A 57,671-nucleotide genomic window follows, 5' to 3' on the forward strand; every position below is an offset into this window, starting at 1 on the left:
CCAGTTCGCCCATACGGGTCATCAGGTAATGGGCACGGTCTTCGCCTTCTTTGTCGATAACCGATTCCAGGGCGTCCAGCCACTCCTGGGTTTCGACGGGATCAAGGTCTTGCATGGCTTGCTCCAGAGCGGAAAGGCTTCCAGAATCGGACGCCTGAGTTTGCGACTGGCCTTGTGGGCAGCCGACATAAATTCTTGGATGGCCGGCGGTTGTGCCGGCGGCGTGTAGTTTTACTACAAGTCGCCAACCATTTCAGCTTATTGAGTGATTCATCCAGTAGTAAAACTACAGATAACCGACCAAAACGCTCGTGTCATGTTGTGGGATCAAACGTTACCGTTGATCGCGAGCGCATATGATGGTCAGAAAATTGATGATTTATATCGCAAAAACGATTTTCTCAGCAATTTATTACCTTTGTTCGACAGCGGTGGCTGTCAGAGCGATCTTACATCTATGGCACATCGCCCGTAACACGCCGATCAAGGATAGACCATGAGCTTGCCTTCGCTGACTGAAATTTCGGCCCCGCTGCTGTCATCCGCTACACAAGCCCGCCAGACTTTCCTGGCAGCGCTGGATTGTTTGCCAGAGGCGACACAGGCCGCTTTTGCGGGCTGGCCACAGCAGCGCCAGGCCGCCTTCGAGCGGGTCTGCGCCGCCAGTGATTTTGTCACCGAACAAGTGGGCCGTGATCCGCAGATGCTTGTGGACCTGGCTGCCAGTGGCGACCTGGAACGAGCCTTTGCTCCTGGGCAGTTGCGCGAGCAACTGGCAGAGGCGGTGAAGGCCGCCGCCAGCGAAGACGACTTGGGCCGGATTCTGCGCCGCCAGCGCAACCGCCATCAGGTGCGCATCATCTGGCGCGATCTGACCCGTCAGGCTGATCTGGTGCAAACCTGCCGCGACCTGTCCGAGATGGCCGATGCCTGCATCGATCTGGCCTATCAATGGTTGTACCAGCGCCATTGCCAGCAGTTCGGTGTGCCCACCGGGCGGCGCAGCGGCCAGGCGCAGCAGATGGTGATCCTCGGCATGGGCAAGCTCGGCGCGCTTGAGCTGAACCTCTCATCGGATATCGACCTGATTTTTGCCTACCCTGAAGGTGGCGAAACCGTTGGCGTCAAACGCCCGCTGGATAACCAGGAGTTCTTCATTCGTCTGGGCCAGCGGTTGATCAAGGCGCTGGACCCGGTGACCGTCGATGGCTTTGTATTTCGCGTCGACATGCGCCTGCGGCCTTACGGTTCGTCCGGGGCGCTGGTGCTCAGCTTCAATGCCATGGAGCAGTACTATCAGGACCAGGGCCGTGATTGGGAGCGTTACGCGATGATCAAGGCTCGCGTGGTGGGCGGCGATCAGGCGGCCGGTGCGCAGTTGCAGGACATGCTGCGACCGTTCGTCTATCGGCGCTACCTGGACTTTTCGGCCATTGAAGCGCTGCGCACCATGAAGCAACTGATCCAGCAGGAGGTGCGCCGCAAAGGCATGGCTGAGAACATCAAGCTGGGCGCCGGCGGCATCCGCGAAGTGGAGTTCATTGCCCAGGCCTTTCAGTTGATTCACGGTGGCCGTGACCTGAGCCTGCAACAAAGGTCGTTGCTCAAAGTCCTCAAGACCCTTGAAGGCCAGGGCTATCTGCCGACGCCGGTAGTCGAGGAACTTCGCGAAGGCTATGAATTTCTGCGCTACACCGAACACGCGATCCAGGCCATTGCCGACCGCCAGACCCAGATGCTGCCAGACAACGAACTGGATCAGGCGCGGATTGCCTTCATGCTCGGCTTTGCCGACTGGGCCGGTTTTCATGAGCGCCTGATGCACTGGCGCGGCCGGGTGTCCTGGCACTTCCGCCAGGTGATCGCCGACCCTGATGGCGATGACGATCAAGAGCAGGGTGAGCTGGTGGTGGGCGGCGAGTGGTTGCCGTTGTGGGAGCAGATCCAGGACGAAGAGGCCTCGTGCCGGCAGTTGCAGGAAGGTGGCTTTGCCGATGCAGGCAAGGCGCTCAAATCCCTGAGCAACCTGCGCTCCGGTCCGCAGTTGCGCGCTATCCAGCGTATCGGTCGGGAGCGGCTGGATGCCTTTATCCCGCGCCTGCTGGCTCAGGCGGTGGAGCACGACAATCCAGACCTGGTGCTGGAGCGGGTGTTGCCGCTGGTCGAAGCCGTGGCCCGGCGTTCGGCCTATCTGGTGCTGCTCACCGAAAACCCCGATGCCCTGCGCCGGTTGCTGACGTTGTGTGCGGCCAGCCCGTGGATTGCCGAACAGATCACCCGCTTCCCGCTGCTGCTCGATGAGCTTCTTAATGAAGGTCGGCTGTTCAGCCCGCCGCAGGCACCGGAACTCAATGCCGAACTGCATGAGCGCCTGATCCGCATCCCGGAGGATGATCTGGAGCAACAAATGGAGGCGCTGCGCCACTTCAAGCTGGCCCACGGGCTGCGCGTGGCAGCGTCGGAGATCAGCGGCAGCCTGCCGTTGATGAAGGTCAGCGATTACCTGACCTGGCTGGCCGAGGCGATCCTGCAGCAGGTTTTGGCCCTGGCCTGGCGCCATACCGTGGCGCGCCACGGCACGCCGAAGCGCCCGGACGGCAGTCTGTGCGATCCGGCTTTCGTTATCGTTGGCTATGGCAAGGTCGGCGGGATCGAGCTGGGGCACGGTTCTGACCTGGACCTGGTGTTTATCCACGATGGCGACCCGCAGAGTGAGACTGACGGCGCCAAGCCGATTGATGGTGCGCAGTTCTTCACCCGGCTGGGCCAGCGGATCATTCATCTGCTGACCACCCAGACCAACTCCGGCCAGTTATATGAAGTGGACATGCGCCTGCGGCCATCCGGCGCGTCCGGGCTGCTGGTCAGTTCGGTCGGTGCATTTGCCCGTTATCAGGAAAACGAAGCCTGGACCTGGGAGCATCAGGCACTGGTACGCGCCCGGGTGCTGATTGGCAGCCCGGACGTCCAGGCGTCTTTCGAGCAGGTGCGCGCCGGGGTTCTGGGGCGTGAGCGTGACCTGGCCCAGTTGCGCGTCGAAGTCAGCGAAATGCGCGCCAAGATGCGCGATAACCTGGGCAGCAAGGCCAGCGCAGCGGGCACCGCCGCCAATGCCTTTGACGCCGTTGTGCCGTTCGACCTCAAGCAGGACGCCGGTGGTATCGTCGATATCGAATTTATGGTGCAATACGCGGCCCTGGCGTGGTCGCGGGACTACCCGCAACTGCTGCGTTACACCGATAACATCCGCATCCTTGAAGGTCTGGAAGAGGCCGGTTTGCTGCCGGGTGCCGATGCCAGCCTGCTGCGCGAAGCCTACAAGGCCTATCGTTCGGCGGCGCACCGCCAGGCCCTGCAAAAGCAGGCCGGCGTTGTCGCAGGTGACCAGTTCCCGGAGCAACGGCGCGAAGTGCGGCGTATCTGGGCGGCGCTGGGATTGAATTGACGGCTGGCATGGCCAGCCAATAAGGCTAAGGACGGGGAGGCGTCAGGTTGTGTGAAAGGGTCACGCAACCTGACCTGCCTCCCTGGTCGTTTTTGGATTGAGCATGAACATTCTGATCGTTGGACCTAGCTGGGTCGGTGACATGGTGATGGCGCAAACGCTGTTCCAGTGTCTGAAGCAGCGGCATCCTGAGTGCGCAATCGACGTGCTGGCACCCGAATGGAGCCGGCCGATCCTGGAACGCATGCCCGAAGTCCGTGCGGCGCTGAGCTTTCCTCTGGGCCACGGCGCCCTGGAGCTGGCGACCCGGCGGCGCATCGGCAAATCCCTGGCCGGCCAGTACGATCAGGCGATCTTGCTGCCCAACTCGCTGAAGTCGGCACTGGTGCCGTTCTTTGCCGGCATCCCCACGCGCACCGGCTGGCGCGGCGAGTTCCGTTACGGCTTGCTCAATGACGTGCGCAAACTCGACAAACAGCGCTACCCGCTGATGATCGAGCGCTTCATGGCCCTGGCTTATGACAACGGCGCGGCGTTGCCGCAGCCTTATCCGCGCCCGCAACTGAGCATTGACCCGGCCACCCGCCAGGCCGCGCTGGCACGCTTCGGCCTTAGCCTTGAGCAACCGGTGCTGGCCCTGTGCCCGGGTGCCGAGTTCGGTGAGGCCAAGCGCTGGCCGTCCGAGCACTACGCCAAAGTGGCTGATGCGCTGATTCGACAGGGCTGGCAGGTCTGGCTGTTCGGCTCGAAAAAAGACCACCCGGTGGGCGAAAGCATTCGCCAGGAACTGATTCCCGGACTGCGCGAAGAAGTCACCAACCTGTGTGGCGAAACCTCTCTGGCCGAAGCCATCGACCTGCTGTCGTGCGCCCGTTCGGTGGTGTCCAACGACTCGGGGCTGATGCATGTGGCCGCCGCCCTGAACCGCCCGCTGGTGGCGGTCTACGGCTCGACCTCGCCGGGTTTCACGCCGCCACTGGCTGATGAAGTAGAGGTCGTGCGGCTGGGCCTGGAGTGCTCGCCTTGCTTCGACCGTACCTGCCGCTTCGGCCACTACAATTGCCTGCGCCTGCTCGACCCGGGTCAGGTGATCCAGGCGCTGGGCCGCCTGGGTAGCGGGCTGGACGCTACCCCGGTAGAGGTGCTCTGACCTTGCGGGTGTTGCTGATCAAGACCTCGTCGCTGGGCGACGTGATACATGCGCTGCCGGCCTTGACCGATGCGGCCAGGGCGCTGCCGGGCGTGCGTTTCGACTGGGTGGTCGAAGAAGGCTTTGCCGAGATCCCGAGCTGGCACCCGGCGGTCGACACGGTGATTCCGGTGGCGATCCGGCGCTGGCGCAAAAACCTCTGGCAGACCTGGAAGAGCGGTGAGTGGGCTGCGTTCAAACGGCGCTTGCGCGACACCCGCTACGACGTGGTGATCGACGCCCAGGGGCTGTTCAAGAGTGCCTGGTTGACTCGCTACGTCAATGCGCCAGTGGCTGGCCTGGACCGTGAGTCGGCCCGCGAGCCGCTGGCCAGCCGTTTCTACGACCGCGACCGGCGTTACCCGGTGGCGCGCGGGCAGCATGCGGTGGAGCGCCTGCGTCAGTTGTTTGCCCAGGCGCTGGGTTACCCGTTGCCGTCAGGGCTGGGCGATTATGGTCTCAAGCGCCTGGAGTCACTGAGCGACAGCCTGGATGCGCCCTATGTGCTGTTCCTGCATGGCACCACCTGGGCGACCAAGCACTGGCCTGAGCTGTATTGGCGGCAACTGGCCGAACAGATGGCCGCCCGTGGCCTGCAGGTGCGGCTGCCGTGGGGCAACCCGGCCGAAAAGGCCCGCGCCGAGCGGATTGCCGAGGGGCTGGACAATGCCGCCGTATTGCCCAAATTGAACCTGGCCGGTGTGGCCCGGGTGCTGGCCGGCGCCGAGGCGTGCGTGGCGGTCGATACCGGCATCGGCCACCTGGCTGCCGCGTTGGATGTGCCGACCGTATCGCTGTTCGGGCCGACCAATCCGGGCCTGACCGGCGCCTACGGCAAGTCGCAGGTGCATCTGGCCAGCGACTGGCCGGCCTGTGCGCCGTGCCTGCAAAAGAAATGTACCTATACACCGAGCCCCGACGAGCAGTTGCGGTTCGACCTCAAACGCGAGTGGCCGCTGTGCTTCACTCGCCTGAATCCCGAGCGGGTAGCGAGCCAGTTGGGCGCGCTGTTGCTGGCAAAGGAACCTGGCTGATGCAACTGGCTTTCGTACTCTACAAATATTTTCCGTTTGGTGGCCTGCAGCGCGACTTCATGCGTATTGCCCTGGAGTGTCAGCAGCGCGGTCACCGGATTCGGGTCTACACCCTGATCTGGGAAGGTGAGATTCCGCCCGGTTTTGAAGTGCTGGTGGCGCCGGTCAAAGCGCTGTTCAATCATCGGCGTAACGAAAAGCTCAGTGCCTGGATGGAAGCTGACCTGGCCAAACGTCCGGTGGACCGGCTGATCGGCTTCAACAAGATGCCGGGGCTGGACGTGTATTACGCCGCCGATGGCTGCTTCGAAGACAAGGCTCAGACGTTGCGTCACTCGCTGTACCGCAAGTGGGGCCGCTACCGGCACTTTGCCGAGTACGAGCGGGCGGTGTTCGCCCCCCAGGCCAAGACTCAGGTGCTGATGATTTCCGAGGTCCAGCAACCGCTGTTCATCAAGCATTACAACACTCCGCTGGCGCGCTTTCATCTGCTGCCACCGGGTATTTCCCAGGACCGCCGGGCGCCGGCGGATGCGCCGCAGGTGCGTGCGGATTTCCGTAAGGAGTTCGGTCTGGGCGACCACGACCGGCTGCTGGTGCAGATCGGGTCGGGGTTCAAGACCAAGGGCGTGGACCGCAGTCTCAAGGCGCTGGCCGCGTTGCCCGCCGAGTTGCGCAAGCGCACCCGGCTGTTCGTCATCGGTCAGGACGACCCCAAGGTCTTCCAGTTGCAGAGCAAGGCGCTGGGGCTGAGCGAGCAGGTGAGCTTCCTGAAAGGCCGCAGCGACATCCCGCGCTTTCTGCTCGGTGCCGACCTGCTGATCCACCCGGCATATAACGAAAACACCGGGACGGTGCTGCTCGAAGCGCTGGTCGCCGGCTTGCCGGTGTTGGTCAGCGCGGTATGCGGTTACGCCCACTACATCGCTGAGGCCGACTGTGGTCTGGTTCTCGATGAGCCATTCGAACAGGCGCAGTTCAACCGCTATCTGGTAAACATGCTCGAAGACGACGCTGCACGGGCGCAGTGGGGACGCAATGGCCTGGCCTTTGCCGACACGGCAGACCTGTACAGCATGCCGCAGCACGCGGCGGATGTGATTCTGGCGGAGCATGATCAATGAAGTTGTTCCTCGCAGAGCCGTTCAAGAGCCTGTGGGCCGGGCGTGATGCCTTTGCCGAGGTCGAGCGGTTGCAAGGTCAGGTGTATCGCGAGCTTGAAGGGCGCAGTACGCTGCGCACCGAGGTCGCAGGACGGGGTTATTTCGTCAAGATCCACCGCGGTATCGGCTGGGGCGAAGTGGCCAAGAACCTGTTCAGTGCCAAACTGCCGGTGCTCGGCGCCGGCCAGGAGTTCAAGGCGGTCGCACGTCTGCATGAGGCCGGCGTACCGACCATGACCGCTGTGGCCTATGGCGAGCGCGGCAGCAACCCGGCGGCCCAGCATTCGTTCATCATCACCGAAGAGCTGGCGCCGACCGTCAGCCTGGAAGATTTCAGCCTCGATTGGCGTACTACGCCGCCCGAGCCGCGTCTCAAACGGGCCCTGATTGCCGAAGTGGCGCGACTGGTCGGCACCATGCACCGGGCTGGGGTCAACCACCGCGATTGCTATATTTGCCACTTCCTGCTGCATACCGACAAGCCGGTGAGCGCCGATGACTTCAAACTGTCGGTAATCGACCTGCACCGGGCCCAGACCCGCCGGGCAATTACCCCGCGCTGGCGCAACAAGGACCTGGCCGCGCTGTATTTCTCGGCGCTGGACATCGGCCTGAGCAAGCGCGACAAACTGCGCTTTCTCAAAGGCTATTTCCGCCAGCCACTGCGCCAGATCCTCAGCCATGAGGCGGTGCTGTTGGGCAAGCTTGAGAAAAAAGCCGACAAGCTCTATGAACGCAAGCAGCGTTACGGAGATGCACTCTGATGGCGGGCTGGACACTGGCGCCCGAGTACGCGGCGCTGCAGGAGGATTTCGGCTCGCTGGAGGCGGTGTTTGCCTTGCAAGGCGAGCAACTGACCCGTGACCCACTCTCAGAGGTGATCCGCGTCGAGCGTGCTGGCGTGCAGTATTACGTCAAGCGCTACTCCGGCGCCGGCAAAGGCCTGCGCCGCTATCTGGGCCGGCCAAGGGTCAAGTCCGAGTGGCAAAACCTCAAGCGTTTCGCCAAGTGGGGCATTCCCACCGCCGATGTGGTGGCCTGGGGGCTGGAGCGTAATGGCATGGCCTATGATCGCGGCGCACTGATTACCCGCGAATTGCCCAACACCGAAGACCTGTGGGTGATGGCCCAACGCAAGGACCCACGGCTGAGCGATCCGGCCTGGGTCGAGCGGATCAGTCAGCAGTTGGCGCGTTACACGCGCATCCTGCATGACCAGCACTTCACCCATAACGATCTGAAATGGCGCAATCTGCTGGTCGATGATCAGGATCGGCTGTTCCTGATCGACTGTCCCAATGGTGCGTTCTGGTGGGGGTTTCTGCTGCGCTACCGGATCATCAAGGATCTGGCGTGCCTGGACAAGGTCGGCAAGTACCAGCTCTCGGCCACCCAGCGGTTGCGCTTTTACCTGCAATACCGGCAGCGCTCGCACCTGAATGCCTCCGACAAGAAGCGCATCCGGCATATCGTCAGTTTTTTCGAGGGCCGCGAATGAGTCTGTTCATTGCCAGTGCCGAACAGGCACTGCTGGCCCGCCACGGCCTGGTCGATTTCCAGTCGTTGTGGAATCTGGACCTGGAGGCGGTCGACGAACCCAATACCGGCCGGGGCGGCTGGAGCAGCGTCTATCGCCTGGACCTCGAAGGCCAGGGCTTCTACCTCAAGCGCCAGAGCAATTACCTGACCCACACCCTGCATCACCCGTTTGGCGAGCCGTCGTTTTCGCGGGAGTTTCGCAACATCAGCCGCTATCAGAAGCTGGGGATCCCGGCTTTGCAGGCGGTGTTCTATGGTGAGCAGAAGGTCAACGGCGAGCGCCGGGCGATTCTGATGACCCGGGCGCTGGATGGCTGGAGCGACCTGGATGCCTTGTTGCAGCGCTGGGGCGAAATCCCGGACAACGCACGGCGCGCGATTCTGCACGCCTGTGGACAACTGGCCCGCACCCTGCACGGCGCCCGCCAGATCCACGGCTGCTTTTACCCCAAGCACATTTTTGTGCAGGCCCAGGGTGAAGGGTACGCTGCACAGTTGATCGACCTGGAAAAGACCCGGCCATCGATCTTTGGCCAGCGTGACCTGACCAAAGACCTCGAACCGCTATTTCGTCGTGCACCGATGTGGTCAGAAGCCGACCGGCGTCAATTGCTCGCCGCCTATTTGCAGGCCGCCACCGACAGCCCGCCGGTTGATGCCTGGCTGCAACGGCTGGGCCGACGCGGCCAGCACAAGCAACGTCGCGACCATTGAGAGAGAACTGTTGATGCGCCTTGCCGAACTCACTCACGCGGGACGTGCCCCGCAGTTGCCCCTGAACCTGACCCTGGCGGACGCTGCCGGGCCCGCTGAGTTGCAACTGCTGAGCCTGTTGCGAGTCTTGCCGGGCCAGCGTTATGTCGGTGCCGGGGTATGGCGGGGGCGGCCGGTGCTGGCCAAACTGCTGGTCGGCAGCAAGGCCGCCCGGCATTTTCAGCGTGAACTGGACGGCGTGCGCGCCTTGGCCGCGCAAGGCGTGACCACCCCGCTGTTGCTGGCGGACGGGCTGCAGGAAGGCGAGGGTGGCTGGCTGCTGTTCGAGTTTCTGGAGCAAGCGCCGAGCCTGGGCGATGCCTGGCAGCAGGTCGAGCACCTGCCGGCATTGGCCGACGAGCAGCAAGTGGTACTGGCCGAGGCACTGGGCGCGATTGCCGGGCTGCACCTCAAGGGCCTTTGGCAGGACGATCTGCATCTGGACAACCTGCTGCGTCACAACGGCCAGCTGTACTGGATCGACGGTGCCGGCATCAAGGCCGAACAGGCCGGCCAGCCTTTGTCGCGGCAAAAGGTGCTGGAAAATCTCGGGGTGTTCTTTGCCCAGTTGCCCAAGCGTTTCGAACCCTTTACGGAAGAGTTACTGGTGTACTACCTGCTTGCCAATGGTGAGCATGCCCTGCCACTGGAAGCCTTGCAGAAGCAGATCGACCAGGTTCGCCAATGGCGCCTCAAGGACTTTCTGGCCAAGACCTGTCGTGACTGCAGCCTGTTCAGCGTTGAAGACTCGGCCTCGGGCTTCCAGGCGATTCGCCGCGAAGAGGTTCAAGCCATACAGCCGCTGCTCGATCGCGCCGATGAACTGCTGCAAGCCGGGCATATGTACAAGACCGGTGGCGCCGCCAGCGTGGCGCGGGTTGACGTGGCGGGCCGTGCGCTGGTGATCAAACGCTACAACATCAAGAACTTCAGCCACTGGCTCAAGCGCTTCTGGCGCCCGAGCCGCGCCTGGCACTCCTGGCGCGAAGGCCACCGCCTGGCATTTCTCGGCATTGCCACGCCCAGACCGCTGGCGGTGCGCGAGCAGCGCGTGCTGGGCCTGCGCAGCAAGGCTTATCTGATTACCGAGTTTCTTGAGGGGCCGGACCTCATCGAAAAATGGGCGCCCTATGTAGCCACCGCCGCCGTGCCTGAAAATGAGTTACAGGCCCTGGACAGCCTGATCGCGCAACTGCTGCGCGAGCGCATCAGCCACGGCGATCTCAAGGGCCATAACCTGTTCTGGCACCAGGGGCAGTGGGCCTTGATCGACCTGGATGCGGTCTGCCAACACCGCTCACTCAGCAGCTTTGCCGCAGCCTACGCCCGCGACCGGGCGCGGTTGTTGCGCAACTGGCCAGCAGGCAGTGCGCTGCACCAGATGCTGGCGCAGCGCCTGCCGACAACCCCGCAGTGATGCCTCAGCTCACCTGACGCATATTCATCCTGCGCAGGGCCAGCAGCAGTGCCGCGAAGTCATCGAACGGCCGCAGGTGGGTACCGCCCCAGCTTTCACGGTCTACGTACAGCTTGCCCTGGGCGTTGCGCTGCACCGCGGTGCGCTCGATGCGGTTGGCCCGTGAGCGGTGGACAATGACCGGCTGCGGGCCGCTGATGTCTTCGATCAGAAATAGCCCGGGGCTGAACAGTCGGACCTCGATCGGTGCGGGCTGGCTAATCTCGGCGAGGGTTCTGGGCATCGCGTTACGGCTGGGCAGGCCCAGGGCGTAGTCGTTGCGCACAAAGGTTTTGCGCCCGCCATGCTCGGTTGTGACCAGATGACCGGGGTCGCTGGCTGGTCCGAAAGTCTCGCCTGGCGGCATGTCAAACACCCGCAGGCTGATGCTCGGCTCCAGTTCCGCCAGCCCCGGCACGTTGTCGAAGCTGCTGGCATGGCTGTCGCCGACCAGCGCCAGCCACTTGTGCCGGCCCATGACGTCCTGATGGCGGCGAATCGTGCGCATGGCGAAGTAATTGAACATCTGCTCGCGAGTCGTTGCGCCGAGTCCCTGCATATTGTGCAGGTAATAGCTGGTCACGCAGTCCAGCGCACGCACTTCAATACCGTGCTCTCTGGCCTTGAGCACCAGTTGCTCGAAGTTGTAAAGGCCGGCAGGGTCTGTGAGGTACTGCTTGTCGAGGTGCTTGAGGTAGTGCAGCAGCCGTTTGCTCATCAGGCCTTTTTCGACAAACAGGTCCAGATCCAGCTGATGCATGTCGAGCTGCAGGTGCTCAAGGTACAGGGTCTTGACCTGGCGCTCGACCAGATTGGGCAGGTTGTCAATGATGAACTGCTTGCTGCCAATCGAGGACGCCGAGCCGGTTACCACCACGCCCTGGTTCTGGGCATAGAGACGGTCAAGCAGCTCGGCAGGCGAGTCTAGTGCCGTGACCTGGGGTAGCTTCGGGCGTGCCGGTAACGGGTGGTCAAGCTGCGCCTGGCGGGCATCGCGTTGCAACTGAGCGCGTTTTTTGAAGAACAGCGATCTGGCCGTTGTCAGGTTCTCGTCGGGCAGGCTGTAGTAAATGTTCAGGCCTCGGTGTTCGAAGAACGCCAGTTGATGGACTGTCTCCAGATGCTGCTCGGGTATTTGATACAAAGGATCGGCCAGCGAGCGTTGTAGCGCAGTTGGCTCGATGGCTGTTGGCCAGTCCGGGGCTTGCACCTGCTGCCACTGCCTGGCCGCGTCCAGTTGGAAGCCTTGCTCACCCGGATTGACCACACGGCGTGAGGCACGGGTCGAGGTTTGCGAACTGCTGGCGAGCGGCGGTTGCAGTAATTCGGACAGCGACCAGTCCAGGCTGCTGGGTTCAGGCAGCAGGGTATCGCTGCTTGAAGTCGAAGGTGGCGGCGAGAGCGGCGGCCGACGTCTGGCGTTGGGCATCTCAAGCAGAAAATCGCTGTTGCTCAGGCTTTCGCCGGTTTGCGGGGCGCTGTCGCGAGTGATGCGCGTTGGCTGGCCGCGCGGTACATCCCGGACCCTGATGCTGATCGCACCGTGCAGCTCGCTGATACCCGGCACCTGCCGGTAGGTATTGGCCCGCTTCTCGTCAAGCAAGACCACCCAGCGGCGAGTTGGCGCAAGGGTCTTGTCGGCATCAATCAGGCGTGAGGCGAAGAACAGCGACATCTTTTGCAGCGCTGCCGGGTCTTGTGAATGTACCGGGGCGGTACTGGCGGCGAAGTTATAGCTGACGGTCGAGCTCAAGGGCCTGACCTCAATGCCATGCTGGTGGGCAATCTTGATCAGGTGGTAGTAGTCGTATTTATCGGCGGTGGCATTGAGCAGTTTTCCCTGATTGACGGTATTGAAGTGGTACTTGAGCTCAAAGGAGCCGGCTTTGGTCTTGTTACCCAGCGTCAGGTACTTCTGCAGCTTGCTGCGATGCATGTCGGTGAACAGGTGTTCGATATAAATGATTTCGACATTCTGTTCGGCCAGGCGCGGCATGTTTTCAATCAGCAGGCGTTTACTGGCGACCGTTTGCAGGGTTTCGTTGATGACCAGGCCCTGACTGTGCTCGAACACCGCCTTGAGCAGCCCGTCAGCGGTGATATCGTCAGCCAGCGCAGGCAGTGTGGGCCGCGCGGCGGGGGTGATGTTTTCAAAAAACTGTGCCGCATCCTTGCGCAGCGTCTCGCGCAGCACGGCGTAGGCTTCGCGTCCTTCCTTGAACAGCGGTGCAAAGAAGTCGGCCGGCAATGGCAGGCCAACATCGTCAGGCGCCACCCAGGCCCGATCGGCGATGGCGATACCATGTCTCTTCCACTTGGCAGGCAGCTCGTAGGCGCTGCTGACATCGGTGGGTGTCGCTGCGCTGGCCGGCTGGCTGTCGAGGACCTGAAAGCGAGGTTTGCCGCCGCCACGCAGTTGCAGGCGGTCAAGCACTTGCCACTGGCCGTGGTCGTTGAGCCGGACCGGCTGTTTACCAAAAAAGGCCCAGGGGTTGCCGGGATCGATGATTTGCCACAGGCGCAGGCGGGCGTCGTACTGGACCTCATACACCCGGCCATCGAGCGCGATGTAGTGCTTGCCGTCAATTCGTGTGACCCCTTTGGCGTGGCCGGATGCAACCGGGGTTGTGCCTTGCAGTGACTGACTGACGGCGTAGGCGGGGTTGCTGGCGGGGGTGACCTTTGCCAGCGGGGTTTCGCTCGACAGGGGGCGCAGCAGGCTGGCGACCTCTTGTTCGCTGAAGTGGCCGCTGGCCAGGAGTTTTTGCGGGTCATGGCCTGGGGCACGGCGCAGTGGCGCATGCAACAGCGGGGTCGGTGCGCTTTTCAGGGCGGCGATCGCCGGATTACCCGGGCCCCGGTTGGCGAACTGGTGCAGCAGTGCGCCAAAGCCCTTGAGGCCGACACTGGCGTCACCCAGTGCACCGAACGTATTGAACCAGGCGCCCAGTACATGCCAGCTGGCCGCGGCCTGATCACCCTCGCTGAGGGCTTGCAGGGCCAGCACGCTGTCACGCAGTGCCAATACCGCGCCTACCGCAAAGCTGGCCGGCGGGAACGGCAGGGTCAGGGCCACGGCGACCAGTTCGATGCCGTTGAGCACGATCTTGGCAATCATGTCGCCGCGTCCACTAGTGGTCTCTTCGACATCGCGCAGCTTGCGCAGTAGCACACGGTCGAAGCAGATTTCATGCAGGTCGTCGTAGGGCTTGTCTGGCAGCGCCGGCGGCAGGCTGTCGCTGCGTTGCTTGAGGTCGATGAAGTAGAACGCCAGGGTGCGATTGATTGCTAGCCGGCAGCGGTCCTTGTAGTAATCGCTCATGCCGGTGTGGTGCAGGGTCGGGATGAACCGTGCCAGGGTCCGGAACTCCAGGCCGTCCGGGGCTCCTGGTGTGTACAGTAGCGCTTGGGTCGGGCTGCTCAGACCTTCCTGGCAGAGGATGTAGCAACCCTGCACCGTTTCCAGACGGGAGATGGGAATGCCTGTGGGTAGCAGTTGGTTGGCGGTATTCAGCACTTCGCCCAGGGCCGGGACACCTGAGGCGATGAACGGATTGTCCAGCCTCAGTTGCAGTGGATAGACCGGGTAGCGCTGGCGGCTTGGCGCGTCGCTGTGCGCCATCATGGCGATTGACTGCTGGAGCCAGGCGTACTGCGCGGCGCTGATCTGCTGTTTGAGCAGGGCGAGCAAAGCGGCGTGTTGCATGTGCAAGCGGGTCATGAGCAGGCTGAGCCGGCGCCGGTAGGCATAGCCTTCGTTTTGCGGGTTGAGGAGGGTGCTCTTGACCAGCGCAATCCAGGCATCGCTGGGCCAGGCACCGCGTACCGAGCCTGCAACCTTTTCCGGGCTCAGCGGCGTCAGGTCGATGCCGTCCGGACCAGTGAACGTCGCCTGGGTGTCGGCGCCGGCATTGAAAAAGCCCAGGCTGTCGTCATAGCCGTCGCGCAGCATCTGCCGGTAACTGAGGGTTTCCCGTGGCGAGGTGATGATCACCTGGTCCGGGTCCACGCTGCCATCGGCCAGCCCCAGCAGAGCGTTGAGCTTGCGGCTGGCCAGTTGCCGGACGAACTGCTCGTAGTCGGGGGCCTGGGTGTGGGGGTGCTGCCGATAGGCGCGGCCCAGCGCTTCGATGGCATCTTCCAGGCCTTGCAGCTCGCGGCGGTGCTCGACGCTGGCGCTCAGGTACCAGCCTGGGGTGTGCTGTTGTTGGTTGTCGATCCTGACCCGCACATGGGCGGTGGCCATGGCATACAGCGCATCGTCGATGCTGACAGGCTCGACGAAACCCAGCAGGTCGGGCACAGGCTGGGCCTTCTGGCTGAGCTCGAGCAGTTGCTTTTCCAGCTGCGGGCGCTGGGCGCCACGAGTCTGTTCGAGCAGGTACTGACGTAACTGCGGCGAGGCGCTCCAACTGACCAGTTCGTGCAGCAACTGGCGTTCGTTGTCGAAGCCCTGCAAGGCCTGGTGCCCTGCGATGCCGCGCGCGAACAGCAGCAAGCGCTCGCCGTCGCCATCTGCCTGAGGCAAGCGAAACACAAGCATCTCGCTCATCAACTGGCCGCCGAACTGCAATTGCTGAGCCCGTACGTTGACGGGGCCGGGTTTGCCTTGCAGTCGATCGGCCAGCTCTGCGTCGCTGGCCTGGATATGGCCCTGATACTGGGCGCTCAGGGCCTGGGCAATGATCTGGCAGCGGATGACCTCGCCCATCATGTACACGACCTGAGCATTGCCATAGGTATGCCGCTGCGCTTCGCCAAAGCGTGCGCGCAAGTCCAGTTGCTCGACCGCTTCGGCCAGCCATTGGCTGGTCAGCAGCGGATAGGCTGCCGCCAGTGATTGGCCTTCGAGGGTCAGGCTCGTGCCGCTGTGCAAGTCCGAGTCGGCCAGCAGGTCGTTGCTGTGCAGGCCGCGCAAGGCAAACTCGCTCAACGGGCGGCTGACTTCATAGGGTTCGCCGCCCAGCGGGCTGAGGCGGCGGTTGGTGACCAGTACCTGGTCCGGATCCAGATCGTAGCCCAGCTCGTTTTGCAGCCGGGTTGCCATGCGGCTGCGGGCAAACTCCCGGGCACTGGAACAACCCTGCATCAGGCTGAGCAGCAGCAGACGTGCCTGCTCGTAGTCGATCAAACTGTCGAGGTAAGCCTGGCGCTCCCGGGGGCTGGCATGGCGTAGCCATTCGGGTTCTGCGCTGGCCTGTTCGCGCAACTGTTGCCCGGCTTCGCGCAGGTGCAGCATGGCGGTCGGGCCGATGAGGCCATGCAGGCTGAGCGCGCTCTGGACCCCCAGGTGCCAGGCCGCCGGGTCACTTTGGCGCCACTCATCCTGGGCGCAGACGTAAGCGACATCGCGGCGCTGTTTGGTTATCTGCTGCTTGATCGCGTGAAGAAAGGGGTCGCTGGCCAGCGGGGCGAAAATCAGCTGTGCCGCCGTGTAGGGTTCGTCCTCCAGGTCCGTATCAGCCTGCATGAACTGGAGCAGGTCCTGATGCTGCTGGGTCGTGTTGCGCAGCAACAGGCTGCGCAGTGCCCTGTCGTTGAGCCACTGCAGCAGTTGGGTGCGCAATGCGTCCAGCGTGTCGAAGCCTTCTGCACCGTAGCCGGGCAAATGCAGCACGCAAGGTCCTTGTTCGCGGCTGAACAGCAGGGCGCCATACACCGGCTGGCCGGGTTGGTCTTCCTGGCCGAGGTACAGGGCATGCACGACCAGGCTGTCATCAACGTGGTCGGGATTGGCCGAGGGCAGGCAGAGCTGGTAGTCACGGTCCAGCTCGCCATCGAGGACCTTGAGCAGCAGTTCGTCGCGCAGGCTTTGCTGCAATAGCTGGGCAAACGACTGGTAGCGCAGGCTGCCGGTGATGTCGTTGGCGTTCCAGTAGTGCTTGAGCGCTTGCTCCAGGTGACTGGCGATGGCCTGATTGCTGCGTTGTTCGTCGACCTGCAAGGCTGGCAGGTCCTGCAGATGTGTATCGAGCCGTGCGGCCTGCTCGATCAGCCGAGCCTCCAGGCTCTGCGGGGTGATAGGGGGGATGCTTGGTAGCGTCATGACGCGCGGGTTCCTTTATCGAGCGCGTGCGGACCTGTGACCCGCACGCAGCCGGGCACCATGCCCGGCAAGTCGTCAGGTCAATCAATCTCAATTCGACGGCATGCGGGGGCTATATAGTTATTGCACTGCACAGTGATTGGTCCGGGTGCTCAAGCTTCACGCCAAACCGATGGTCTATAGGCTATAATCCCGCGCTTTGGCTGCCCCTCGCCATCCGTGCCGGGGCCCATCATTATCTCGGGCGCACGACGCCTGCATGCAGACTAAAGAGGCTTGACCCTAGTGGCATTGACGATCCTGGGCCTGTCCGGCGCCCTTAGCCATGACCCTTCCGCAGCCCTGTATATCGACGGCAAGCTGATCGCCGCAGCGGAAGAAGAGCGCTTCGTCCGCGACAAGCACGCAAAGAACCGCATGCCTTACGAGTCGGCGAAGTTCTGCCTGGAACAGGCCGGCATCAAGCCTTCCGACGTTGATGTGGTGGCGATTCCGTTCGCGCCGATCAGCCTGTTCGGCAAGGCACGCTGGCACTACGCCAAGCGCTACTGGTACGCCCCGGACCGCGCCCTCGACGCGCTGCTGATGGGCAACCGCCGCTACAAGCGCTACCGCAACAAGATCGTCTGGTGCCTGGAGCAACTGGGGTTTGACCCGAAGAAGGTCAAGATCGAGCCGGTTGAGCATCACCTGGCCCACGCCGCCAGTGCCTACCATTGCTCGGGTTTCAAGGAAAAGACCGCGATCCTTGGCATCGACGGCAAGGGCGAGTACGCCACCACCTTCTTCGGCTACGGCGAGAACGGCAAGATCCACAAGATCAAGGAGTTCTATGACCCGGACTCGCTGGGCGGCCTGTATGGCGCAATCACCGAGTTCCTCGGCTTCGAGATGCTCGATGGCGAATTCAAGGTCATGGGCATGGCGCCCTACGGCGATGCCAGCAAATATGACTTCTCGCGTCTGGCAACCTTTGAAAACGGCGAGTTGGTGATCAACACCGAACTGGCCAACGTCATCGGCCTGCGTCGCTATAAAGAGAACGGCAAGGGGTTTTATTTCTCGCCCAAGCTGATCGAGTGGCTGGGTCCCAAGCGCGAAGGCGATGTCGCCGACGAGCCTTACATCCACTATGCCGCCAGCATGCAGGCCCTGTTCGAAAAGCTCGCCTTGCAGATGATGGACCACTATCTGGGTGACATCCTCAAGCAAACCGGCAAGATCGCCTTCGCTGGCGGCTGCGCGCTGAACGTCAAGCTCAACCAGAAGATCATCGCCCGTCCCGAGGTCAAGGAACTGTTCGTCCAGCCGGCTTCCGGCGATGCCGGCACCGCTGTCGGTGCGGCGGCCTATGTCTCCCACGCCCGTGGCGTGCCGGTCGAGAAGATGGAGCACGTCTACCTCGGCCCTGCTTACAGCAACGAGGACGTGATTGCCGCCTGTGCCCGTCACCCGAGCCAGCCCAAGTGGCGCAAGATCGACGACATGCCCGAGCGCATTGCGCAGATCATGGTCGATGGCAACCCGGTGGCCTGGTTCCAGGGGCGCATGGAGTTCGGGCCGCGCGCGCTGGGCGGTCGTTCGATCATCGGCTGCCCGAGCGTGCCGGGCGTGGCCAACCGGATCAACGAACAGATCAAGTTCCGCGAGCGCTGGAGACCCTTCTGCCCGTCGATGCTCGACACCGTCGGCCCGCAGATGATCAAGATCGACCATCCTGCGCCGTTCATGACCTTCACCTTCGAAGTGGCTGAAGAGTGGAAGACCCGCGTGCCGGAAGTCGTCCACGAAGACGGCACCTCGCGGGCCCAGGTGCTCAAGCGCGAGTACAACCCGCGCTACTACGACATGATGAAGGCGCTGGAAAACCTCACCGGCAACGGCGTGTCGCTGAATACCTCGCTCAACCGCCGTGGCGAGCCAATGATCTGCTCGCCGACCGACGCCCTGAACATGTTCTTCGGCTCGGACCTGCAATACCTGATCATGGAAGACATCCTGGTCGTCAAAGACGGTGCGAAGCCTTATGACAGCATCGGCTGAGCGCCATGTGCTGCAGTTCTGCCACGGCTATGACGGGCCGTTTCTGGACTGCGCACGGCAGTACGCCAGCCTGTTTGCCGGCCAGGGCTACCGGGTTACCACGGTATTTCTGACCGGCGAGCATGATCCGGACGTGATCGCCGACTGTGGCTCTGACGAGGTGCTGTTCATGGAGTACAGCTCCAGCGCCATCCGTGGCCTGAAGCTGGGGGCCATTGCCGCATTGCGCAAAATCGCTGCAGCCAGGCCGTTCGAGTTCTGTATCGCTCACCGTTTCAAGCCGGTCTACATCACGTTGCTGGCCACAAGGCTGCCGGTCATTGGTGTGCACCATGCCTTTGGCGACTACCAGCGCGCCAGCCGCCGCTTGTTCGCCAACCTGTTTCGCCAGCGCCTGAGCCTGCTCGGCGTCTCCGATGCGGTGCGCGATGACATGCGCAAGTGCCTGCCCAAGTGGCCGGCCGAGCGCATCGAAACCCTTTACAACCGCATTGACGTCGAACAACTGCAAGGCAGTCAGTTCAGTGCCGAAGACGCCCGCCGCGAGCTTAAACTGGCGCCTGACGCCTGGGTGGTCGGCAATGTTGGCCGGCTGCACCCGGACAAGGATCAGGCGACCTTGCTGCGAGGTTTCGCCCAGGCCTTGCCACAGCTGCCAGCCAACAGTCAGTTGGTGATTCTCGGCAAGGGCCGTCTGGAGCAGCCGCTCAAGGATCTGGCGATGGAACTGAACATCGCAGGCCACGTGCTGTTTCTTGGCCAGGTGGCCGAGGCGCGCCGTTACTTCAAAGCCTTCGATGCGTTTGCCCTGAGTTCCGACCACGAGCCGTTCGGCATGGTGCTGCTGGAGGCCATGGTCGCTGGCGTGCCGGTGCTGGCCAGCAATTGTGGCGGGGCCAAGGAAGTGGTCGAAGGTGTCGGTGTGCTGTTCCCGCTCGGCGATGCCGGGCATCTGGGCCAGGCTCTGGTGCATCTGTCGCAGCTTGATGCGGCCCAGCGCGAGGCGTGTGCCGAACAGATGCTGGTACGTCTGCGCGAGCGTTTTTCCGATCATGCGGTACGCAAGGTGTTCTGGCGTCTGCCGCAGGTCAACCGGCTGGTTGCGGGGTCTTGATGCTCAATCTGTTTCAGGGCTTTCGCGAGCGCGGTTGGTCCGCAAGTGATGCCGCCACTTACCAGCAAGTCTGGCAGCAATGCGGTGGCAGCGTGGCGACCCATCCACAGGTGGTCGAACGGCTGTCGGCGCTGGCCGGGATTGCCGTGCGCTACCTGACCTGGGAGCAGGGCGGTGAGATCAAGGGCGCGATTGCGACCTGGGGCCGCGGCCTGGCGCTGGACAAAGCCGAGCTCAAGCGCCGGGGCAAGAAGGGCCTGTTCGATCTGGGCAACGCTGAGTTGATCCTGCCGCTGGCCGACGATGCCCGCGTGGCGTTACGACACAGCGCGCGTTATCTGTCGGCCCTCAACGACGGCAAGATCACCACCCTCAAGCCGCAGGCTGAATCGCTGGCCATGGCCCGTGAGCCTGAAGACCTGTCGAAGAAGTTTCGCTACAACCAGCGCCGCGAGTTGCGTCTGCTGGAAGAAGCCGGTGGCACCGTGCACCCGGTCAGTGAGTTCGACAGCGTGACCCTGGCGCAGATCTACTGCGATCTGTTCCAGCGTCGCTGGGGCTTTGCCGCCACCGGGGCCGAGCGCATGGCTGAGGTCGTCGAGTTGCTGCGTGAATGGCTGATGGGGTCGGTATTGTTTCTGGAGGGCAAACCCATCGCCATCCAGTTGATCTACCGGGTCGAAGCACCGCAGTGGGTCAGCGTCGAGTATGTCAATGGTGGCGTCGACCCCGAGACCAGGGCGTTCAGCCCTGGCAGCGTGCTCAGCTTCATCAACACCCAGAGCGCATGGGAAAGTGCTCGGGCCTTGAACAAACCGTTGCGCTTCTCGTTCGGCCGTGCCGACCGCGAATACAAGGACCGTTGGTGCAACCCTGTGCCGGTATTTCAGGTGTGAGCCGCAAACAGCAGTTACTCAAGCGCCACCGGCGCAACAAGCGTATCGCCCTGTCGGTCGGGCTGGTGGTCTTGCTCGCCCTCGGGGCGTGGCTGGGCTGGTGGCTGGTGCCGCTGCTCGCCGTGCTGGCCTGGGTTGCCCACGAGGCCTGGTTCGCCGACCATCTGTTCTATGCCCCCGGCGACGACTATCAGTACCGCTTTGCCGACGCCGACCAGGTTGCGGGTGTGCGGCTGGACGACGGCCGTTTGCAGCTCGAACGGCCCCATCCGTTGCAGGGTGACGAGACACTGATTCTGGCGTTGAGCGTGCGCAGCCACTGGCTGGGACGCTTTTTCGATCCTGCGGTGCTGCTCAGCGGCCTGGGCGAGACCGACGTGCAAACCTTCGAGCGCGGCGTGAACGGTGTTCGTTACCTGAACCTGACCGGGCTGGGGCATGTGCTCAATGAGGGCGCGCTGCAACTGCGCGGGCGTTTCTGTCGGCTGGAAGGGGCACCGCAGCTGTGGGCATTCCGCGCCGCCGACCCGCGCCGCCAGCGGGTCATGGTCATCGCTCCGCATGCCGATGACGCCGAACTGGCCGCCTACGGGCTTTATAGCCAGGCCGATGAAGCCTGGATCGTGACCCTGACTGCCGGTGAAATCGAAGCCGAACACTATCAGGCCATGGGCATGAACAAGGCCGAAGCGGCGCGTCTGAAAGGTCGCCTGCGCGCCTGGGACAGCATTGCGGTGCCGCGCTGGGCCGGTGTGCCTGAGCAGCGCTGTGTGCAACTGGGTTATTTCTGCCTGCAATTGCCCGCCATGCAGGCTGCCCCCGAGCAAGCCGTGGCGTCCCGCGAAGCGCAGCTGGACGATACCCGGCTGTTTCGCCAGTTCAATACCCTTGAATTGCCGGGCGATGATGGCGTACCCAGCTGGAACAACCTGCTGGCCGACTTGCGCGCGCTGATTCTCAACGCCCGCCCCCAGGTGCTGGTCATGCCGGATCCGGCCATCGACCCGCACCCTGATCACATCTGCGCCCAAGCTGCCGTGCGCGAAGCCTTGCAGGGTCTGGAGTGGCAGCCGGAGGTGGTGCTGGGCTACGCCAATCACCTGCATGACAACGACCGCTGGCCGATGGGCGATGCGCACAGCGGGGTGACCCTGCCGCCGGTATTCGATGCGCAATCGCGTGTGCCCTATAGCCTGGTGCTGCCGACCGACGTACGCCGCGACAAGGCCATGGCACTGGGCATGATGCATGATTTGCAGCCCGCGCTGCCGTTCAAGCGCCGTCTGCGGCGCAGCCTGCAGCGGCTGCTGGCCGGGCGGCGCTGGCCGGCCGAAGGCGAGAACGAGTTTTTCCGTAAGGCTGTGCGGCGACACGAGTTGTTCTGGCGCAGCGAAATCTGATTCAGCTTCAGCAGGCAGCAGTACTGCAAGGAAATCCATGAAAGTCCTATTTCTGGTCCAGAAAGAACAACGCGCCATCCTGGACCGCCTGTACGAAGGCGTTGCCGCCTACAGCGACTGCGACCTGCGCTGGCTGACCTCCGAGGAGCAGCGCGACTTGCGCGGTTATTTCCGCCGTGAAGTGGACGTGAGCAAGTACGACCGGATCGTGTTTTTCCTGCGTTTCAAGCAGGAGGTACGGCAAGTGGCCTTCATTCGCAGCATCCCCAACCTGGTGATCCTCGAACACGACGCCTACCAGAACTACATCAACTGCAAGTACACCGGAAAATTCAGCTCGCATTACCAGAAGTTGCCCTGGGCCCGGGTCATTACCTCGGGGTACGTGGTGACCGAGCGGCTGCGTGGCGAAGGCTTTGATGCGGTGTTTGTGCCCAAGGGGTATGACCAGAGCCTGTTGCAAGGCCGCGGGCGTGAGCGGGACATCGAGCTGGCGTTTGTCGGCAGCACCAAGAGCGTGGCCTACAGCGGTCGCAAGGCGTTTCTTGATGAGTTGGCCAAGGTCGAGCCGCTGCTGGTCACCCGCACCAAGTCCGGTGAAGAATATTGCGAGACCCTCAACCGGATCCGCTTTTTCGTCAGTGCCGATGTCGGCATGGGCGAGTACATGATCAAGAACTTTGAGGCCATGGCCTGCGGTTGTGTGCTGTTGGCCTTCGATCAGGGCAGCGAGGAAAACCGCGCGCTGGGCTTCAAGGATATGCACAACATCGTGCTGTACAGCGATATCGATGAGCTGCGCCGCAAGCTGCAGCAGTTACGTGAAGATCCGCAACTGGTCGCGGAAATCTCCCGCAACGGGCAGACTTTGGCCGAGCAACGCTATACATTCCATGCCCTTGGCAAAGCCATCGTCGAGGCCATGCAGGCACCGTTGCGTGCCCGCCCGACACTTGGCCTGCTGGAGCGGATACGTGCCTGGCTGGGCGTGTGATGGCCGTGAACATTCAATGATCGAGAATTCATGATGGTATTCAGCGAAAACAGCGATATCACGCTGGTGGTCACCAGTTGCGGTCGTTTCGACCTGTTGAAGCGCACCCTGGAGACCTTCGACCGGTTCAACACGGCACCCATCCGTCATGTGCTGATTACCGAGGACTCAGGCGACGAGCAGGTCCGCGACTGCATCCCGGAACACTGGCGGGCGCACACCCGGTTCATCGTCAACAACCCCAAGCTGGGCCAGATGCGCTCGGTGGACGCCGCGTATGCATTGATCGAAACCGGTTGGGTGTTTCATTGCGAGGACGACTGGGATTTCTACCGTCCCGGCTTTATCGAAGAATCGATGGCCCTGCTGGTCAACGACCCGCAAGCGCTGCAGGTCTGGCTGCGCAGTTTCAATCATGACCTGATGGTGCACAGCCCGTATGTGTTCCTCAACGAGCGCGAAGTGTTCGACGGTATCGCGTTCTACAAGCTCGGCTCACACAAGCCTGAGTGGCAGGGGTTTTCTTTCAATCCCGGTCTGCGGCGCCTGGTTGATTACCAACGGCATGCCCCGTATGCCGGGCACGGCGGTGAAAAAAAGCTGTCACAGCTTTACGCTGGCGAAAACCGCTATGCGCTGATCCTCGAAAACGATGCGGTCCTGCATACCGGTTTCGGCAGCCACGTGGTGGTGTCGCAGGAACGCCTGGACAAGAAGCGCCGCAAGCAGCGTGACCGCGTCAAGCTGCTCGTCACACTGGCTGCAGGTCTGATAATAGGTTGGTTGCTCAATAATGTTGCCTGAGGGGACCCGCACGCCGTTCAGCAAAAGCCAGCTTTACTTTGGCGCTGCGCTGGCGGCTTTTCTGCTGAGTTTTCTGCTGCATGACTCGGCCAAGTTCACCAACAACCTGTTCTATGGGGCAATGGCCCTGCCGGGGCTGTTTTTCCTGATCAAACACAAGGGCGCGGGCCTGTTTGGCCAGCCACTGGCCAGAATATGGGCGGCGTTCCTGTTGTGGTTTCTGGTGCCGGCGGTGTTTTCTGCCGATTTCCAGTTCTACAAGCATATTGCCTATGTCAGCCTGTTCGTGTTCGTCATCGCCGGCCTGGTGCCGGTCACGCTGTTCAGTGGCGGGCTGTTCGTGCGTGGGCTGTTCTGGACCATTTGCCTGTATATTTTCGCGGGCAGCCTGCATAGCTGGTGGACCGGGCAGTTTGTGTTCGGTCAGCGGGTGGCGATCTTGCCGGGCCGGCTGGACAACGTGATTTACAGCAGCGCGTGGCTGGTCTGTGCCTTGGGCCTGGCCCTGCCGTTGTGGGTGCGCCAGCGGCGCTGGATCGAGGCGTTCTGCGCCATCGCCCTGACGCTGCTGGCTGCGGCCTTCGTCGTGCAGACCCGCACTGCGCTGGTGGGCTTTGCGTTGCTGGCCGGGCTTTGGGGGTTGTACGTGGTGTACCGTTACCCGCTCAAGGGCGCCATGGCCCTGCTGGTTATCGCGGCTTCGGTCAGTGCTGCGATCTGGCTGTGCTGGGAAGAGCAGTGGGTCCGGCTGCTGTTTGTCAGGGGTGACTCATTCCGTATCGAGCTGTTCGAGATCATGACTTCGGAATGGGCGCACTGCGGCTGGACGCTGGGTTGCGGGGTCAATTTCCAGACCACGCAGACCCTGACCGGCGGCATACCGATCCAGCATCCGCACAACATTTTCGTCTCCATGGGCCTGTACACCGGCGCGGTATCGCTGGTGCTGTTCTTGCTGGTGATGGCTCTGACCCTGTGGCAGGCCTGGCGCCTGCGCGATGCCTGGGGTTGCTACCTGCTGTGTGCGCTGGTGATGCTCAACTTCGACGGCAGCAAGCTGGTGGGTAACCCCGATGAGCTATGGCTATTGGTACTGTTGCCGGCGGCAATGATTCTGGGCCGCCGAGTGCAACAGCGGTAGGCGCGGCAAGCTCAGGCAATCGCCAGCTTGAGCTCTGCCTCACTGCACTGGCTCTGGGCGCTCAGGTAACCCTGGAAGAACGCCGGGTTGTCCTCGCCCAGCAGCCACTGGCGGTCTTCGGCGTAGCGCAGCATATGCTTGAAGTTGCGCAGGCGCAGTGATTTGCGCAGTGGCTGGCGGAAGGTCTTCATGTCCGCGATGTCGATCAGGCCCAGCTCGCTGTCCGGGGTCAGTACCACATTGCCCAGGTGCGCCGAGCGAAAGTAGATGCCTTTCTCATGCAGCCCGGCAATGAAACGCCCCAGTTGGCGACGCAGTTCATCGTCGGTGCCGGCACTGCCCAGCAACTGACGCAGGGTCTGCCCGGCCAGGGGCGTGTAATGCACCGCGTCGCGTTTGATCTCGGCAATCCTGAATACGCTGCGCACCTGCGGGCAGGGCACCGCGCGCTGGGCCAGGGTCAGGCAGTTGTCGGCGAAGCGGCTGGCGTACGGATACCAGGCCGCCGAGCTGATCAGGCGTTTGCGACGAAACAGTTTGAGCATCGAACCGTCACTCAGGCGCAGTACCTTGTCGCCTGTGCCATCAGCCTCCAGGACTTCTGCGCCCTGGACCAGGTCAAGGTAGCGGGCATGATCAAGTGGCTGCATCGAAACTCCGACTGGCAGGCATGGAAAGCCGACTATGTTACCCCACTGGGCACCTCTAAAAACTACCTGCGTGGCCATCGCGTTGTTGAAATCAGGCTCAAAATGCTCATTTACAACATGTAAATTCCGCTTTCTCGCCTTATTTCGCCTGGCGCTGACTGCCTCGCCTACGTTTTTAGAGGCACCCCGCTGAACTGCCACAAAAACCGCTTGTGATACAATTGCACTCTTTTTGACTTGACGGATTCCCATGGCAAGCAACGAATCGTCCACGCAGTCCAGCGTGAAGATCTACCTACGCCTGTTGTCCTATGTGCGTCCGTATGTGGGCATTTTCCTGCTCAGTATCATCGGTTTCGTGATCTTCGCCTCCACCCAGCCGATGCTGGCTGGCATTCTCAAGTACTTCGTCGACGGATTGACCAACCCGGAGGCGGCGCTGTTTCCCAACGTGCCGTACCTCAAAGACTTGCAACTGCTGCATGCCGTGCCGCTGCTGATCGTGCTGATCGCGGCCTGGCAAGGGCTGGGCTCGTTTCTGGGTAACTACTTTCTGGCCAAGGTGTCGCTGGGGCTGGTCCACGACCTGCGCGTCGAGCTGTTCAACAAGCTGATGGTGCTGCCAAACCGCTATTTCGACACCACCAACTCCGGCCATCTGATCTCGCGCATTACCTTCAATGTGACCATGGTGACCGGCGCCGCCACTGACGCCATCAAGGTGGTGATCCGTGAGGGCCTGACGGTGGTGTTCCTGTTTATCTACCTGTTGTGGATGAACTGGAAGCTGACCCTGGTGATGCTGGCGATCCTGCCGTTGATCGCGGTTATGGTTGGCAGTGCCAGCAAGAAGTTTCGCAAGCAGAGCAAGAAAATCCAGGTGGCGATGGGCGACGTTACCCACGTGGCTTCGGAAACCATTCAGGGTTATCGCGTGGTGCGCAGCTTCGGCGGCGAACGCTACGAGATGGACCGTTTCGCCAAGGCCAGCGACAGCAACACTGAAAAGCAGTTGCGCATGACCAAGACCGGCGCGGTGTACACGCCGATGCTGCAACTGGTGATCTACAGCGCCATGGCGGTGCTGATGTTCCTGGTGCTGTTGCTGCGCGGTGAAGCCACTGCCGGTGACCTGGTGGCCTATATCACCGCCGCCGGTTTGTTGCCCAAGCCGATCCGCCAGTTGTCGGAAGTCAGCTCGACCATCCAGAAAGGCGTTGCCGGTGCCGAGAGCATCTTCGAGCAGCTCGACGTCCCGGCGGAGGTCGATACCGGGACTTACCAGCGTGAACGTGTGCAGGGCCGCCTGGAGGTTAAGAACCTCAGCTTTACCTACCCTGAAACCGAGCGTGTGGTCCTCGACGACATCAGCTTTGTCGCAGAGCCTGGGCAGATGATCGCGCTGGTCGGCCGCTCCGGGAGTGGCAAGTCAACCCTGGCCAATCTGATCCCGCGTTTTTATCCCCATGAAACCGGGCAGATCCTGCTTGATGGGGTGGATATCAACGATTATCGGCTGACTAACCTGCGCCGCCACATTGCGCAGGTCAACCAGAGCGTCACGCTGTTCAACGACAGTGTTGCCAATAACATCGCCTACGGCGACCTGGCCGGTGCTCCGCGTGAAGATGTCGAGACTGCCGCAGCCGCAGCCTATGCCAAGGAATTCATCGACCGTCTGCCCGAAGGCTTCGAAACCGAGGTGGGTGAGAACGGCGTGCTGCTGTCCGGTGGCCAGCGCCAGCGTCTGGCAATTGCCAGGGCATTGCTCAAAAACGCCCCGTTGCTGATTCTCGACGAAGCGACTTCGGCGCTCGATACCGAGTCCGAGCGGCACATCCAGGGGGCACTGGATTCGGTCATGCAAGGTCGCACTACGCTGGTCATCGCCCACCGGCTGTCGACCATCGAGAAAGCCGACCTGATTCTGGTCATGGACGGCGGACGCATCGTCGAGCGCGGTACCCACACTCAGTTGCTGGCCGAGAACGGTTATTACGCCCGCCTGCATGCCATGGGGCTGGACGAGCCGTCACCTGTGGGTGCTATCTGATACTGCCGGGCGGGTTCACTGAACCTGCCAGGCTTTTCACCGTCAACCGGCAATCTTCTGCGACAGCGCCGCAAGCTGTTCGTAGTGGCCCCTGTGCTAAGATTCGCCCCTTGTTCAGTTCTGCCAAGGTCGCTCATATGAAGTTATCCATGCCGCGTTTCGATCAAGCGCCTGTCCTGGTGGTGGGTGATGTCATGCTCGACCGTTACTGGCATGGTGGTACCTCGCGCATTTCTCCCGAGGCGCCCGTGCCGGTGGTCAAGGTCGACCAGATCGAAGACCGGCCCGGCGGTGCTGCCAACGTCGCGTTGAACATCGCAGCCCTCGGTGCACCGGCCTCGCTGGTCGGTGTGACTGGCGAGGACGAGGCCGCCGAGAGCCTGGACAACAGCCTCAAGGCTGCCGGTGTCCGGGCGCGTTTCCAGCGCATTGCCCACCAGCCGACCATCGTCAAGTTGCGGGTCATGAGCCGTCATCAGCAATTGCTGCGCATTGATTTCGAAGAGCCCTTCGCCACTGACGCGCTGGCCCTGAGTGTCGAGGTCGATACATTGCTCGACGGCGTCAAAGTGCTGGTGCTGTCCGACTATGGCAAGGGCGCGCTGAAGAACCACCAGGTCCTGATCAAATCTGCCCGCGAGCGCGGCATCGCGGTGCTGGCCGACCCCAAGGGCAAGGATTTCTCGATCTATCGCGGCGCCAGCCTGATCACCCCGAACCTCAGCGAGTTCGAAGCTATTGTTGGCCACTGCCGTGACGAGAACGACCTGGTCAGCAAAGGTGCTGAGCTGTTGCAGGCGCTGGACCTTGGCGCTTTGCTGGTGACCCGTGGCGAGCATGGCATGACCCTGTTGCGCGCCGACCAGCCGGCGCTGCATCTGCCGGCCCGGGCTCGTGAAGTATTCGATGTGACCGGTGCCGGTGATACGGTGATCTCCACCCTGGCCGCCGCCCTGGCTGCCGGTGAAGACTTGCCCCACGCCGTGGGGCTGGCCAACCTGGCAGCCAGTATCGTGGTCGGCAAGCTGGGGACCGCCGCGATCAGTGCCCCGGAGCTGCGCCGCGCCATTCAGCGCGAAGAAGGCACCGAGCGCGGTGTACTGGGTCTTGAGCAACTGCTGCTGGCGGTCGAGGACGCCCGTGCGCACAACGAGAAGATCGTGTTCACCAATGGCTGCTTCGACATCCTGCATGCCGGTCACGTGACCTATCTGGAGCAGGCCCGCGCCCAGGGCGATCGCTTGATCGTGGCGATCAACGACGACGCTTCGGTCAGTCGTCTGAAAGGACCGGGCCGGCCGATCAACAGTGTCGACCGGCGCATGGCGGTACTGGCCGGGCTCGGCGCAGTGGACTGGGTGATCAGCTTCCCGGAAGGCACTCCTGAGAACCTGCTCAGTCACATCAAGCCCGATGTGTTGGTCAAGGGCGGCGACTACAGTGTCGATCAGGTGGTGGGTGCCGACATCGTGCGCGCCAATGGCGGTGAAGTGAAGGTGCTGGGTCTGGTGGAAAACAGCTCCACCACCGCCATCGTCGAGAAAATCCGCCAGCAATAAGTTTGTGGCTGCACGCTGATGCGTGCAGCCGTCACTTACCCAGCCTGGAACGGGCGCGGTCCAGCAGCGCCTTGGCTTTGCCGGTCAACTGTTTCAGACCGCCGCTTTTTTCCGGTGGCGTCAGCCCTTGTTGGCGCAGCCAGTCCTTCCAGCGAATCCGCTCTTCGCGTACCACCCAGCCTTCCTGGCGGGCAAAACTTTCCGCCAGATGCAAACCGCGGGTACTGACCGGCACCAGCCGGTCTTGCTTGAGGGTATACAGTTCGGGCAACGGCTCGCCGTTCTCCAGCGGCATCAGGTACAGGTCGGGCTTCTTGCGGTTCAGGCGTGCGACCAGGTACTCGTCTTCAAGCGTCTCGTCGACATGAAACAGACTGAGCGGCCTGGCATCCCTGGGGATCTCCAGGCGCAGGTCGTAAATCAGTTGCAGTGATGCGGTGGGCAGGTGCACATAGGCTCGCGGTCGTTCAAGCAGCGCCAGGTTGCCGCAACGCACCGGTTTGGCCGCGCCCGACAGCGGGCTGAGCAGAAACGGCATGGCTTCGCGGTAGTGCAGAGCCGCTGCATAAGGTGCAGGCAGCCAGGTGTCCTGATAACGCCCGCTCAGCCAGCCCTGTGGCGTCTCGATCAGGCATTCCTCTGCGACTTCCTGAATGGCGGTATGCAGCGGCAGGCTCATTTCGTGGGCCGGGACATAGCCGGAAATCAGCTTGAGCACCACATCGCCACGGTCCTTGCGCTTTTGCCGCACCAGCACCCAATAATCCCGGTTCTGCCAGGTGATGGTCAGGCGTACCGAGACCCCGAGATTGGCCAGTTCGATGGCAAAACGTTCGGTATCCGCCACGTCGACCTTGCGCCGGCGTTGCAGGGTCTGGGCAAAGTTGAGCGGCATGCCGATGCTTTCATAGCTCAGCGCCTCGGGTGTGGCCTCGACGAATAGCGCCAGAGTCTTGAAGTTGCTGGGGTTTTTCCTTATCAGGGTATGCGGCATCTCGGCTCCTTCTTATGGTATGCCACATCAGGGCATCCGTGCGTTGGGGTCGGCCTCCTGCAATCAGCGCTGACGGCGAATCACGGCGGCAGCGCTGGCAACGTTGTGCGCCAGATGGACGGGATTGATGGTCCCGACGATGGCACTGGCAACGCCCGGATGCGCAAATAACAGTTCAAAACTGGCGCGCACCGGGTCGACACCGGGTTCCAGACAGATATGACCGCTGGCCAGCGCTTTTTTCACCAAAATTGCTTTGCCGTGCGCCGCAGCGTAGTCCAGAACCGGCTTTTCGGTCTGCTCGTTGAAGTTATAGGTCACCATTGCGCAGTCGCCGTCACGCAACGCCAGCAGGCCGCCCTGGACGGTTTTGCCAGAAAAGCCGAAGTGGCGGATTTTGCCTTCGCGCTTGAGTTCGGCCAGGGTCGGGTAGACCTCGCTGTCGTTGAGAATCGCCAGATCATTGCCGTCGGAATGCACCAGCACCAGGTCGATAAAATCGGTTTCCAGACGTTTCAGGCTGCGCTCGACCGAGAGCCGGGTGTGCGCTGCGCTGAAGTCATGGTGCGACTGGCCGTTGTCGAACTCCTCACCCACCTTGCTGACAATCACCCAGTCGTGACGCTGGCCGCGCAGCAGCGGACCAAGACGCTGCTCACTGGTGCCATAGGCCGGAGCGGTGTCGATCAGGTTGATGCCCAGCTCGCGTGCCTGGCGCAGCAGGCTGGCCGCTGCCTGGTCATCGGGGATGCTGAAACCGTTGGGGTACTTGACCCCTTGGTCGCGGCCCAGTTTTACGGTGCCCAGGCCCAACGGCGAAACGTTCAGGCCAGTGCTGCCCAGCGGGCGGTGCAGTTCATGCAAAGTCGGTAAGGTCATGGCAGCAGTTGATCCCAGACAGGTATGGCCAGTGGCGGCTTGGGCAGGTCATTGGCCGCAGGCTGCGCGGTTGGCTGGATGCCGTCCTTGCTCAGCGCGGCGAGGACCCGGTCGGCGAAGTCTGGCGCCAGGGCCAGCTTGGTCGGCCAGCCGACCAGCAAACGGCCCTGCTCAGCGACGAAGGCGTTGTCGGGGCGGACCAGCCCTGATTGTTCTGGCTCGGCGCGGTCGACCCGCAGCGTGGCCCACTGCACCTGATCCAGATCGATCCACGGCAGTAGCTTGTGCAGCTCTTCCCGGGCTGCAGCGATCTGCGCTGCCGGCTCGCGGGCGACACCGTCGGCTTCGGCAATATCACCGCCCAGATACCAGACATTCTGGCCATCGGCGGCTGGGTGGGTGGTGACGGTGATGCGTGGCTTGGGGCCTCCGCCCAGGCAGTGAGCGAACAGTGGCTTGAGGGCCGCGCCCTTGGCCAGCACCATGTGCAATGGACGACGCTGCATTTTCGGCTGGTTGATGCTCAATGTTTGCAGCAGGTCGGCAGTCCCTGCACCGGCACTGAGCACAATGCGCTGGGCCTGAATGTCGCGGCCATCCACCCGCAGGCCGACCAGTTGCCCATCGGCCAGCAGCGGTTCAATCTGCTGGCCGGCCAGCAGGCTATCGCCGGCCAGTTGCGCCAGGCGTTCGATCAGGCTCGGCACATCCACCACCAGTTCGGCCAGACGGTAAACCTTGCCTTTGAATTTCGGGTGTTGCAGAGCGGGGGGCAATTCATTGCCCTTGACCTGATCGACGCGGCCACGCACCGCCTTGCTGGCAAAAAAGCTGGTGAGGTTGCCGGCCAGGGTGCCCGGCGACCACAGGTAGTGGGCTTCGGACAACAACCTGACACCGGCCAGATCAAGCTCGCCATTACCGGCCAGAGCTTCGCGCCAGCGCCGCGGCATATCGGCGATGGCTTCCGAAGCGCCGGTCAGGGCTCCGTGCAGCGCATATTTGGCACCGCCATGAATGATGCCCTGCGACTTGAGACTCTGCCCGCCGCCGAGGCTGGCGTTTTCCACCAGCACAGTGGCAAAGCCCTGACCGCGCAGGCGGGCGTTGAGCCAGAGACCGGCGACCCCGCCGCCCACAATAAGGACGTCGGTGGAGATAACAGATGGCATGGGCACCTCATGGCGTAAACGATGCCGGCCATTATAGGGGGTTATCAGTGCCCTGCGGTTTTCGAGAACAACTGGATCACTACCACGCCAAGCACGATCAGGCCCATGCCCAGTACCGCTGGCAAGTCGAGCTTCTGGCCGTAGATGAACAGCGCGGCGATGCTCACCAGCACGATGCCCATGCCCGACCATATGGCATAGGTCACCCCCACCGGAATGGTGCGTACCACGATGATCAGCATCCAGAACGCGACGGTATAGCCACAGATGACCAACAGCAGCGGCAGTGGGGCGCTCAGGCCCTTGACGGCTTTCATCGAGGTGGTGGCGACAACTTCGGCGCAAATGGCAATGGCCAGCAGGTAATAGGCATTCATGGGCGGACTCCTGTTCAGTGGCGCGCATTCTAGAATGTCCATGGATGGGGTAAAGTCATTACCTATCTGTTATGGAGATAGGTTGATGGCAGGACAATGGGATCTGGAACAGATGCGCCTGTTCGCCCGCGTCGCCGAGTTACGCTCGTTCTCGGCCGTGGCTCGCGAGCAGCGCAAGGCGCAATCGGCCGTCAGCAGTGCGATTGCTCTGCTTGAGCAAGACCTTGGTGTCAGCCTGTTCGAGCGCAGTAGCGGTCGCCAGCCGAGTTTGACCGAACATGGTCAAGCGCTGCTGGAGGATGTGCGTGAACTGCTGCGCCACTGCGAGCGGCTGGATGGCCACGCGCTTGCATTGATGCGCGGCCAGGAAGCGTTGTTGCGCATCGCCCAGGACGAAGCCATGCCCCATCAACCGGTGATCGACAGCCTCGATGGGCTGGCCAACCGCTTTCCTTTCCTGCAAGTGCAACTGGCCAGCGGTGCCCAAGGCGATGTGGCCCGCAAGCTGGTCGAACGGCGGGCCGATATCGGCCTGTTCTTCAGCCATGACGATGTGCCAGCCTCACTGGAACGCCGTTCGCTGGGCAGCGTGGAAATGGTCACGGTCTGTGCGGTTGATCACCCGCTGGCCAAAGAGCGCTGGGTAACCTGTCAGCAACTGGCCCGTCACCGGCAACTGCTGATCACCGCCCAGCAAAGCGACTACCCCGGCGGCGAGGCGCTCAGTTCTCAGGTCTGGCGGGCTGACAGCTTCTACGCCATGGCCGAACTGCTGATGCGCGGTCTGGGCTGGGCCTGGCTGCCCCGGCACGTGGTGCAATACCCCACCTACCAGAGCCAGATGGTCGAACTGCCCAGCGAATGGCGCCCGCCAGCGCTGGTGGTGGAACTGGCCTGGCGTCGCGATACACCGCTGGGGCCGGCGGCAAAATGGCTGGCCGAGCGCTTTGCGGTGCATTTGCAGGCGATTGGCTGATCATCGACCCCGGATCCTTGTAAACTTCGCCGCCATGAACAGAACTCTCTATACCCTGCTGTTTCACCTGGGCCTGCCGCTGGTTGCGCTGCGCCTGTTCCTGCGTTCGCGCAAGGCGCCTGCTTATGCCCGGCGTATCAAAGAACGCTTTGCCTTCGGTCTGCCGCCGATGCGCCAGGGCGGGATCTGGGTGCATGCGGTGTCGGTGGGCGAGAGCATTGCTGCTGCGCCGATGGTCCGGGCGCTGCTCAAGGCGTACCCGCAGCAGACCATCACCCTGACCTGCATGACGCCCACCGGTTCCGAGCGGATTCAGGCGCTGTTCGCCAATGAGCCGCGGATTCAGCACTGCTACCTGCCCTATGACCTGCCGTGGGCGGCAGGACGGTTTCTGGACCATGTACGGCCGCGGCTGGGCATCATCATGGAGACGGAGCTGTGGCCCAACCATATTCACCAGTGCGCGCGACGCGGTATCCCGGTGGTGTTGGCCAATGCCCGGCTGTCCGAACGTTCGGCACGGGGTTATGCACGGTTTGCCGGCCTGACCCGGCCGATGCTGGCAGAAATGAACGGCTTTGCCGTACAGACAGAGGCCGAAGCCCAGCGCTTTCGTGACCTAGGCGCGCGGCCCGAATGCGTGACGGTCACCGGTTCGATCAAGTTCGACTTGACCATCGACCCACAGTTGCCGGTACAGGCTGCGCACTTACGCGAGCAATGGCAGGCCACGGCCCGGCCGGTATGGATCGCCGCCAGTACCCACGCGGGCGAAGACGAGAGCATCCTGGCGGCCCATCGCCAATTGCTCGCCAGCCACCCGCAGGCCTTGCTGATCCTGGTCCCGCGCCACCCCGAGCGTTTCGACAGCGTGCACGAGCTGTGCCGCCAGCAAGGTTTCGACACGGTCCGGCGCTCCAGCGGCCAGCCGGTGACCGCCACGACCACCGTGCTGTTGGGCGACACCATGGGCGAGCTGCTGTTTCTCTATGCACTGGCCGACTGCGCCTTTGTCGGCGGCAGCCTGGTGCCCAATGGCGGTCACAACCTGCTGGAACCGGCCGCGCTGGGCAAACCGGTACTCAGCGGCCCGCACCTGTTCAACTTCCTGGAAATCGCCGCCATGCTGCGCACCGCCGGCGCCCTGCAGCAAGCCAGCGACCCGACCGCACTGGCCAAGGCCGTACAGCACCTGTTCGAGCAGCCCGACCAGGCCCGCCGCATGGCCGAGGCCGGTTTGCAGGTGATGAAAGCCAATCAGGGCGCCTTGCAGCGGCTATTGGCGTTGATTGATCGGTTGGTGGCCTAGGGGACGTGCCGCGCGGTCGTACAGCAAACACGAGATCCTGTAGGACCGGCTTTAGCCGCGAAGGCTTCCCGGCTAAAGCCGGTCCTACGAGGTCCGTGTTTGCTACGCGACAGCGGGGCGCCGAGGCGGCGGGCGAGCTCCTACGACATATTCAACGCTTGGCCGGCCGCTCAAAGTTCTTGCGCGCCTCGGCCGCCAGATCCGGTGGCAGAAAATCCCGGTCCGGGTTGTAGTCAGGCTTCAGATAGCGCGCCAAATCCTGCAAGTCACCAGGGTTCAACGTCCCGGCCGCCTGCTTCAAGCGCAAGCTGTCGATGATGTAGTCATAGCGCGTGTTGTTGTAGTCACGCACCGACGCATACAACTGACGCTGGGCATCGAGCACATCGACGATATTACGGGTGCCCACTTGATAACCAATCTCCGTCGCTTCCAGCGCACTCTGGTTGGAGATGATCGACTGCTTGCGCGCCTGCACCTGTTCCACGTCGGTATTCACCGCACGATGCAGATTGCGGGTGTTCTCCACCACCTGGCGGCGCAGGCTTTCGCGGCGCTGTTCACTCTGGCTCAGGCGCGCATAGGCCTCCCGTACCTGGGAGCTGGTCAGACCGCCGCTGTACAGCGGGATATTGACCTGCAGACCCACTGTGCGTTGTTCGACATCGCCGCTGTAGTTGGTGCCCGTGTAATTGGGATTGGAAAACCCTTGCAGATCGTTATCGCCGCGTTGCCAGGTGGCGACAGCATCCACGGTTGGCGCATGCCCGGCTTTGCGCTGGCGCAGCGTCTGTTGTGCGGCATCGACGGCGTGATTACTGGCCAGCAGGTCGAGGTTTTGCAAGGCGGCGGTGTCGACCCAGGCCTTGGCGTCGTTGGGTGACGGCGGCAGCACCGGCAGGCTGTGAACAATGCCTTCGATCGCGCTGTATTGGCGATTGGTCAGCGTCACCAAGGCCTGGAAGGCATCGTCCACCTGACGCTGGGCGATCAGGCGGTTGGCCCGTGAGCTGTCGTAGCTGGCCTGGGATTGCAGCACATCGGTCTTGTCCGACAGGCCGACGTCAAAGCGCTCATTGGCCTGATCAAGCTGGCGCCGGAACGCCGACTCCTCGGCTTTGGCAGTCGCCAGATTGTCCTGGGCGCGCAAGACACCGAAATAGCTCTGCGCCGATTGCAGGATCAGGTTCTGTTCATTGGCTGACAGCTCCAGCGCTGCCTGTTCGTTGACCGCCTCGGCCGCCTGTAGCTGGAACCAGCGATCAGCGCGGAACAGCGGCTGGCTCAGGGTCGCCTGGTACAGGGTGCCGCTGCGGGTGGCGGTGGCCTTGGGCTGGTCGATGCTGGTGCGGGTGCTGCTGTTCTGGGCGCTGGCCGAGAGGTTGGGCAGCAGGCCGGCACGGGCCTGGGGTACGCCTTCGATACGCGCCTGGTAATCGGCACGGGCGGCGGCCAGATCGGCGTTGTTGTCCACTGCCTGCTGATAGACATTCACCAGCCCGGTCAACGCCGTCGGTGGTGCATCAGTGGCCCAGCTCGGGGCAATGCAGGCATACGACACGGCGAAGGCCAACGGCAATTTGCGCAGCATGGGCGTTCCTTTTCCAGAAGATGATCGCAGTCGGCGAGTGTAGAGCCAGATGTTCGGCGCAACAATCAGCTATTTCGGCCATTTCAGCCACTTATCGCAGGTGTTGCATTTGGGACTGGCGCTCGCTCCCGAGCCGGCATAGACTGGCGCCGTTCTTGTCGGGGTGCCTTGCTATGAGGCTGAGATCGGTTAAACCGGATCCCGTTGAACCTGATCAGGTTAACGCCTGCGTAGGGAACAAGATTGCTCGCTCCCGGCGAGTCCTCTTGAGTGTCGTCCGGGGTCGTGCGTTCAATATTTATGCACCACTTCGCGCCGCGTCACTCTGCGTCATTGCATGCATGACGCCCTCCGTCCGTTCAGGTCACTCCGACAATCAATCCGTGCAGGATGTCAGGAGAGACCGTGATGACGACAAGAAAAACCAATAACGCCCCCCATCTGAGTGAATCGGCCCAGGTCGACTCGGGTTCGGTCCAGCCTTTTACCCGTTCGCAGAAGATCTATGTTCAGGGCTCGCGCCCGGATATCCGCGTGCCGATGCGCGAGATCAGTCTGGACGTGACGCCTACCGATTTCGGCGGCGAGATCAACGCGCCGGTCACCGTCTACGATACCTCCGGGCCTTACACCGACCCCAATGTGATCATCGACGTGCGCAAGGGCCTGGCCGATGTGCGCTCGCCGTGGATCGAGTCGCGTAACGACACCGAGCGGCTGGGCGGTCTGAGCTCCAATTTCGGCCAGCAGCGCCTCAACGATGCCGAACTGACAGCCCTGCGGTTTGCCCATGTGAACAATCCGCGCCGCGCCAAGGCGGGCGCCAACGTCAGCCAGATGCACTATGCGCGCAAGGGCATCATTACCGCCGAGATGGAATACGTCGCCATCCGCGAAAACATGAAACTCCAGGAGGCCCGCGCCACCGGGCTGCTCAAGCAGCAGCACGCCGGGCACAGCTTCGGCGCCAGTATTCCCAAGGAAATCACTGCCGAATTCGTGCGTGAAGAAATCGCCCGCGGCCGGGCGATCATTCCGGCCAACATCAACCACGTCGAGCTGGAACCGATGATCATCGGCCGTAACTTCCTGGTGAAGATCAACGGCAACATTGGCAACAGTGCGCTGGGTTCGTCCATCGAAGAGGAAGTGGCCAAGCTGACCTGGGGCATCCGCTGGGGCTCGGACACGGTCATGGACCTGTCCACCGGCAAGCATATCCATGAAACCCGCGAGTGGATCATCCGCAACTCACCGGTGCCGATCGGCACCGTACCGATCTATCAGGCGCTGGAAAAGGTCGGTGGTATCGCCGAAGACCTGACCTGGGATTTGTTCCGCGACACCCTGATCGAGCAGGCCGAGCAGGGCGTGGACTACTTCACCATCCACGCCGGTGTGCTGCTGCGCTACGTGCCGATGACGGCCAAGCGGGTCACCGGTATCGTCAGCCGCGGCGGCTCGATCATGGCCAAGTGGTGCCTGGCGCATCACAAGGAAAACTTCCTCTACACGCACTTCGAAGACATCTGCGAAATCATGAAGGCCTACGACGTCAGCTTCTCGCTGGGCGACGGTCTGCGTCCGGGTTCGATTGCCGACGCCAACGACGCCGCGCAGTTCGGTGAGCTGGAAACCCTCGGCGAGCTGACCAAGGTCGCCTGGAAGCATGACGTGCAAACCATGATCGAAGGCCCTGGCCATGTGCCAATGCAGTTGATCAAGGAAAACATGGACAAGCAGCTGGAGTGCTGCGACGAGGCGCCGTTCTATACCCTCGGCCCGCTGACCACTGATATTGCGCCGGGTTACGACCACATCACCTCGGGCATCGGTGCGGCGATGATCGGCTGGTTCGGTTGCGCGATGCTCTGCTATGTCACCCCGAAGGAACACCTGGGCCTGCCGAACAAGGATGACGTGAAAACCGGGATCATCACCTACAAGATCGCCGCACATGCTGCCGACCTCGCCAAGGGCCACCCCGGCGCGCAGATCCGCGACAACGCACTGAGCAAGGCGCGCTTCGAATTCCGCTGGGAAGACCAGTTCAACCTCGGCCTGGACCCGGACACTGCGCGTGCCTATCACGACGAAACCTTGCCCAAGGAGTCGGCCAAGGTCGCGCATTTCTGCTCGATGTGCGGGCCGAAGTTCTGCTCGATGAAAATCACCCAGGAAGTGCGCGAATACGCCGCCAACCAGCGCATTGATGCGGTGGATGTCGCGGTGGAAGACGGCATGCGCGAACAGGCCGAACGCTTCAAACAGGAAGGCAGCCAGCTGTACCAGAAAGTGTAGGAGCGACCTTGGTCGCGAAGGCGTCTCTGACGGTGGTGATGGTGTATCGCCTGAACCGGCCCCTTCGCGAGCGAGCTCCTACCGTATTCCACTCTATTACCGAGCGTTAATGTGAACACACCTGGCACTTACTCCCCTGACCTGCCGGTCCCCGGCGACAAACGGGTTTTCGGCGGGCGCGATCTGTTTTCCCTGTGGTTTTCATTAGGGATCGGCCTGATGGTCCTGCAAGCGGGTGCCTTGCTGGCTCCGGGGTTGGGCATGGCCATGGCGCTACTGGCGATTGCGCTGGGCACGCTGATCGGCGTGCTGTTACTGGCCAGCGCCGGGGTGATTGGTACTGACACCGGGCTGTCGTCGATGGCGTCGCTCAAGCTCAGCCTGGGACGGCGTGGGGCGATGCTGCCGGCGGTTCTCAACCTGTTGCAACTGATTGGCTGGGGCTCGTTCGAGATCATCGTCATGCGCGATGCAGCCAGCCTGTTGGCCGGGCGCACCTTCGGCGCTGCGGGTCTTTGGAGCAGCCCACTGCTCTGGGCGCTGTTGTTCGGCGGCCTGGCAACGCTGCTGGCGGTCAGCGGGCCATTGACCTTCGTGCGCAAGATTCTGCGCCAATGGGGGATCTGGCTGCTGTTGGGAGCCTGCCTGTGGTTGACCTGGAACCTGTTGAGCAAGGCCGACCTGAGCGCGTTGTGGGCCAGGGCAGGGGATGGCTCGATGCCATTTGCCACCGGTCTGGACCTGGCGATTGCCATGCCGCTGTCGTGGCTACCGTTGATCGCCGACTATTCACGTTTTGGGCGTCGGGCCAAGCCAGTCTTTGTCGGCACGGTGCTGGGCTACTTCATCGGCAACTGCTGGCTGATGAGCCTGGGCGTGGCCTACACCCTGGCGTTCGCTGCCGACGGTGAAGCCAATGCATTGCTGTTGGCGCTGGCGGGCGCGGGGATGGGCATTCCGCTGCTGTTGGTGTTGCTCGACGAATCAGAGAAAGCCTTTGCCGATATTCATTCGGCGGCGGTGTCCAGTGCGATGTTGTCGGGGTTGAAGGTCGAACACCTGGCACTGGCAATCGGGGTACTGTGTACCTTGATTGCCTGTTTTGCGCCATTGGCACAGTACGAAGGCTTTCTGTTGCTGATCGGCTCGCTGTTCGCACCGCTGTTCGGCGTGGTGCTGGTCGATCATTTTATCGTCCGTCGCCGCCGTACGCCGGCTGCGCTGCCGGCGTTGTACGGTCTGAGCCTGCTGGCCTGGCTGGGCGGCGTCAGCACCTATCACTTGTTGGCCAATCTGTACCCGCAGGTGGGCGCCACGTTGCCCGCCCTGCTGGTTGCCGGTGCCCTGCTATTTTTGCTGGGGCGTGGTTTCAGCCGCGACCGGGGAACAGCTCGGGCCTGATCACACCATTGAGCTGCGGATAGGGAATCTTCAGCTCGATATGGCCCATGGCATAGGGCGCGATGGTGGTCACCGGATACTTGAGGATCACCGCGCCATAGGTCAATGCCACGTTAGGTGTGCGCTTGAACGGCCAGGTGCTGGCGAACTGCGGGTCTTCGTTGGCTTTGGTCGAAACCATCCAGGCCTGGTGGGCGAGTTGGGCTTTTTGCCAGAACTCGTTTTCCTTGCCGGGCACTACCATGTCGGCCAGGGTCAGGACTTTCTGCTGCTGGCGCGAGTAATTGAACAGCGCCCGGCCCGGATCACCATGGGCACCGCCGCTGTCGAGGTAGCTGGACAGTTCAATCACCACGATACCGTCATGCTGCTCGCGTACCTTGGCTTGCAGGTAGCTGCTGTTGCGGCCTTCGGACTGGCTGAGGAACTGCTGCTCATAGGCTTTCAGGGACGTCGCTGGCGCTGCACCCGGGCGGGTCGGGGCCATCTGCAGGAGGTTCTTCTGCACAATGGCATCGAGCCGCGGCTCGTCAGGGAAATGCACGGTATCGATGTTCACCAGCGGGCAGTCGGCGCTGCTGCAGCCCGGCTTGATCTGCTCCCAGGCCTCGCGTTCGACCTGCAGCGGGGCACGCATGTTGGGCTTGAACAGGCTTTGGCAGGCACCCAGAGTGACGGCCAGGCAAGCCAGCGCAGCGATCTTCGTTAACGACATGATGATCCTTGGCAGTATCAAAATAAGCGGCTGCGCGATACGCATCCAGGCCGATTGGACTGCAAAACCGGTGTTCGGTTCGCCATCGCGACGGATTAGAAATGCTTTACGCCCGCGCGTCTACTCTGGCAGGTAAGGAAGGGGCTGCATCAGGCCTGCGATGCGCGTTAGGATGGCCCCAAGCCAAATCTTTCGCAGCGAGACTTTCATGACCCAGAGCACCCGATCGACCCCCACGGCCTACGAGATCACCCGGCGTGAAACCTGTTTCAAGGGGTTCTACAAACTCGACAAGCTGTACTTGCGCCATGAGCTGTTCAATGGCGGTATGGGGCGGGAACTAAGCCGCGAACTGTTCGTCCGTCATGACGCGGTCTGTGTGCTGCCGTACGACGCCAGGCGCGACGAAGTGGTACTGATCGAGCAGTTCCGGGTCGGCGCTGCCGAGAAATCCGGCAACCCGTGGCTGATTGAAATGGTCGCCGGTCTGATCGACAAGGACGAGCAACCGGAAGAAGTTGCTCATCGCGAGGCAGAAGAGGAAGCTGGTCTGCAATTCAGTGCCTTGTGGCCGATTACCCGGTACTTTCCTTCGCCGGGCGGCAGCGATGAGTATGTGCATCTGTTTCTGGGGCAGTGCGACAGCCAGGGCGCCGGCGGCGTGCACGGCCTGGAGTCGGAGGGGGAGGACATCCGCGTCACGGTCTGGTCGTTCGACGACGCTTTGCAGGCTGTGGCTGATGGCCGGATCATGAATGCGGCAACCATCATCGCCATCCAGTGGCTGGCCTTGAACCGCAATGAAATCAGGGGGCTATGGTCGTGAATCTCTTGCGCGAGCGCTACCGTGTCGATCTTGCCGGGCTGCAGGCCGCCTGCGAGGCCAATTACGCCCGCCTGATGCGTTTGTTGCCAGACATGCGGACACAAAAAAGCTCGCGCCGGATTGCGGTGACCCAAGGCGACCAGATGCTGGGGGTGCTGACGCTTGAAGTGGTGCTCGACTGCCCGTACACCACCACCTTGCAGGTGCGCCAGGAGCACAGCCTGCCCTGGCTGCCGGTGCCCAGCCTGGAAGTGCAGGTCTATCACGACGCGCGCATGGCCGAAGTGATCGGCGCCGAACATGCGCGGCGCTTCCAGGGCATTTATCCGTACCCCAATGCACACATGCACCAACCAGACGAAAAATCCCAGCTCAACCTGTTTCTCGGTGAATGGCTGAGCCACTGCCTGGCGTGCGGGCATGAGTATGAGGCAGTGCGTTGAACCCGCCGATTCTCGGGGTGTGCGCCGGATCAATACTGGCATTTCAATGCGCGGTCTTGTGATCCGTCACTCATTCGCAGATTTGCCGCGCTCCGTATCAACTACCATAATCGCAGCGAATCGTCCGGGGGAGACGGCCGTTGCCGAGTTCATCAATCAAGGACTCTTCAGTCCTGCTGGTCCAGATTTCTGACAGTCATTTGTTCGCTGACGCGGACGGCACGCTGCTGGGCATGAAAACCCGCGAGGGGTTGCACAAGGTCATTGAGCAGGTGCAGGCCGAGCAACCGGCTATTGATCTGCTGTTGATGACCGGCGATTTGTCCCAGGACGGCTCACTGCAGTCGTATCAGGCGTTCCGGCAGATGAGCGAGGTGCTTGGCGCGCCGGTGCGCTGGCTGCCCGGTAACCATGACCACTGGCCACAGATGAGCGAAGCCGCGCAGGGCTGTGACGCCTTACAGCCGGTGACCGATGTCGGCCGCTGGCGGGTGACCATGCTCAACTCCGAGGTCGAAGGTTCGGTGTTCGGTTATCTGGAGGATGAACAACTCCAGTTACTGGAGCAGTCCTTGCGTGAGGCGCCTGAGCGCCATCATCTGGTTTGTCTGCATCATCATCCGGTCGCTATTGGTTGTGAATGGATGAAGCCGATCGGCCTGCATAACGCTGATGCGTTGTTCGCCGTGCTGGAGCGTTATCCCCAGGTCCGGGCGGTGCTCTGGGGGCATGTGCATCAGGAATTTGATCAAGTGCGTCAAGGCATTCGGCTGCTGGCCACGCCGTCGACCTGCATTCAGTTCGCACCGGGCAGCGTAGATTTTGCCCTTGATACCGCCGCGCCAGGCTATCGCTGGTTACGTCTGCATGACGACGGGCGGCTTGAGACCGGTGTTTCGCGGCTAGTCGGCGTACATTTCGAGGTTGATCTGTCCGGAACCGGCTATTGAAACATTTGCCGGTGCAGCTCCCGGGCCTTACTCCTGTAAACTGTGCGGCTTTAATCATGACGCGCAAACCGGAGCCAAGGCATGACCGGCCATACCCCCGCACTCTTGTATATCCATGGCCTGAACAGCTCGGCCCTGTCGAAAAAGGCCACCTGGCTGGCGGCGCTGATGCATTCGCTGGGGCTGCAAGAGCGCTTGCGCGTGCCTGAACTGCACCATCATCCTCGCCAGGCGCTGGCCCAGCTTGAACAGGCCATTGAGGCGTTGGGCCGGCCATTACTGGTCGGCAGCTCGCTTGGCGGCTACTATGCGACCCATCTTGCGCAGCGTCACGGGCTCAAAGCGGTGCTGATCAACCCGGCGGTCAACCCGCACCAGTTGTTCGATGGCTATCTGGGCACTCAGCAGAACCTTTATACCGGACAGCGCTGGGAACTGACCCTGGATCATATTCAGGCGTTGGCCGAGCTGGAGGTGCCTGCGCCAAATCAGCCGCAGGACATCCAGGTCTGGCTGCAGACCGGTGACCAGACCCTGGATTACCGCCGCGCCGCTGCGTTTTATGCTCAGTGCAAGCTGGATATTCGCGAAGGCGGGGACCACAGCTATCAAGGCTTTGAGGCGCGCATGCCCGAGTTGCTGGCGATAGCCGGTTTTGCTCAGACGCCGCTGTAATCCGCCCGCCTGTCACCCCAGTGAAAGGCGCGCATGCAAATATGCAACATTTCATGAACCATTGATGACGAGAACCCATGGCCACTCCCAGCGCTAGCTCTTATAACGCCGATGCCATCGAAGTCCTCTCGGGCCTCGACCCGGTTCGCAAACGTCCGGGCATGTACACCGACACCTCGCGGCCCAACCACCTGGCCCAGGAGGTCATCGACAACAGTGTCGACGAAGCTCTGGCCGGTCACGCCCGTTCGGTGCAAGTGATTCTGCACGCTGACAACTCGCTTGAAGTCAGTGACGACGGTCGCGGCATGCCGGTGGATATCCACCCCGAAGAGGGGGTTTCAGGTGTCGAGCTGATCCTTACCAAGCTGCATGCCGGCGGCAAGTTCTCCAACAAGAACTACCAGTTCTCCGGCGGTTTGCACGGGGTGGGCATCTCGGTGGTCAACGCGCTGTCGACCCAGGTGCGGGTCAAGGTCAAGCGTGACGGCAACGAATACCAGATGAGCTTCGCCGACGGCTTCAAAGCCTCGGAGCTGGAAGTGGTCGGCACCGTGGGCAAGCGCAATACCGGCACTAGTGTGTATTTCAGCCCGGACCCGAAGTATTTCGACAGCCCGAAGTTTTCCGTCAGCCGTCTCAAGCATGTGCTCAAGGCCAAGGCTGTATTGTGCCCTGGCCTGTTGGTGAGTTTCGAAGACAAGTCCAACGGCGAGAAGGTCGAGTGGCACTACGAAGATGGCCTGCGCTCCTACCTGCAGGACTCGGTCAACGACTTCCTGCGTCTGCCGGAAGAACCCTTCTGCGGCAGCTTTGCCGGTAACAAGGAGGCGGTGGACTGGGCGCTGTTATGGCTGCCTGAAGGCGGCGACAGCCTCCAGGAAAGTTACGTCAACCTGATTCCGACCGCGCAGGGCGGCACCCACGTCAACGGCTTGCGCCAGGGCTTGCTCGATGCCATGCGCGAGTTCTGTGAATTCCGCAGCCTGCTGCCGCGTGGCGTGAAACTGGCTCCGGAAGACGTCTGGGAGCGGATTGCCTTTGTGCTTTCGACCAAGATGCAGGAGCCGCAATTCTCCGGGCAAACCAAAGAACGTCTGTCGTCCCGTGAGGCCGCAGCCTTTGTTTCCGGGGTGGTCAAGGATGCGTTCAGCCTGTGGCTGAACACCCACTCGGACCTTGGCATGCAACTGGCGGAGCTGGCGATCAGCAATGCCGGTCGGCGCCTGAAAGCCAGCAAGAAGGTCGAGCGCAAACGCATTACCCAGGGGCCGGCGCTGCCCGGTAAGCTGGCTGATTGCGCAGGCCAGGACCCGGCCCGTTCCGAACTGTTCCTGGTCGAGGGTGATTCGGCCGGTGGTTCGGCCAAGCAGGCGCGAGACAAGGAGTTCCAGGCGATCCTGCCGTTGCGCGGCAAGATCCTCAATACCTGGGAAGTCGATGGTGGTGAAGTCCTGGCCAGCCAGGAAGTGCACAACATTGCCGTGGCGATCGGGGTGGATCCGGGTTCGACGGATATCAGTCAGTTGCGTTATGGCAAGATCTGCATCCTGGCCGACGCCGACTCCGATGGCCTGCACATCGCAACCTTGTTGTGTGCGCTGTTCGTCCAGCATTTCCGCCCGCTGGTGGATGCCGGTAACGTCTATGTGGCGATGCCGCCGCTGTACCGCATCGACCTGGGCAAGGAAATCTTCTATGCCCTGGATGAAGCCGAGCGCGACGGGATTCTCGACCGTCTGGTGGCCGAGAAAAAACGCGGCAAGCCACAGGTCACCCGATTCAAGGGCCTGGGTGAGATGAACCCGCCGCAGCTGCGTGAAACCACCATGGACCCGAACACCCGGCGGCTGGTACAGCTGACTCTGGACGACTTCGATACGACCCGGGAAATCATGGACATGTTGCTGGCCAAGAAGCGCGCCGCAGACCGTAAGTCCTGGCTCGAAACCAAGGGCAACCTGGCCGAGGTCATGATTTGAGAGCGGCCTGGTTCGCCCTTCTGGCCTTGCTGGCGGCACCTGCTTTCGCGGTGCCGCTTGAGCAGCTCAAGCTGGTCTCGGAACATCCGATCGACGGCATGACCGGCGGTAACCTGTCGGGTCTGGCGCTGTGTAACGGCGAGTTGTGGACGGTGTCGGACCGCGATGACCGGGTGCTGTATCGCCTGGACCGCTCGCAACCCGTCTGGCAGGCCGAAGCCGAAATCATCGAGGTGCCCGCAGCGCACAGCGACCTGCCGGCCAGCCTGCGCTCGATGGCCAGCCTGTCGTCGGTGGTGCGGGGTGGTGCTATGGACTATGAAGGCATCAGTTGCGATGCGGCAGGCAACCGCTATGTGGTCAGCGAGGCCCATGGCGCAGTGCTCAAAGTCACCGCGCAAGGCGCGGCCAACTGGCTGCCACTGCCAGCAGATGTGATCCGTCAGGCCCGGGAAAAGGGCATGTTGCAGCGCTTCAATGCGCTGTATGAAGGCATTGCCGTGAGCCCCGACGGGCAACAGCTCTGGCTGGCCGCCGAGCGCGAACAGCGCGGGCTGTTGCGAGTGGATCAGCAAGACGGGCAATGGCGATGCACCGGCAGTTGCGTGCTGTATGCCGAAGTGGATCAGGCCGCGTCGAAGGGCAGTGCTTTTCCGGACTTTTCCGACCTGGCGCTGTACAACGGCAAGCTGTTCACCCTTGAGCGCTCGGTGTACCGGGTCTGCCGGCGCAGCCTGCAAGACGGCGAGCTTGAACGTTGCTGGTCATTCGGTGCCGAGGCGAAAAAGCCGCACCGGCGCTATGAGCAACCCTATGGTCTGACCGAAGCACTGGTGGTTGATGAGAGCGGCGCCTGGATCGGCACCGATAACAACTTTGGTGCACGTGCCGATGGCGAAAAGCGGCCGGTGGTATGGCGCTTCGCCGCCCCGACCGGTGGCTGGAGCGCGCCATGAGCCAGTCACCCCCAGGCCGGCGGGCCGGCAAGGTCCTGATGATGCTTGCCTGGATAGCAGGTCTGTTCCTGGCCACCCGTTTTTTTGGTGAGTGGGAAGACCGGCAGCATAATCCCAACAGCGAAATGCTTTCTGAGCAGGGCGATGGCTATGTCGAGGTGCGTCTGGCAGGTAACCGTCAGGGGCATTTTGTCGGGACAGCGCAGCTCAACGGTCGCCCGGTCGCATTCATGATCGACACCGGCGCCACCGATGTGGCGATACCGGCCGAGGTGGTCGACGAACTGGGCCTGGAGCGCGGTGTTCCGGTCACGGTCAATACCGCCAATGGCCGGGTCCAGGGGTTTCGGACCCGCGTCGAGCGTCTGCAACTGGGCCAGATCGTCCTGCACGATGTTCGCGCTCTGGTGACGCCAAGTCTTGAAGGCAGAGAAATCCTGCTCGGCATGAGCGCCATGAAACAACTTGAATTTACCCAGCGCAGCGGCACCTTGCTGCTGCGCCAGACGACCCAATGATGAGGCCCGCATGAGCGACTCCCTTGACCTCAGTCTCGATGGCGTAGAACGCCGGTCCCTGGCTGACTTCACCGAACAGGCCTACCTCAACTATTCCATGTACGTGATCATGGACCGTGCCCTGCCGCATATCGGTGACGGTCTCAAGCCGGTACAGCGGCGCATTGTCTATGCGATGAGCGAACTGGGCCTGGGCGCCGACGCCAAGCACAAGAAGTCGGCGCGTACGGTCGGCGACGTGCTCGGCAAGTTCCATCCGCATGGTGACTCGGCCTGTTACGAGGCCATGGTGTTGATGGCTCAGCCGTTCAGCTACCGCTATACGCTGGTCGATGGCCAGGGTAACTGGGGCGCACCGGACGATCCGAAGTCGTTTGCGGCCATGCGTTATACCGAAGCCCGGCTGTCGCGGTATTCCGAAGTGCTGCTCAGCGAGCTGGGCCAGGGGACCGCTGACTGGGTGCCGAACTTCGATGGCACCCTTGAAGAACCCGCGGTGTTGCCGGCCCGTTTGCCGAATATCCTGCTCAATGGCACCACGGGTATTGCCGTGGGCATGGCGACTGACGTGCCGCCGCACAACCTGCGTGAGGTCGCCAGTGCATGCGTGCATTTGCTCGACGATCCCAAAGCCACGGTCGAGCAGCTTTGCGAACACATTCCGGGCCCGGACTACCCGACCGAGGCTGAAATTGTCACGCCACGGGCTGACCTGCTGAAGATTTACGAAACCGGCAAGGGCTCGGTGCGCATGCGCGCGGTGTACCGCGTCGAGGATGGCGACATTGTGGTCACGGCGCTGCCGCACCAGGTGTCGGGTGCCAAGGTGCTGGAGCAGATCGCTGCACAGATGCAGGCCAAGAAGCTGCCCATGGTGGCCGACCTGCGCGATGAGTCGGACCATGAAAACCCCTGCCGGATCGTGATCATTCCGCGCTCCAACCGGGTCGACGCCGCCGAACTGATGCAGCATCTGTTCGCCACCACCGATCTTGAGTCCAGCTACCGGGTCAACGTCAATATCATTGGCCTGGACGGTAAGCCGCAGCTCAAGAACCTCAAGGTGTTGCTTAATGAGTGGCTGATGTTCCGCATCGCCACCGTGCGCCGCCGCCTGCAGTACCGTCTGGACAAGGTCGAACATCGCCTGCACCTGTTGGACGGTTTGCTGACGGCGTATCTGAACCTCGATGAGGTCATTCACATCATCCGCACCTCGGATCAGCCCAAGGCTGACCTGATTGCCCGTTTCGACCTGTCGGAAATCCAGGCCGACTACATTCTCGACACGCGCTTGCGGCAATTGGCGCGGCTCGAAGAAATGAAGCTGCGCGGCGAGCAGGATGCATTGCTCAAAGAGCAGGCCAAGCTTAAGGCATTGCTGGGCAGCGACACCAAACTGCGCAAACTGGTGCGTGCTGAGCTGATCGCCGATGCTGAAACCTATGGCGACGACCGCCGTTCGCCGATTGTCGAGCGTGCCGAAGCCAAGGCGCTGTCGGAAAACGAGCTGATGCCTACCGAGCCGGTCACTGTGGTGCTGTCGGAAAAGGGCTGGGTACGTTGCGCCAAGGGCCACGACATCGACGCGACCGGGCTCTCTTATAAAGCCGGCGATGGTTTCAAAACCGCAGCGATAGGGCGCTCCAATCAGTTTGCGGTGTTCATTGATTCCACCGGCCGCAGTTATTCGGTGGCCGCGCATACCTTGCCATCGGCCAGGGGCCAGGGCGAACCGTTGACCGGCAAGCTGCAGCCGCCACCCGGTGCGACCTTCGATTGCGTGCTGTTGCCCGATGACGATGCGCTGTATGTGATCGCGTCCGACGCCGGTTACGGATTTGTGGTCAAGGGTGAAGACCTGCAGGCCAAGAACAAGGCCGGCAAGGCGCTGTTGACCCTGCCGGCCGGCTCGAAGGTGATTGCTCCGCGTCCGGTGCTCGACCGCGAAAATCACTGGCTGGCGGCAGTGACTACCGAGGGTCGCCTGCTGGTGTTTCGCATCAACGATCTGCCGCAGTTGGGTAAGGGCAAGGGCAACAAGATCATCGGTGTGCCGGGTGACCGGGTGGCCAGCCGTGAAGAATATGTCACCGATCTGGCCGTCGTGCCGTCAGGCGCAACGCTGGTGCTGCAAGCCGGCAAGCGTACACTGTCGCTCAAGGCCGATGATCTGGAACACTACAAGGGCGAGCGCGGGCGGCGTGGTAATAAATTGCCACGCGGTTTCCAGCGGGTGGACGCCTTATTGGTGGAAAACGGCTGAGAATGATCGTTTGCGGTCAGCGATCTTCGTTCTGCCATGAAGATCGCCGCATAATCGCTGGAGTCACAGCGAATATTCACGGATGATATGGGGTCTTCAGGAGCAGGCGTGGCTCAATGCCTGCATGACCCTGATGCGTATTCAATTTTTGACCTGCCGAACGCAGGTTGGACGGGACGATGAATCTTCTACGCCTTCCCATGATTTTGTTGGTGACGGGTGTGCTCGGCCTTGCCGGGTGCAGCGTGCATCAACCGGCTGCGCTCTACCAGCTCGACAGCGGTGAGCCAGGCCAGCCAAAGCAGGCTGCTGGGCTGGCAGTATTGCTGGGGCCGGTTTCGATTGCCGACTACCTGCAACGCGAAACCCTGCTGCAACGTCAGCCTGATGGCACGCTGACCGCGGCCGCCGATGGACGCTGGGCCGGTAACCTGTCTTCGGATATCGATCAACTGCTGTTGCGCCAGATTTCCTGGAAGCTCGACAGTCAGCGGGTGGTGTTGTCGCCCACGGTTGCCAACTTCACGCCGGACGTACAGGTGCTGTTGTCCATCACCCGGCTGGACTCCGGTAGCAAGCAGCCGGCGATTCTCGATGCGCAGTGGCGCCTGCTCGACCGCAAGGGTAATGTCCGTGACAGCCGCCTGGTGCACCTCGAAGAGGTCCACACTGGGACAACGGCTTCGCAGGTCAAGGCGCAGGGCATTCTGCTGCAGCGTCTGGCCGATCAGGTCAGCACCGCCATCAAGCCAATTTCCTGGGCGCCGGTTGAGGAACCCAAGAAAACTGCGCCGGTGGTGCGTGCCAAGCCGCAGCCGGAAAAGCCCAAGATTCCAATGGCATCGCCCATTCGAACCGATCTTGAAGTGTTCCGTTTCTAAAGACACGCATAAAAAAACCGCGCCTGGCGCGGTTTTTTTATCTCTGCAATCAGACCTTGTATCAGACCTTGTGCGCGTCGTGCATGCGCGCCAATTGGCGTTCGAGCATCGACGGGTAGGGCTCCATCAGGCGTTCGACACAGCAGGCGCCTTCGGGGCTGGCGATCGGCCGGATGCGTGCGCGCTGGCGCAGCAGTTCGTCATCGTTTACCGAGCGCTCGACCAGCAGCAGGTTGCGGCTGTGTTGCGACAGGGCCAGAGCGTCTTGCGCCTTGTCGGTCAGCAGCAGATCGATCTGGCTCAGGCCCGCCACCCCGTCACTCAAGGTCAGGCCCAGTTGCAGTTGCAGGGTGATGCCGCTGTCGGCGACTTCGATCTGCAGGGCATGGCTCAGGGCGCGCAGCAGCTCGCCACAGCAGATTGCATTGGTGAGGTAATCCTCGCCGCTGGTCTGGGTGTGGAACAGCATGAGGGTGCTGCCGTCGTTCAAGGTGTGCAGCTCGCCGTCATACAGTGACGTGGCCTGGTCCAGGCAGTCGCGATAGCGCTGCAGCAGGTCGGTCAGCCGTGCTTTGGGCAGGCGGCGAAGTTGGTCCTGGCCGCCCAGTTGCACGGCAAGAATTGCGCTGTACTGCGGCTCGCTGGGCGCTGCGGCAGGTACTGGCAAGGACGCAACCGGGCGGGCGACGGGAGTGGAGTTATCGCGCAGGTCGGCGAACGGGTCTTCTTCGTCTTCGAGGTCTTCCTCGGCCACCACGCGTCTCGGCGCAGCAGCGGCTGGCAGGCGCGGCCGGGCCGGTTCGGCAACCTGGCTGCGCGGCTCGGGCTCGTCGTGCTCTTCGAGATCTTCGTCGAACAGTTCGGGCTCAGGGATCGGCTCAGGCTCTGGTATCGGCGGGGCGAACGAGGTGCGTAGCTGGCGGGCCAGATCGCCCACCTCATCCTGGCGCTCGGTGCCTGGGGTGTAGGGGTCGATATCCCTTAGCCACAGGCGCAGTTGCAGCAGCGGGGTCGAGATATGCCGGCCCAGGCGCAGGCTCAGGGCCAGGGCCAACGCAAGCAGGATGCCGGCCAGGATGCCCATGCTCTGCAGGCTGATGGTCATCGGCTGCTGGAACTGCGACATGTCCAGGCTGATCCGCAGATGCCCCGCCATGACGTCCTGGAAGGTGATCTTGATCTCGTACAGCCCCTGGGTTTCACCCAGCAGGCTGTTTTTCGGGCGCTGCCCGGCTTCGGCGAGGATGCGGTTGTCGACGCTGTAGATCGCCGCGTGGGCCACCAGCGGGTTTTTCACCAGATTGCCGAGCAACACGTTGAGGCTGAGGATGTCGTTGGACACCAGCAGTTCGGTCGCCGAGCTGGCTGTCTGGATGGTCAGGGACTGTCCCAGCGCGTCTGCCTGCTCGTGCATGGCCTGTTTGAACTGCAAGCCCATCACGCCGGCATAGATCACCAATGCCAGAGCCACGAGAATCACGTTGTGGCTGGCAATACGCAGGGCGATCGGTACGCGGCGATGACGCAGGGCACGGAAGATCAACAGGAAGAAGTTATCGGTCTTGATAGGCGTGGGCCGGTTCACTGAGCGCGGCTCTTTCGATAATGAAGTTGCCGCGCAGTATAGCGAGCGGCCCAGACGTGGCAAAGCGCTGGCTGTGCCCGATGGTCACTGAAAGCGGGTAGAATGCGGTTTTTTTCCACCTGCGGGGGTGCGCCTTGCGCGAAATCGTCCTGATCAACATTACTGGTGAAGACCGTCCCGGTCTCACTGCGGCCATTACCGGCGTCCTCGCCCAGGGTGGCGTGAACATTCTCGATATTGGTCAGGCTGTGATCCATGACACCCTGTCGTTTGGCATTCTGGTCGAAATCCCGGGCACCGACGAAGGCTCATCGGTCCTCAAAGACGTGTTGTTCACCGCCTACAAGCTCGACCAGCAGGTGCGCTTCACTGCCGTGTCGGAACAGGACTACCAGCGTTGGGTTGAAGGCCAGGGCAAGGCGCGGCACATCGTGACCCTGCTGACCCGCAAGGTCACGGCCGAGCAGTTACAGTGTGTCAGCTCGATTACCGCCCGTTACGGGCTCAATATTGACCATATCGACCGTTTGTCCGGGCGTATGCCGCTCGACACCCCGGCGGATCAGGGCAAGGGTTGCATCGAGTTTTCGGTGCGCGGCGAACCGGCGGACCTCAAGGCCATGCAGGCCGAGTTTCTCAGTGTTGCTCAGGCGCTGAATGTCGACATCGCGTTCCAGCAAGACTCGCTGTTCCGGCGTAATCGGCGCCTGGCCGTGTTCGACATGGACTCGACCCTGATCGAAGCCGAAGTCATCGACGAACTGGCCAAAGCCGCCGGCGTGGGTGAGCAGGTTTCGGAAATCACCGAGCGGGCCATGCGCGGCGAACTGGATTTTCGCGCCAGTTTCAAAGAGCGTCTGGCGCTGCTCAAAGGCCTGGATGTCAGCGTGCTCGACGAAATCGGCGCTTCGCTGCGTCTGACCGAGGGTGCCGAAACGCTGTTCGCGGAACTCAAACGGCTGGGCTACAAAACCGCGATTCTGTCGGGCGGCTTTACCTACTTTGCCCGTCAATTGCAGGAAAAGCTTGGCATCGACTATGTATTTGCCAACGAACTGCAAGTTGAGGATGGCCGGGTCACCGGTGTGGCCGTCGAGCCTGTCGTCGATGCGCAGCGCAAGGCTGACCTGCTGCGCGAGCTGGCGCACAAGGAAGGCTTGAGCCTGGAGCAGACCATCGCCGTGGGCGACGGTGCCAATGACCTGCCGATGTTGGCCATTGCCGGTCTGGGCGTGGCATTTCGTGCCAAACCGTTGGTCAAACAATCGGCCAAACAGGCCATCTCGACCCTGGGGCTGGATGGGGTTCTCTACCTGCTGGGCTTGCGCGACCGCGAAGGGCGTAACTGAGGCGGGCTTGAGGTCAAGGGCTTTGGCGGCGAAGGTGGCTGAGCGATCTTCGCTGCTGAAGCAGCGCCTACAGGCTGCCCCACAACGATTCGAACTCTTCCCCGATCTTTTTCTCGGGCGCCGCTGATTTCGGCGCCTCGAAGACCTGATATTCAAACTGGTTGTAGCTGGCGCTAGCAATATGCCGGGTTTTAAGCGCTGCGCGCTTTTCTTCGCCATTGATGTTGATCAGTACTTTGCTGTCTTCCTTGAACGGCAGACGTGGCGCCAGCATCAAGGGCGGTTTGCTCATGGCGCGCACCTCCGGCAGCATCAGGCTGCGCAGGTACTGGCTGTTCTGCTCTTCACGGATCAATTGCATGCCGCATGGCTGGGCAAATGGAGCGATCAGTTCAATCCCCATCTGGGTACCGCCGCTGCGTACCTGGCGTACCCAGCGCACGATGGCGATACTCCAGTTTTGCGCGCTTTCGTCCTGAATGCCGACCAGCTCACCGGCTTGCAGTTGAGTTGGCACTTCTTTGTGCCAGGCCAGGCAATAACCCCCCGGGCTGTGATTGACGATGCTTAGCTCGAACATCGGAAAGTCGTGTTGCGCGTTGCCGGGGTCATGGTCGGCGTCGACCTGCGGGTATTCGATTTCCTCGAACGGCAGCAAAGTCGACGAGGTGCCGCCACGGTGGGCATCAAACGCCTGCGACCATGGGTCGTCACTGTTCTCATTGGCGACCTTGAGGGTGAAGTCGGCGGCCTGGATCACGGCGGGCAACTGCAGCAGTTCGCTGAACGACTTCTTGCCGGCCAGGTAGTAATGCAGGGCGCTCATGCCGATGCAGATCTTCAGCGTGCCGTGCCCGGCCATGCGCTGGAAGGTGCGCTCGGCGACATCACCCCAGGCGGCTGCCAGATGCTGGATCAGGTCTGTGCTGACGCCCGGCGGTACGCTCAGGCCGGATTGCGAGCGTTGTTCGGCGGGCAGCTCCAAATACTGCTCCAGGGCCACGGCCAGGGCCAGCGGGTTGATACCCAGCAGGCGCGGCAGCAGCTGCTCATCGAACAGGGTGCGATACAGCGGCGGCTTGTCGGCGGCTGGATCCAGGGCGAACAACGTGCCTGGTTCGTTGGCTGCCTGCAGTTTGACCATGCTGCTCCAGGCCTCAAGCACTTCGCCCAGCTTGCCAATATTGAGCTGGCGCATCTGGTTGCAGCGTGAGCTGCCCATCATCAGCGAGATGATGTAGGTCTGCTCAATGCTCAACTTGCGAACATGGACGGCCTGTGGCTCGTTGACCGGCACCTGGTGCAACTGATACTGGCGGGCGATCTGATAGATCTGGTGCAGCTCAAGCCACAGCCCGTCCTGCACCGGGCAATACAGCTGGCTGGCGCGAATCAGCGGGCCGTTCAGGCAATGCGCAGCACGTTGCAGCGCAGTGGTCAGCAACGTGCTGTTTTCGCGCGTGTAGCGCGGCGCGATGCTGTTGATAATCAGCTTATAGCCGGTGGCCAGGTGGTTCTGCAGCGCCTGGCACAGGTTGGCGACCTTGCGCGGGCGCTCGTCCAGAACGATGGCTTGGTTGAGGAAGTGGCGCTCCAGGTGCTTGCAGACGAAATAGACCTCCGGACGCAGCTCTTCGAGCAGCAGCAGGCGGTTATCGCTGGAGGTCAGCAACTGGTTGAGTTCGCTCAAGCCCTGATACAGCTGGCGGGCCATTTCGCCCAGGTTTGCCTTGGGCAGGGTCGAGATCCAGCGTTTCAGGTCGCGGGGGTTGGCTTCACAGAATGTCAGGCTCGACTGAGTCGGCGTAGAAACGCGCAACAGCAGCGGAAAGCTCATATTACTCATGTGACAGGCAACTCCCTCGTGTTGATGGCCTGAACGGTGGCGTCAGATTGATAAGGTGCCAATGCGTCGAGGGGGGAGAGCGCTGGGCAATATCAATAGACTGCGAAGTGTCCTACAACACCGATGGGTCGACTTTAACAGCATCGGCCTGCGCCCGCAGCTTAATCTGGCACAGGGCCATGACCTTATGATTAATCCCGCCGCAATAGGTTGCATGGACACCGCTGCCGGCCAGGCACGATCCTGGCCGGCAGCCACGATCACGCCTGGTCGGCGCGACCCAGAGCCTGGCCCATGCGTACCGCTGAGCCGGCCGTCAGGGTTTCGGCCCATTTCACCTGCTCAGGGCCGAACAGTACGATGGCTGTGGAGCCCAGCTTGAAACGGCCCATTTCGGCGCCTTTTTCCAGCTGGATTGGCGCCCGTGCCGCTTCGTCGTAGCGCACGCTCTTGAGCTGGCGCTTGGGTGGCGTGACCAGGCCTGCCCAGACAGTTTCTACCGACGCTACGATCATCGCGCCGACCAGCACTACTGCCATCGGGCCGCGTTCGGTGTCGAATACGCAGACTACCCGCTCGTTACGGGCGAACAGCTCAGGTACGTTTTCGGCGGTGGTCTGGTTGACCGAGAAAATGCGCCCTGGCACATAGACCATCTCGCGCAGGGTGCCGGCCAGTGGCATATGAACGCGATGGTAATCCTTGGGCGACAGATAGACGGTGGCGAACTGACCGCCCATGAACGGCGCAGACAGCAGCGGATCGCCGCCAAGCAGCTCCAGCACGCTGAAACTGTGGCCCTTGGCCTGGAAAATCCGGCCTTGTTCGATCGGACCCAACTGGCTGATGGCGCCGTCGGCCGGGCACAGGATTGCCCCGGGGGTGTCGTCCAGAGGGCGAGCATCGGGTTTCAGTGCGCGTGTGAAAAACGCGTTGAAGTTTTCATAGGCCGTCAGGTCTTCGACTTGGGCCTGAGACATGTCTACCTGATAGCGGCGGGCGAACCAGGCGGTGAATGCGTTCTTGAACCAGCTCACCTTGCATTCGGCCACACAGCCAGCCAGGCGTGACAGCAGGTGGTGGGGCAGCAGGTACTGGCTCAGGATAAACAGACGCTCTTTCATTGATATTCCTAACAGCTTGATGGGGCCTGCGCGGGGCAGGCCGTAGGTTCATTGCTCCACAGGCGTGTCGGGGTGGTTGCCCCATTCGCTCCAGGAGCCGGCATAGGCCTTGACTCGCGGGTAGCCCAGTGCTTTGGCGGCCAGATAGGTAAAGCCTGAGCGGCGATGGCTCTGGCAGTGGGTGATGATTTCCTTGTCCGGGGTGATACCCAGTGCTTCCAGGGTCTGGCGCAGATCGGTACGAATGCGCAGCTGACGCTCTTTGTCCATGCCAGCGGTCCACTCGAAGTTGATCGCGCCGGGAATGTGTCCGCCTTTGGCCGCCAGCACTTTGCTGCCGGTAAATTCCTCGGGCCCGCGGGCATCCCAGATCGCAAGATCGGCAGCACCCAGGCGGCTCTGCAGGTATTCGCGGGTGGCGGTGGGCGCGCTTTGCAGGCTCAGGCTCACTGCGCTGTGGCGGGTGGGCGATGCTTCACTGGACAGCGGCAGCCCGGCGGCCTCCCAGGCCAGCAGTCCGCCATTGAGGTAGTGGTAGCGGGAGTGGCCGATGACGTCCAGCAGCCAGATAAACCGCCCGGCCCAGCCACCGCCTTCATCGTCGTAGACCACGTATACCGCATCGCTGCGGTGCCCCAGTTCGCCGAACAGGCGCTCCAGATCGCTCAGCGCGGGCGCAAGGCCCGGAGCGGGAGGCTGGCCCAGCTGGGTGCGCTTGGGCTCTATGAAACAGGCGCCGGGAATGTGTCCTGCGTCATAGCGGGCCTGATTGGTCAGATCGACAAGGATCAGCTCCGGCGCCTCCAGGCGAGGCTGCAGGTCACTGGCTTCAATAACCAGTGGCAAGTCGTTAAACACGGACATTTCCAGCCTCCCTTCATGAGCAAAGGCGTGGATTGTAGCCCAGAGCCGGAAAGGCCTGCACGCCGATAAGACAGTCTGAACCTGTCAGCCCCGCCAGCGATCACACAGGTTTCGCCCGGCCGGTGCTTTTGAGCTGGGTAAAGTTGACCAGGGCACGTTCCACACACTGCGACGTCTTGGCGAATGCCTGTACGGTGATCTCCGACATCGGGCTGCCACCTTGGTCGGCAATCGCCAGGATCAGCACTTTGCCGTTGCAGCTCAGCGAGCGGATCAGTAAGTGCTGGCCCTTGAACAGGGTCTTGAAGGCCGGCGGCAGCAAGGCTGCGAACTGTGCGTGGTTGGCCGGTGTAAGACGCAGTTGGGTCGGCTGGGCCAGCAGTCGTTCCAGTACCTTGCTGTCTTTGATCTG

General features: G+C 62.1%; 45 protein-coding genes and 1 riboswitch (2 of these 46 running past the window's edge). Of the genes, 31 read left to right on the plus strand and 14 right to left on the minus strand.

Features of this window, described 5'->3' with window-relative positions; genetic code table 11:
* A protein-coding gene (gene aceE, locus PSCI_RS11645) for a pyruvate dehydrogenase (acetyl-transferring), homodimeric type (protein WP_045486701.1) crosses the window boundary here: on the minus strand, positions 1-115 show its start. The gene continues 2,531 nt to the left of window position 1, outside the view; 115 of the gene's 2,646 nt are visible here — the first part of the coding sequence; its start codon is at positions 113-115; its stop codon lies beyond the left edge, outside the window.
* 381 nt (positions 116-496) lie between these two features.
* Here aceE and glnE point away from each other — a divergent pair, with 381 nt between their 5' ends.
* From glnE to PSCI_RS11685, 8 genes are all read left to right on the plus strand, one after another.
* Positions 497-3,445, plus strand: a complete 2,949-nt coding sequence (glnE, locus tag PSCI_RS11650; protein ID WP_045486703.1) for a bifunctional [glutamate--ammonia ligase]-adenylyl-L-tyrosine phosphorylase/[glutamate--ammonia-ligase] adenylyltransferase — start codon at positions 497-499, stop codon at positions 3,443-3,445.
* A gap of 103 nt (positions 3,446-3,548) precedes the next feature.
* Positions 3,549-4,595 (plus strand): lipopolysaccharide heptosyltransferase II, encoded by a 1,047-nt coding sequence (gene waaF / locus PSCI_RS11655; protein ID WP_045486706.1) that lies wholly within the window; start codon positions 3,549-3,551, stop codon positions 4,593-4,595.
* Between the two features lie 2 nt (positions 4,596-4,597).
* Positions 4,598-5,668 (plus strand): lipopolysaccharide heptosyltransferase I, encoded by a 1,071-nt coding sequence (gene waaC, locus PSCI_RS11660; protein ID WP_045486709.1) that lies wholly within the window; start codon positions 4,598-4,600, stop codon positions 5,666-5,668.
* Positions 5,668-6,792 (plus strand): glycosyltransferase family 4 protein, encoded by a 1,125-nt coding sequence (locus PSCI_RS11665; RefSeq protein ID WP_045486712.1) that lies wholly within the window; start codon positions 5,668-5,670, stop codon positions 6,790-6,792. Before waaC ends, PSCI_RS11665 begins: the two co-directional genes overlap by 1 nt.
* Positions 6,789-7,595, plus strand: a complete 807-nt coding sequence (rfaP, locus tag PSCI_RS11670) for a lipopolysaccharide core heptose(I) kinase RfaP (RefSeq protein WP_045486714.1) — start codon at positions 6,789-6,791, stop codon at positions 7,593-7,595. The genes PSCI_RS11665 and rfaP overlap by 4 nt, the downstream gene beginning before the upstream one ends.
* On the plus strand, positions 7,595-8,329 hold the full coding sequence (locus PSCI_RS11675; RefSeq protein WP_045486717.1) for a lipopolysaccharide kinase InaA family protein: 735 nt from the start codon (positions 7,595-7,597) through the stop codon (positions 8,327-8,329). Before rfaP ends, PSCI_RS11675 begins: the two co-directional genes overlap by 1 nt.
* Positions 8,326-9,084, plus strand: coding sequence for a lipopolysaccharide kinase InaA family protein (locus tag PSCI_RS11680; protein WP_045486721.1), 759 nt, complete (start codon positions 8,326-8,328; stop codon positions 9,082-9,084). Before PSCI_RS11675 ends, PSCI_RS11680 begins: the two co-directional genes overlap by 4 nt.
* A gap of 13 nt (positions 9,085-9,097) precedes the next feature.
* The gene (locus PSCI_RS11685; RefSeq protein WP_045494155.1) at positions 9,098-10,540 is read left to right on the plus strand and encodes a lipopolysaccharide kinase InaA family protein; all 1,443 of its coding nucleotides are present in this window, start codon (positions 9,098-9,100) and stop codon (positions 10,538-10,540) included.
* A gap of 4 nt (positions 10,541-10,544) precedes the next feature.
* Here PSCI_RS11685 and PSCI_RS11690 read toward each other — a convergent pair whose 3' ends face one another.
* Positions 10,545-16,625: a membrane-targeted effector domain-containing toxin gene (locus PSCI_RS11690; protein WP_052483387.1), complete on the minus strand. Its 6,081-nt coding sequence runs from the start codon at positions 16,623-16,625 to the stop codon at positions 10,545-10,547.
* 285 nt (positions 16,626-16,910) lie between these two features.
* Between PSCI_RS11690 and PSCI_RS11695 the strand changes: the two genes are divergently transcribed.
* Genes PSCI_RS11695 through PSCI_RS11725 form a run of 7 tightly spaced genes read left to right on the plus strand, consistent with a single transcriptional unit; the run spans position 16,911 to position 25,017 of the window.
* Positions 16,911-18,668: a carbamoyltransferase family protein gene (locus tag PSCI_RS11695; RefSeq protein WP_045486724.1), complete on the plus strand. Its 1,758-nt coding sequence runs from the start codon at positions 16,911-16,913 to the stop codon at positions 18,666-18,668.
* Positions 18,652-19,782, plus strand: a complete 1,131-nt coding sequence (locus PSCI_RS11700) for a glycosyltransferase (protein WP_045486727.1) — start codon at positions 18,652-18,654, stop codon at positions 19,780-19,782. Before PSCI_RS11695 ends, PSCI_RS11700 begins: the two co-directional genes overlap by 17 nt.
* Positions 19,782-20,678 carry a GNAT family N-acetyltransferase gene (locus tag PSCI_RS11705; RefSeq protein ID WP_045486729.1) on the plus strand — a complete coding sequence of 299 codons (897 nt, stop codon included), beginning with the start codon at positions 19,782-19,784 and terminating at the stop codon, positions 20,676-20,678. Before PSCI_RS11700 ends, PSCI_RS11705 begins: the two co-directional genes overlap by 1 nt.
* Complete coding sequence (locus tag PSCI_RS11710) at positions 20,675-22,078, plus strand: PIG-L family deacetylase (RefSeq protein ID WP_045486732.1); 1,404 nt, start codon at positions 20,675-20,677, stop codon at positions 22,076-22,078. Before PSCI_RS11705 ends, PSCI_RS11710 begins: the two co-directional genes overlap by 4 nt.
* A gap of 37 nt (positions 22,079-22,115) precedes the next feature.
* Complete coding sequence (locus tag PSCI_RS11715; RefSeq protein ID WP_045486735.1) at positions 22,116-23,072, plus strand: glycosyltransferase family protein; 957 nt, start codon at positions 22,116-22,118, stop codon at positions 23,070-23,072.
* 30 nt (positions 23,073-23,102) lie between these two features.
* Positions 23,103-23,876, plus strand: coding sequence for a glycosyltransferase family 2 protein (locus PSCI_RS11720; protein ID WP_084709941.1), 774 nt, complete (start codon positions 23,103-23,105; stop codon positions 23,874-23,876).
* The gene (locus PSCI_RS11725) at positions 23,866-25,017 is read left to right on the plus strand and encodes an O-antigen ligase family protein (protein WP_045486738.1); all 1,152 of its coding nucleotides are present in this window, start codon (positions 23,866-23,868) and stop codon (positions 25,015-25,017) included. The genes PSCI_RS11720 and PSCI_RS11725 overlap by 11 nt, the downstream gene beginning before the upstream one ends.
* 11 nt (positions 25,018-25,028) lie before the next feature.
* On the opposite strand, the gene PSCI_RS11730 is transcribed toward PSCI_RS11725, so the two are convergent.
* Positions 25,029-25,667, minus strand: a complete 639-nt coding sequence (locus PSCI_RS11730; RefSeq protein WP_045486741.1) for a toluene tolerance protein — start codon at positions 25,665-25,667, stop codon at positions 25,029-25,031.
* Positions 25,668-25,917: 250 nt separating this feature from the next.
* On the opposite strand from PSCI_RS11730, the gene msbA reads away from it, so the two are divergent.
* Positions 25,918-27,720 (plus strand): lipid A export permease/ATP-binding protein MsbA, encoded by a 1,803-nt coding sequence (msbA, locus tag PSCI_RS11735; RefSeq protein ID WP_045486744.1) that lies wholly within the window; start codon positions 25,918-25,920, stop codon positions 27,718-27,720.
* Positions 27,721-27,857: 137 nt separating this feature from the next.
* A complete protein-coding gene (gene hldE / locus PSCI_RS11740) occupies positions 27,858-29,279 on the plus strand; it encodes a bifunctional D-glycero-beta-D-manno-heptose-7-phosphate kinase/D-glycero-beta-D-manno-heptose 1-phosphate adenylyltransferase HldE (protein ID WP_045486747.1) in 1,422 nt (473 codons plus the stop codon).
* A 31-nt stretch (positions 29,280-29,310) separates the two neighbouring features.
* Here hldE and PSCI_RS11745 read toward each other — a convergent pair whose 3' ends face one another.
* The 4 genes from PSCI_RS11745 to PSCI_RS11760 all read right to left on the minus strand — a co-directional run bounded on the left by PSCI_RS11745 (position 29,311) and on the right by PSCI_RS11760 (position 32,701).
* Positions 29,311-30,273 carry a hypothetical protein gene (locus PSCI_RS11745; protein ID WP_045486750.1) on the minus strand — a complete coding sequence of 321 codons (963 nt, stop codon included), beginning with the start codon at positions 30,271-30,273 and terminating at the stop codon, positions 29,311-29,313.
* Positions 30,274-30,336: 63 nt separating this feature from the next.
* Positions 30,337-31,152, minus strand: a complete 816-nt coding sequence (locus PSCI_RS11750; RefSeq protein ID WP_045486753.1) for an aldo/keto reductase — start codon at positions 31,150-31,152, stop codon at positions 30,337-30,339.
* Complete coding sequence (locus PSCI_RS11755; RefSeq protein ID WP_045486756.1) at positions 31,149-32,324, minus strand: FAD-dependent oxidoreductase; 1,176 nt, start codon at positions 32,322-32,324, stop codon at positions 31,149-31,151. Before PSCI_RS11755 ends, PSCI_RS11750 begins: the two co-directional genes overlap by 4 nt.
* A 44-nt stretch (positions 32,325-32,368) precedes the next feature.
* On the minus strand, positions 32,369-32,701 hold the full coding sequence (locus PSCI_RS11760; RefSeq protein WP_045486759.1) for a DMT family transporter: 333 nt from the start codon (positions 32,699-32,701) through the stop codon (positions 32,369-32,371).
* 85 nt (positions 32,702-32,786) lie between these two features.
* Here PSCI_RS11760 and PSCI_RS11765 point away from each other — a divergent pair, with 85 nt between their 5' ends.
* Both PSCI_RS11765 and waaA read left to right on the plus strand, forming a co-directional pair.
* Entirely contained in the window at positions 32,787-33,677 is an 891-nt protein-coding gene (locus tag PSCI_RS11765) for a LysR family transcriptional regulator (protein WP_045486762.1), read from the plus strand.
* Positions 33,678-33,711: 34 nt separating this feature from the next.
* A complete protein-coding gene (gene waaA / locus PSCI_RS11770) occupies positions 33,712-34,986 on the plus strand; it encodes a lipid IV(A) 3-deoxy-D-manno-octulosonic acid transferase (protein WP_045486765.1) in 1,275 nt (424 codons plus the stop codon).
* A 151-nt stretch (positions 34,987-35,137) separates the two neighbouring features.
* On the opposite strand, the gene PSCI_RS11775 is transcribed toward waaA, so the two are convergent.
* Positions 35,138-36,577 carry a TolC family outer membrane protein gene (locus PSCI_RS11775; RefSeq protein ID WP_045486768.1) on the minus strand — a complete coding sequence of 480 codons (1,440 nt, stop codon included), beginning with the start codon at positions 36,575-36,577 and terminating at the stop codon, positions 35,138-35,140.
* A 149-nt stretch (positions 36,578-36,726) separates the two neighbouring features.
* A riboswitch (TPP riboswitch) is annotated at positions 36,727-36,831 on the plus strand.
* A gap of 154 nt (positions 36,832-36,985) precedes the next feature.
* Here PSCI_RS11775 and thiC point away from each other — a divergent pair.
* Positions 36,986-38,878, plus strand: coding sequence for a phosphomethylpyrimidine synthase ThiC (gene thiC, locus PSCI_RS11780; RefSeq protein WP_144403237.1), 1,893 nt, complete (start codon positions 36,986-36,988; stop codon positions 38,876-38,878).
* A gap of 111 nt (positions 38,879-38,989) precedes the next feature.
* Positions 38,990-40,279, plus strand: coding sequence for a putative hydroxymethylpyrimidine transporter CytX (gene cytX, locus PSCI_RS11785; protein WP_045486774.1), 1,290 nt, complete (start codon positions 38,990-38,992; stop codon positions 40,277-40,279).
* On the opposite strand, the gene PSCI_RS11790 is transcribed toward cytX, so the two are convergent.
* The gene (locus PSCI_RS11790; protein ID WP_045486775.1) at positions 40,248-40,994 is read right to left on the minus strand and encodes an RsiV family protein; all 747 of its coding nucleotides are present in this window, start codon (positions 40,992-40,994) and stop codon (positions 40,248-40,250) included. The two genes, cytX and PSCI_RS11790, sit on opposite strands and share 32 nt — an antisense overlap.
* 208 nt (positions 40,995-41,202) lie before the next feature.
* Between PSCI_RS11790 and PSCI_RS11795 the strand changes: the two genes are divergently transcribed.
* The 9 genes from PSCI_RS11795 (at position 41,203) to PSCI_RS11835 (ending at position 50,491) form a co-directional block, all read left to right on the plus strand.
* Complete coding sequence (locus PSCI_RS11795) at positions 41,203-41,820, plus strand: NUDIX domain-containing protein (protein ID WP_045494160.1); 618 nt, start codon at positions 41,203-41,205, stop codon at positions 41,818-41,820.
* Positions 41,811-42,263, plus strand: a complete 453-nt coding sequence (locus PSCI_RS11800) for a DUF1249 domain-containing protein (protein WP_045486777.1) — start codon at positions 41,811-41,813, stop codon at positions 42,261-42,263. The genes PSCI_RS11795 and PSCI_RS11800 overlap by 10 nt, the downstream gene beginning before the upstream one ends.
* A 140-nt stretch (positions 42,264-42,403) precedes the next feature.
* Positions 42,404-43,213, plus strand: coding sequence for a 3',5'-cyclic-AMP phosphodiesterase (gene cpdA, locus PSCI_RS11805; RefSeq protein ID WP_084709943.1), 810 nt, complete (start codon positions 42,404-42,406; stop codon positions 43,211-43,213).
* Between the two features lie 81 nt (positions 43,214-43,294).
* Entirely contained in the window at positions 43,295-43,888 is a 594-nt protein-coding gene (locus tag PSCI_RS11810) for a YqiA/YcfP family alpha/beta fold hydrolase (RefSeq protein ID WP_045486780.1), read from the plus strand.
* 77 nt (positions 43,889-43,965) lie between these two features.
* A complete protein-coding gene (parE, locus tag PSCI_RS11815; RefSeq protein ID WP_045486783.1) occupies positions 43,966-45,870 on the plus strand; it encodes a DNA topoisomerase IV subunit B in 1,905 nt (634 codons plus the stop codon).
* Positions 45,867-46,826: an esterase-like activity of phytase family protein gene (locus tag PSCI_RS11820; protein ID WP_045486786.1), complete on the plus strand. Its 960-nt coding sequence runs from the start codon at positions 45,867-45,869 to the stop codon at positions 46,824-46,826. Before parE ends, PSCI_RS11820 begins: the two co-directional genes overlap by 4 nt.
* Positions 46,823-47,344 carry a retropepsin-like aspartic protease family protein gene (locus tag PSCI_RS11825; protein WP_045486789.1) on the plus strand — a complete coding sequence of 174 codons (522 nt, stop codon included), beginning with the start codon at positions 46,823-46,825 and terminating at the stop codon, positions 47,342-47,344. Before PSCI_RS11820 ends, PSCI_RS11825 begins: the two co-directional genes overlap by 4 nt.
* Before the next feature lie 10 nt (positions 47,345-47,354).
* Positions 47,355-49,610, plus strand: a complete 2,256-nt coding sequence (gene parC, locus PSCI_RS11830; protein WP_045486792.1) for a DNA topoisomerase IV subunit A — start codon at positions 47,355-47,357, stop codon at positions 49,608-49,610.
* A 179-nt stretch (positions 49,611-49,789) separates the two neighbouring features.
* Positions 49,790-50,491 (plus strand): PqiC family protein, encoded by a 702-nt coding sequence (locus PSCI_RS11835; RefSeq protein WP_045486795.1) that lies wholly within the window; start codon positions 49,790-49,792, stop codon positions 50,489-50,491.
* 61 nt (positions 50,492-50,552) lie between these two features.
* Here the strand turns inward: PSCI_RS11835 and PSCI_RS11840 are convergent, their stop codons facing one another.
* A complete protein-coding gene (locus tag PSCI_RS11840) occupies positions 50,553-52,076 on the minus strand; it encodes a HAMP domain-containing protein (RefSeq protein ID WP_045486798.1) in 1,524 nt (507 codons plus the stop codon).
* A 134-nt stretch (positions 52,077-52,210) separates the two neighbouring features.
* Between PSCI_RS11840 and serB the strand changes: the two genes are divergently transcribed.
* Complete coding sequence (serB, locus tag PSCI_RS11845; protein ID WP_045486800.1) at positions 52,211-53,425, plus strand: phosphoserine phosphatase SerB; 1,215 nt, start codon at positions 52,211-52,213, stop codon at positions 53,423-53,425.
* 67 nt (positions 53,426-53,492) lie between these two features.
* On the opposite strand, the gene PSCI_RS11850 is transcribed toward serB, so the two are convergent.
* The 4 genes from PSCI_RS11850 to PSCI_RS11865 form a co-directional block, all read right to left on the minus strand.
* Positions 53,493-55,271, minus strand: coding sequence for a hypothetical protein (locus tag PSCI_RS11850; protein WP_045486802.1), 1,779 nt, complete (start codon positions 55,269-55,271; stop codon positions 53,493-53,495).
* Positions 55,272-55,531: 260 nt separating this feature from the next.
* Positions 55,532-56,401 (minus strand): archaetidylserine decarboxylase, encoded by an 870-nt coding sequence (asd, locus tag PSCI_RS29770; RefSeq protein WP_231906582.1) that lies wholly within the window; start codon positions 56,399-56,401, stop codon positions 55,532-55,534.
* Positions 56,402-56,443: 42 nt separating this feature from the next.
* Positions 56,444-57,259 carry a rhodanese-like domain-containing protein gene (locus PSCI_RS29775; protein ID WP_045486804.1) on the minus strand — a complete coding sequence of 272 codons (816 nt, stop codon included), beginning with the start codon at positions 57,257-57,259 and terminating at the stop codon, positions 56,444-56,446.
* Between the two features lie 100 nt (positions 57,260-57,359).
* Positions 57,360-57,671: the 3' end of an HDOD domain-containing protein gene (locus PSCI_RS11865; RefSeq protein ID WP_045486805.1), read on the minus strand. 1,245 nt of this gene lie beyond the right edge of the window; 312 of the gene's 1,557 nt are visible here — the last part of the coding sequence; the start codon falls outside the window, past its right edge — the gene reads right to left on this strand; the stop codon is at positions 57,360-57,362.

Source organism: Pseudomonas sp. StFLB209, from assembly GCF_000829415.1.
Lineage (GTDB): Bacteria > Pseudomonadota > Gammaproteobacteria > Pseudomonadales > Pseudomonadaceae > Aquipseudomonas.

Bases quoted from the DNA above. Each gene is read 5' to 3' on its own strand.
- PSCI_RS11765 (WP_045486762.1), top strand. From the start codon at position 32,787: ATGGCAGGACAATGGGATCTGGAACAGATGCGCCTGTTCGCCCGCGTC.
- PSCI_RS11850 (WP_045486802.1), bottom strand. From the start codon at position 55,271: ATGAGTAATATGAGCTTTCCGCTGCTGTTGCGCGTTTCTACGCCGACT.
- PSCI_RS11790 (WP_045486775.1), bottom strand. From the start codon at position 40,994: ATGTCGTTAACGAAGATCGCTGCGCTGGCTTGCCTGGCCGTCACTCTG.
- PSCI_RS11665 (WP_045486712.1), top strand. From the start codon at position 5,668: ATGCAACTGGCTTTCGTACTCTACAAATATTTTCCGTTTGGTGGCCTG.
- PSCI_RS11755 (WP_045486756.1), bottom strand. From the start codon at position 32,324: ATGCCATCTGTTATCTCCACCGACGTCCTTATTGTGGGCGGCGGGGTC.
- PSCI_RS11730 (WP_045486741.1), bottom strand. From the start codon at position 25,667: ATGCAGCCACTTGATCATGCCCGCTACCTTGACCTGGTCCAGGGCGCA.
- PSCI_RS11825 (WP_045486789.1), top strand. From the start codon at position 46,823: ATGAGCCAGTCACCCCCAGGCCGGCGGGCCGGCAAGGTCCTGATGATG.
- PSCI_RS11835 (WP_045486795.1), top strand. From the start codon at position 49,790: ATGAATCTTCTACGCCTTCCCATGATTTTGTTGGTGACGGGTGTGCTC.
- rfaP (WP_045486714.1), top strand. From the start codon at position 6,789: ATGAAGTTGTTCCTCGCAGAGCCGTTCAAGAGCCTGTGGGCCGGGCGT.
- PSCI_RS11675 (WP_045486717.1), top strand. From the start codon at position 7,595: ATGGCGGGCTGGACACTGGCGCCCGAGTACGCGGCGCTGCAGGAGGAT.
- waaF (WP_045486706.1), top strand. From the start codon at position 3,549: ATGAACATTCTGATCGTTGGACCTAGCTGGGTCGGTGACATGGTGATG.
- PSCI_RS11810 (WP_045486780.1), top strand. From the start codon at position 43,295: ATGACCGGCCATACCCCCGCACTCTTGTATATCCATGGCCTGAACAGC.
- PSCI_RS11715 (WP_045486735.1), top strand. From the start codon at position 22,116: ATGAAAGTCCTATTTCTGGTCCAGAAAGAACAACGCGCCATCCTGGAC.
- waaA (WP_045486765.1), top strand. From the start codon at position 33,712: ATGAACAGAACTCTCTATACCCTGCTGTTTCACCTGGGCCTGCCGCTG.
- PSCI_RS11750 (WP_045486753.1), bottom strand. From the start codon at position 31,152: ATGACCTTACCGACTTTGCATGAACTGCACCGCCCGCTGGGCAGCACT.
- PSCI_RS11685 (WP_045494155.1), top strand. From the start codon at position 9,098: ATGCGCCTTGCCGAACTCACTCACGCGGGACGTGCCCCGCAGTTGCCC.
- parC (WP_045486792.1), top strand. From the start codon at position 47,355: ATGAGCGACTCCCTTGACCTCAGTCTCGATGGCGTAGAACGCCGGTCC.
- PSCI_RS11725 (WP_045486738.1), top strand. From the start codon at position 23,866: ATGTTGCCTGAGGGGACCCGCACGCCGTTCAGCAAAAGCCAGCTTTAC.
- PSCI_RS11680 (WP_045486721.1), top strand. From the start codon at position 8,326: ATGAGTCTGTTCATTGCCAGTGCCGAACAGGCACTGCTGGCCCGCCAC.
- PSCI_RS11745 (WP_045486750.1), bottom strand. From the start codon at position 30,273: ATGCCGCATACCCTGATAAGGAAAAACCCCAGCAACTTCAAGACTCTG.
- PSCI_RS11800 (WP_045486777.1), top strand. From the start codon at position 41,811: ATGGTCGTGAATCTCTTGCGCGAGCGCTACCGTGTCGATCTTGCCGGG.
- glnE (WP_045486703.1), top strand. From the start codon at position 497: ATGAGCTTGCCTTCGCTGACTGAAATTTCGGCCCCGCTGCTGTCATCC.
- PSCI_RS11705 (WP_045486729.1), top strand. From the start codon at position 19,782: ATGCTCAATCTGTTTCAGGGCTTTCGCGAGCGCGGTTGGTCCGCAAGT.
- PSCI_RS11690 (WP_052483387.1), bottom strand. From the start codon at position 16,625: ATGACGCTACCAAGCATCCCCCCTATCACCCCGCAGAGCCTGGAGGCT.
- PSCI_RS11760 (WP_045486759.1), bottom strand. From the start codon at position 32,701: ATGAATGCCTATTACCTGCTGGCCATTGCCATTTGCGCCGAAGTTGTC.
- PSCI_RS11775 (WP_045486768.1), bottom strand. From the start codon at position 36,577: ATGCTGCGCAAATTGCCGTTGGCCTTCGCCGTGTCGTATGCCTGCATT.
- parE (WP_045486783.1), top strand. From the start codon at position 43,966: ATGGCCACTCCCAGCGCTAGCTCTTATAACGCCGATGCCATCGAAGTC.
- msbA (WP_045486744.1), top strand. From the start codon at position 25,918: ATGGCAAGCAACGAATCGTCCACGCAGTCCAGCGTGAAGATCTACCTA.
- PSCI_RS11795 (WP_045494160.1), top strand. From the start codon at position 41,203: ATGACCCAGAGCACCCGATCGACCCCCACGGCCTACGAGATCACCCGG.
- hldE (WP_045486747.1), top strand. From the start codon at position 27,858: ATGAAGTTATCCATGCCGCGTTTCGATCAAGCGCCTGTCCTGGTGGTG.
- PSCI_RS29775 (WP_045486804.1), bottom strand. From the start codon at position 57,259: ATGTCCGTGTTTAACGACTTGCCACTGGTTATTGAAGCCAGTGACCTG.
- thiC (WP_144403237.1), top strand. From the start codon at position 36,986: ATGACGACAAGAAAAACCAATAACGCCCCCCATCTGAGTGAATCGGCC.
- PSCI_RS11720 (WP_084709941.1), top strand. From the start codon at position 23,103: ATGATGGTATTCAGCGAAAACAGCGATATCACGCTGGTGGTCACCAGT.
- PSCI_RS11700 (WP_045486727.1), top strand. From the start codon at position 18,652: ATGACAGCATCGGCTGAGCGCCATGTGCTGCAGTTCTGCCACGGCTAT.